Here is a 49,099-nt window from a genome sequence, read left to right on the forward strand (position 1 = left end):
GGGTCTCTTCATCCAGCCGGACAAAACGCTGGCATAGCCTGGTTAACTCTTCTGAGGCCAACAGGTCGGGTTGGGCCACAAGGTTGTCACACCACATAGCTTGAATGGCGGCACCCAACGCAGCGGTTTCCTTTTCTGCCAGACACACCACCGGGCAGTTCATCACGTCGGCAACGATCTGCCGCCAGCAGGCGCTGCGAGCGCCACCGCCGGTGAGGCGAATTTCGCTGGTGGAAATACCTTGCTGCTGGAACAGGTCGAGGCCGTAACGCAGGCCATAGGTAGCGCTTTCTACTACGGCCCGGCACAGGTTGGCTCCGGTAAAGTTGTCACTGTCCAGGTTATGCAGGCTGGCCTTGGCTGCGGGCAGTGGTGGAACGCGCTCGCCGTTGAAGAATGGCAGCATCATCACACCCGCCGCTCCAGGCTCGGTGGCGGCAAGGGCCTGATTGAATCCGGCCACGTCCTGCTGTAACAGGCGCTGTACCGAGGTGCTGGCAGAGGTGACGTTCATGGTGCAAATCAGCGGCAGCCAGCCGTTGCTGCTGGAGCAGAAACCGGCAATCGCTTCAGAATGGCTGACCACCGGCCGATCGGCATAGGCAAACAGCGTCCCGGAGGTGCCGAGACTCATGGTCACGATACCGGGGCGAATGTTACCGGTGCCGATTGCCGCCATCATGTTGTCGCCGCCGCCGCTGGCCACCCGGACATTGGGCTGCAGACCCAGCAGGTCTGCGACTTCCGGGCGCAAGTAGCCAACGCTTTCCTCGGCGTTGATCAGGCGAGGCAGGGCGTTCCACAGCAGGCCGCTATCGTCGATCAGCGCTACGGCATCGCGATCCCAGCAGCGCTGACGAATGTCAAACAGCCCGCTGCCGGAGGCATCGCCAAATTCCGCGACCCGCTCTCCGGTCAGCCAGAAGTTAAGATAGTCATGCGGTAACAGTACCGTTTTCAACCGTGCCCACAGCTGTGGATGTTGTTGCTTGAACCACAGGATCTTGGACGCGGTATAGCCCGCCGCCACCATCAGCCCCAGCTTCTGCAAGGAACCTTTGATGCCACCCAGGCCCGCCAGCAGAACGTCGTTTTCCCGCTGTGTGGAGGTGTCGCACCATAGTTTCACCGCGTGTAGCACGTCGCCTTGTTCATCCAAAGCAACGAAACCGTGCTGCTGCCCGGAAACCGACAGGGCGACAATGGCCGCTGGGTCAATGCTGGCGCTGTCGATCGCCTGACGAAACGCCAGCAACAATGCCTCAATCCACCACACGGTCAACTGTTCCCGGCGGCCGGAAGAGTCGCTGATCATCTCATGCGGCGCGCTGCCTTGGCCCACGATGGTGCCGGATGTGCCATCGACAATCACCACCTTGGTGCCTTGTGTACCACAGTCGATGCCTGCATAGAGCGCCATGGGTTACTCCATTTCCAACATGATTTTGATGTCGGTTGGATGACCCGCCGCCGCGCGTTCAAAGGCGGCCACGCTGTCTTTGAACTTGAAGCTTTGCGAGATCAGCGGCTGGACCCGCAACTTGCCGGAGCTGAGCAGGCGCAGGGTGCGTGGATACATATTGGCGTAACGGAAAATGGTCTTGAAGGTGACCTCTTTGGCCTGGGCGGCCACGATGTCCATGGGGGCTGCATCGATCGGCATGCCGACCAGCACTGCGGTGCCACCGGGAGCAATATGCTCGCTGACGCCGCCGATGGCCGGTTTGGCCCCGCTGCATTCGAACACGATGTCGACGCCGTTGCCGCTGGTCAACTCGGCGACCTTTTGCGCCAGGTTGCCGGTTTTGATATTGACCGCGTGCAGCCCCTCATAATTGGCGGCCACCTGCAGTTTCTCTTCAAACAGATCGCAGATAATCACATCTGAGCAGCCACCGGCCAACGCCGCCAGGGCGGTCACCACGCCGATGGGGCCAGCGCCAATCACCAGCGCGATATCACCCGGCTTGATCGCGGCCTTGGTGGCGGCGTGCATCCCGATAGCCAAGGGTTCAACCATGGCACCCTCGGCAAAGCTGACGTTATCCGGCAGTTTAAAGGTGAAGGCGGCAGGGTGGATGACGCTCTCTCTCAGGCAGCCGTGGATCGGCGGCGTGGCCCAGAAGCGAACGGCTGGATCCAGGTTGTAGATCCCTGCACGGGATTGCTGTGATTGCAGATCGGGAATGCCAGGCTCCATGCAAACCCGATCGCCAACCTGCAGGTGGCGAACGTTTTTGCCAACCGCCATGACGACGCCGGCAGCTTCATGGCCTAGCACCATCGGGGCGTTAACCACGAACGGTCCAATGCGGCCATGCTGATAGTAATGCACATCGCTGCCGCAAATACCGACGGAATGGATCTTGACCTGTACATCGTTTTCGCCAAGGACTTCATCAAACTGACAATCCTGGATGCTGATTTTACCGGGTTTTTCTAGCACTAATGCTTGCATGGTTATCATCCTTTCGTATCATTTTTATGGTATCGATATCATTTCAATGATCAGGATAGTAAGCGCGAGCGGGCTAAAAATGTGTGATGTTGGTTGTGTTTTTTGCTTTTGTGTTAAAATTTGTTGGTTTAATGAGGTGAAATAGTCGTTAAGATCACATTTATTGGCATGTGATGTTAATTATGATGGTATCGATATCATTAACGTTAACGAGGACATCATGCAGCGACCTATCGATGCGTTAGAAAGAACCCAAACCTTGCTTGCAGACTGTGGCATACGGTTGACCGACGTGGAAAAACAGGAGATCGAGCTGACGGATTTCGGCCTGGCCGATTACCCGCGCTCGGGGTTACAGCTACTCACTTACATTAACACCCCGCGCTACTGTGCCAAGGAGCTGGTGTTGTTTCCACACCAGACCTGTCCGGAGCATCTCCATCCGCCGTTTGATGATACGCCGGGCAAACAGGAAACGTTCCGCTGCCGCTGGGGGGAGGTCTATCTGTTTGTGGATGATGATGCCCTGACCTTGAACACCGAGCGGGGGACCCCAGCCTGTCAACCTCCAGCCGGGTTCGAACAGTGGTATACCTGCCAGCGTTATATTTTGTTGCGCGCGGGAGAACAATATACAATCAAGCCTAATACCAGACACTGGTTCCAGGCAGGCAAGCTTGGCGCGGTGGTTTCTGAGTTCTCGTCGCAAAGCCGTGATGATCTGGATGTTTTTACCGATCCCAACGTCCGGCGCGTCGGTTGATGCTGCGGTGATGAGAGTATTTACATAAGAGGTGATAATCCTTGATCACCTTGTCATGATACAAAATGATATGTTCCAACCAGGAGTCACACTTGGCGGCCGATCGACCACTGAAAGCGACGCTAGAGAGCGTCGCAGCGCTTGCAAATGTCAGCAAAATTACCGTATCCCGCGCCTTCTCCCAGCCGGATAAAGTCCACCCCGATACGCTCGATCGCATCCTCAAGACGGCGGAGAGTCTGGGGTATGTGATGAACACGGCCGCACGCAATCTGCGGGCTAAAGCAAGCAAAACGATCGGCATCGTCAACCCTGATATGGCCAACCCGTTTTTTGGCGCACTCACCCGGCTGATGACGCTGGAGGCGCAGAAAGCGGGCTACGATACGCTGGTGTTTGACTCTTATGAGTCGCAGGAGAATGAAAACCGCATTATCGATAAACTGATTGGCTACAACGTGGACGCCATCATTTTATCGGTGATTTCATCGGACCGAAACTACACGCCCGGCTACCTGAAAAACCTGGAAAGACTCGGCATCCCGGTGGTGCTGGTCGATCGGGAACTGGATGGGGCGTTTTGCAGCGGTGTGTATATCGACAATCTGGACTGTGGTTTACAGGCGGGGCGTTATCTGCTGGAGCAGAACAGCCAAAAGGTGGTGGTGGTTTCCGGGCCAGAGGATTCCAACGTGGCCAAAGAGCGGGTTACCGGGCTGATTGCTGCGCTGCAAGGCAAGGTGGCGAGCCTGGAGATTATTCATGCGGATTTCTATATGGATGCCGCCCTGCGCGTGACTAACGAGTATCTCGATCGCCAGCCGCCGCCAGACTATTTTGTCGGCTGCAATAACCAGATCTCGCTAGGCATCATCAAATCCTGTGTCGATCATCGTTTGGCGCTGATGAAAGATGTCTCGCTGTTTGGTATTGATGAAGTTTCCAATGCGGCGATTTACGGGTTTAATTTCCCCTGTATTTCCCACGATCTGCATGAAATCGCCTGGCAGGCGTTAGGTTTGGCTATCCGTCGGGCCGTCGATCACGATATTAAACCGGGTAAAGTCATTGTCAGAGGCAAGCTGATTGACGGCTAGCCGCTGGCCATTGAGCTTGGTGGTAGGCGCAAATAAAAACAGCCAATCTCTCGATTGGCTGCTTGGGCGAAGCTAAGGCTGGCCTTAGGCTTCGATTGGGGCACGCCAGTCGTCAGAACCCGAAGTCCCGGCGGTGGTGTGTTCCCAAGTGATTTTACGGTATGCCAGTGAAACGCGAACCAACTGAGTGAACTCAGCCTTGGTTGGATCCTGGCAGTGTGGCATTTTGCAGTCGATATCGATGATGGTGGCATCTTCCAGTTTGGTGGTAAAGAAGTGCTCTTGTTTACCTTCGATCGAGGTGCGGTACCATTTCAATTCAACCGTTGGCAGCATTTCGCCAGAGGCCAATGCGTTATACAGCAATGGAACAGCTTTGTTATAAGCCACGGTGAAGCGGAATGGCTTATGTGCACGCTGCCCTGACGGCTGGCCAGACTGCGGATCGGTTGGTACGGTAACAATATGTTCAAATTCCTGAACCAGCATTTGGTCTTCGTGGCCTTGAACAAAGATGTTACCGACAGATTCAGCGGTAAATGCGCTGGCGGTAATATTACCCTGGGTTTTCCCTGTGATAGAGATATAAGCTGGAGTTGGCATCTTAAAGATCCTTGTTAGATAAGCTTAGTAATAACTCAATGCTAGTCACACCCCTCGCCGATAATAATCGACCTCGAATGTGACTTGCCCCACTTCTCACTTCGGCCATCACTATAATCGGGTCTTTCCCTAGTGCCAAGCCACTCACAAATTTGCAAGGTTTATTGGTATCCTTAATGGTATAAATGATTATAATATTTGTATTATTGGTGTTTTATGCTGGATTAGATATTGATGTAGGTTATGGTTTGTGGGTTAAACATAATTATTAAAATTATATTATTTCATAACTATATGTTTTTATTGAGTTAATTAAATTTTATAAAATTATTTTTTATGATCATAAGCCGAAAGTTGCTCTCGCCAGGAGATAAATTATTAGGAAGCTTAGTAAAGAAAAATTTATGGACTTTTACCAGTCAGATCGGGGACGATACATTCAGTGAAGCTATGCTAATGCAGGAAATGTCCAGTTTTTGCCGTGGGCAGCAATCCCGTGTTCGGGGTTTTGTCATTATTTGGGATAATTCTCAGAGTCTCGTGAAATATAGGAGGATTCCCAACTTTGCGCGTAAAACCGGATTATTCGCAGACTTCGGCACGGCATAGGAGGAAGGTATTTAGGTTTACGGTGATAGATTTACTATCTGAATAGATGGCGATGACTCTATTAGCATGGATGATATCTGAATGTCATTTTCCGGTGCTCATTCAACAAACATTAGCTGGTATTCCCTTATTGTGACTAAAAGGACGAGTGATGAGTAAGAATAATCAAAGCAGTGTTGCCCCCAAGGAAAGGATCAACATTAAGTATGTTCCTAACACGGGCGATCAAACCACTGAAATCGAACTGCCACTGAACCTGATGGTTGTTGGCGATCTCAAGGGGGTTCGTGAAGATACTCCGATTGAAGAACGTCAGGTCGTTTCCGTCAGCAAGAACAACTTTAACGCGGTGATGAACGAAGCCAATATCAACCTTTCGTTCACTGTACCCAATCACCTGGAAGGCGAAGGGAAAGAAGAGATGCCGGTAACATTGGCGATCAATTCCCTCGACGATTTCTCACCGGATAACGTGGCGAAAAACGTCCCTGAACTGAAAAAAATTCTGGAACTGCGGGAAGCGCTGGTCGCCCTGAAAGGGCCTCTGGGCAACATTCCTGCCTTCCGTTCTCGTCTGCAAGATCTCCTAGGCAATGAAGAAATGCGTGAGCAGTTGCTAAAGGAACTGGACATTCTTAATCAGAAATAATTGAGACGGAAAGAGGGAATTTTACGTATGTCTTTACATGAAGAAAATGCGGTTTTAGCTGCCGAACCTACCAGTACCACTTTCCTGCTAGACGAAATCATGTCTCAGACCCGCATGATGCCGGGCAATGATGGCTATGACGTCGCCAAACAGGGCGTGGCTGCATTTATCAGCAGCATTCTGGACACCGGCACCAACGAAGAACCGATCAACAAGCTGTTGGTCGACAGAATGATCATTGAGCTGGATAAAAAGCTCAGTGCCCAGATGGACGAAATTCTGCATGCCAAAGAATTCCGCGAAATCGAATCCTCCTGGCGTTCACTGAAGCTGTTGGTGGATCGCACCGATTTCCGTGAAAACATCAAAATCAACATCATGCACGCGACGAAAGAAGAGCTGCTGGAAGATTTTGAGTTCTCGCCGGAAATTATCCAGTCTGGTTTCTACAAGCACGTGTATTCATCCGGTTATGGCCAGTTTGGCGGCGAACCTACCGCAGCCATCATCGGTAACTATGCGTTCAGCAACAGCACCCCGGATATGAAGCTGCTGCAATACGTCAGCGCCGTTGGGGCCATGGCACATGCGCCGTTCCTTTCCAGCGTTGCGCCGGACTTCTTTGGTATCAACAGCTTTACCGAGCTGCCAGCCATCAAAGACATGAAGTCGGTGTTCGAAGGGCCAGCACACACCAAATGGCGTGCGCTGCGCGAGTCGGAAGATTCCCGCTATCTGGGCCTGACCACGCCACGTTTCCTGCTGCGTTTGCCGTATTCCACCGTTGAAAACCCGATCAAGAATTTCAACTACTACGAAGACGTCAGCAAGGATCACGAACACTTCCTGTGGGGCAACACCGCATTCCTGCTGGCAGCCTGCCTGACAGACAGCTTCGCCAAGTATCGCTGGTGTCCTAACATTATCGGGCCACAAAGCGGTGGTGCGGTGCACAACCTGCCGGTTCACCTCTATGAGGCGATGGGCCAGGTACAGGCGAAGATCCCGACCGAAGTGCTGATCACCGATCGTCGTGAATTTGAGCTGGCGGAAGAGGGCTTTATTACCCTGACCATGCGCAAAGGAACCGACAACGCGGCCTTCTTCTCGGCCAACTCGGTCCAAAAGCCGAAAGTATTCCCGAATACCCATGAAGGGCGGATGGCGGAAACCAACTACAAGTTGGGTACCCAACTGCCGTACATGTTCATCATCAACCGTCTGGCTCACTACATCAAAGTGCTACAGCGTGAGCAGATTGGTTCGTGGAAAGAGCGTCAGGATCTGGAGCGTGAGCTGAACATCTGGCTCAAGCAATACATTGCCGATCAGGAAAACCCACCGACCGATGTCCGCAGCCGCCGTCCTCTGCGCTCTGCTCAGATCCAGGTGCTGGATGTCGAAGGGGATCCGGGCTGGTACCAGGTGGCGATGCAGGTGCGTCCACACTTCAAATACATGGGAGCCAGTTTCGAGCTCTCGCTGGTTGGTCGTTTGGATAAGGAATAACAGGCAATGGCTGCGCTTCTTAATTGGGAGCGAGGAAGTTCTGCCAGCTTGTTTGAGCGTATCCAGGGGAAGGGCTTTGGCCCTTCCTCACATAGCCGTGTTCAAGAGCTATTAATCTCAATCAAGCAGCATTTGAACGAAGTCCTCAATTCGCGCCCCGGAGCCTGCCAAAGTGCTGCAGGCCTGGGGGTTATTGATCTCAATGATGCCACGGCAACCACGTCTGATTTCCGTAAGAGTATTGAGCAGGCCATCAAGGAGTGTATTGAGCGCTACGAGCCAAGAATTTCCGAGGTTGCCGTTCAATCCCTGGTGGATCAGGGGGACCCACTGTTATTGAGTTTCCATATCAGTGCTCACGTTGATTTCGACAATATCGGCGATGTGGTTGAGTTCAACATCCAATTGGACAGCAACCGCCGTTACTGCCTAAACCAGGAAGCATAATGTCGTTCGAAAAGTACTTCAGGGATGAGCTGGATTATCTCCGGCAGCTAGGGCGTGATGCCGCAATCGAACGGCCGCACCTTGCTGCCTTTTTATCCGAACAGGGTTCCGATCCAGACGTTGAGCGGCTGTTGGAAGGCTTCGCCTTTCTGACCGGCAACCTGCGCGAAAAGATCGACGACCAGTTCCCGGAGTTGACACACGGCCTGCTGAATATGCTGTGGCCGAACTATTTGCGGCCAGTGCCCAGCATGACCATCGTCGAATACACGCCGAACAGCAGTGCACTCACTGAAGCGACGTTGATCGAGCGCGGTAGCCAGATCGAGAGCGTCCCGATTGCGCAAAGGGCGGAACGTGGTGCGTTGCAAAACGACAGCGAAACACACGGGCCCCAGTGCAGCTTCACCCTCTGTCGGGATGTCTGGCTGTTTCCGATGGGCATCCAGGATATCGCCGTCAACAACAGCAACGAACAGGGTATATTGAGCATTCACTTTGGCGCCAAGGCAGAGTTGAACGTGCAAGAAATGCGGCTCGATAAACTGCGTTTCTATCTGGGTGAGGACGGTTACACCAGCACCCAGCTCTATTTCTGGATCAGCCACTATTTCGAACGGGCCGACCTGGTGGTCAACGGCATCACCATTCCGATGCCGGACTTCGATTTCAACCCGGTGGGCTTTGAGCGCGAAGATGCGCTGTTGCCTTATCCGAAAAACGCCTATGTTGGCTACCGTATCCTGCAGGAGTATTTCTGTTTCCCGGAAGGCTTCCTGTTCTTTGACGTGGCTGGCGTGGTGGATTTCCCCGCGCATCTGAAAGCCAGCGAGTTCACCCTCAATCTGCATTTCTCCCAGCCATTGCCTCCTGAGGTCAAGATACGGCCAACCACCCTGCGCCTGAACTGCACCCCGGCGGTGAATCTGTTCAAACGCGACAGCGAGGCGATAGCCCTGGATGGCACACAAACCGAATATCCGCTGTGTGCCAGCTACCATCATCCTGAGCGCTACGAGATTTTCTCGGTCGATCGCGTGGAGAGCTGGTTAAGCAAAGATCCCAAGGGCAGCGGGCGGGGGCAGGCCAGAAGCTATCCGGCGTTCGAAAGTTTCCATCATCAGGTGGAGCCTGCGCAGGAGCGCAACATGCTCTATTACCGCCTACGGGTGAGAAATTCGCTGTTCCGTAAGGGCTTTGAGCATTACATCTCCTTTGTGCGCAGTGATGAGACGCAGGTGGCGCTGTCTCAAGAAAACGTGTCGGTCAGCATGACCTGTACCAACCGCGAATTACCGCTGGCGCTACGCGTGGGTGATATCTGCCAACGGACGCAAGCAGGCCCGTCATTTGCCACCTTCCGTAATATTACCCGGCCTTCGGTACCGCTGTATCCGGTGTTGGATGGCAGCCTGCAATGGTCTTTGTTGTCCAATATGTCGTTGAACTACATGTCATTACTGGACAAGGATTCGTTAAAACAGATCCTGCAGACCTATGATTTTCCCAGCGTACACAACCGGCAATCCGCTCGGTCGTCGCAAAAAAAACTGGACGCGATTTCGCGTATCGAAACCCAGCCGATCGACAGGTTGTTCCGTGGTTTACCGGTCAGAGGCCTGCAAACCACCCTCTGGCTGGAGCAAAGCGCTTTTGGTTCTGAAGGTGAGCTCTACCTGTTTGGTACGGTGTTGGCACGCTTCTTCTCCCTGTATGCCAGCGTCAACTCGTTCCACCTTTTGAAAGTCATCAATCTTGATAATCAGGAATGTTACCAATGGCCGGTACAGACGGGTCAACATGCATTGATGTAAGCGCGGGTGAAGGCGTAGCGCCGGAGCCAGTGCTGGATGTGTCACGTTATAACTTTTACCAATTGGTCGAGCTGCTCAACCAAATGGCGGTAGCGTGGCAAAAATCCCCGGGTTCAGCCAGGCCAGCCGATGAGGCCATCCGCTTTAAATCGACCGCCAGCCTGGCTTTTCCAACCCGTGACGTGATCGCGTTGGAGACTTCCGCTCGCGGCCAGTTTGAGCTGGAAGTCTCTTTCCTTGGATTGCATGGCAGCCAGTCGCCGTTACCCGGTTATTACCTGGATTCGTTGGCCTGGGAAGATGCCCAGAATGAAAACCGCCTGACGGATTTTCTCAACGTGTTCAACCACCGGCTGTTAACGCTGCTGCATCAGATTTGGCGCAAATACCGCTACTACATCTGCTTTGACGAGGGTGGTAACGATGATGTCTCGCAGCGCATGTTTGCGCTAGTGGGATTAAGTAACGAGGCGATCCGCAAAAAACTGCGCATCCACCACGGCAAAATGCTGGCTTATGCCGGCTTGCTGGCCAGCCCTGGGCGTGCCCCGGAAGTGATTTGCAGCCTGGTGGCGCACTGTTTCAACCTGGCGGATGTGACGCTGCAAAGTTGGCAACTGCGCAAGGTCAAAATTGCCCCGGAGCAGCAGAATCGCCTGGGCGGCAGGGTGAAGGTCAGCGGCCAGAAATACCAGGGGAAATCGGTGCTGGGCGTCAATTTCTCACTGGGATCGCAGGTAGCGGATCGCAGTGGCAAATATCAGTTGTGCCTCAACCAACTGACGCGTGAACAGTTCTTGTCATTTTTACCTAACGGGGAGAATTACGAGCCGTTAGAGATGTTTGTGGCTTTCATTATGCGCGACCAGTTTTCGTGGGATTTACGCCTGGGTCTGGCAGAGCAGCAGGTGGGCGGCATGATCCTGGGGACAGAACAAAACAACCTGCTGGGCTGGACCAGCTTCCTCGGGGAACCCGAGCAACAGCCCCACGTAACCATCAGCGTTATGGAATGACAATCAAGATTCAGGAAGAGAGATCATGGATAAACAGCAACCGACGCTATCATTGCGAGTCGTCAATAGCGACAGATTGGAAAGTGGCAAACCGGCCAGCAGCCTGTTTAATGCACAGGGTGGGGTGGTTGGCAGTGACGGCAGCCATCATTGGTCTATTCAAGATCAGGGCGGCAATATCAGCCCTTCACAGTTTGCCATTGAATGGCGTGATGGGTCCTTTTGCCTGCGGGTGCTCAACGGTGCGGTGAGTATTAACCAGTCGATGCTGACGGCAAACTCCGGTTTGGTGCGCATCCAGCAAGGTGATGAAATCAGCGTAGGCAATCTGGCCATCAAGAGCCATATCAGCCGCTCGAGCGCCGATATGATCGATCCGCTGATGGTTTCGCCAGAATCGCTGGTCTCCAGCTACAGCAACCCGCTGGAAGCGATGATGGAAGGGGGCAATACACAGGTTTCCCACCATGAGCAGGACAACCGCCTCGCCGCCACGGTCGCCAACGGTTTCAGTCACGACCCGCTGCGGGTATTGGAAACCGAGAGCCTGACGATGCACGAACCTCTGAGCGCCCTCACCGGTGCCGATCAATCATTACAACAGGATCGCTACCGCGATCCGCTGTTCTCTTCTCCACTTTCTGATATCACCAAGGACAGTGCCATGGATCAGGAGTTTATCGATCTGCCGCAAATCAGCAGTTTTCTTTCCGGCCAGCAGGCACCGTCAGACAGCAAGATGGAACAGCAGCACGTGGCGATCACGCCGCTGATGCGGGGTTTTGGCGCACAACTGCCAATCCGCAACAGCCAGGAGGCCAATGACTTCCTCGAGGAAGCTGGCAAAACGCTCAGGGCCGCCATTGAAGGGCTATTGGCCTTGCAGCGCAGCCAACACGGCCTGCGGGACAAACATTTGCGGCCAATCGAAGATAACCCACTGCGCCTGAATATGGATTACGACACCACCCTCAGCCTGCTGTTTGCCGATCAAAAAAGCCCGGTGCACCTTTCCGCCCCGGCGGCGGTGGCCGAGAGCCTGCATAATCTGCGCCTGCACCATCAGGCCAACCAACAGGCGATTGCCCAGGCGTTGAGCACCATGCTGGAAGCTTTCTCCCCAGAGCGGTTGCTGACGCGCTTTAGCCATTACATGCGCAGCAACGAGCGCCAGGAACAAGACTCCGCCTGGGCCTGGGAAATGTACAAAAACTACTACCAGGAATTGGCCTCCAGCCGCCAGCAGGGTTTCGAAAAGCTGTTTGGCGAAGTGTATGAACAGGCTTATGACCAGGCGCTGCGCCAGGGGATGAAGGACAGCGAACGATGAAAGGTGGCAGAGGATACTTTCTGACGACTGCGCTATGCCTGGTGCTGATGCTGTCAGGATGCACGATATGGAAAAACAAGAAGCCGGAGCGCGTTACCGAGCAGCCTTCTACGCTGCGGTTAACGCTGCTGGCGGACGCGAACATCAACCCCAATGAGAAAGGTGAGGCCGCGCCGACCGAGATTGCGGTGGTGTACCTGAGCGACGATTCCAAACTGTTGGCGGCCGATTACGACCAGCTCGACACGGAAATATTGAAGAAAACGCTCAGTAAGAACTACATCGACCACCAGGAATACACCCTGCTGCCAAGCCAATATAAACCGTTACCCGCCATTGAGCTGGAAGAGAAGACCCACTATCTGGGGGTGATTGCCTACTATGCCGACGTTGATCGCGCTGAATGGAAAAAAATCATCAAGCTCAGCGATGTTGGTCATAACTACGGCGTGCTGATCCACGTTAAAGCGGATGAAATCGACTTAAGGAAAGAGGAAGAATAACCATGCCGACCAAGAATCGGGTGATCTGGCGCGAAGGCCTGTTCATTAAGCCACAACACTTTCAACAGCAACAAAGACATAACGATTATCAGCTGCAGCGCCGCATCACCGCGCTGACCAATTACACCTATGGCTTCCACTCGCTGCAGATCAATCAGGAACTGCTCAAGCTGGGGCGTATCGGCTTGACCAACGCCAGCGGCAGCATGGCCGATGGCACGGTGTTTGATATTCCTTATCAGGATTGCTCGCCCAAGCCGCTGGACGTACTGAACTGCAACGATGCCGCCAGCCGCGATATCTATCTGGCGTTGCCGATGCTCAACGACACCATCAATGAGGTTGCCAGCCCGCACAGCCAACTGCCTGGGGCGATCCGCTACGCCGAACATACCGATGACGTGCGCGATTTGCACACCGACGGCGGCGATGTCAGCCAATTGCTGCTGGCCCAGCTTGCGCCGCGTTTGATGCAGGGATCTGAAGATCTCAGCGCCTATTCCGTGCTGCCGGTCTGCCGCATCAAAGAGAAGCACCCGGACGGCTCGCTGATCCTGGATGAAGAATTTATTCCTACCTGCACCACCCTGCACGCTTCCGTACAGTTGAAAGACTTCATGGATGAAGTGGAAGGCACCTTGGTGGAGCGCGCCCGGTTGCTGGCCAAACGTATCGGTTCGCCGGGCCAGCAGGGGATTGCCGACGTGGCCGAATTTATGATGCTGCAGGTGTTCAACCGCATGCAGCCACTATTCACCCATCTGTCCCATCAGGCAGTGCTGCACCCACAGGATTTTTATAGCCACCTGGTGCAAACCTGCGGCGAGTTGCGCACCTTTACCGACGAATCACGTCTGGCGGGCAGCTTCATCGTCTATAACCATGACAACCTGACCGACTGCTTCCAGCCGCTGTTCCTGGCGATGCGCCAAACGCTCAGCACGGTGCTGACACCGCGTGCCATCTCGGTACAGCTGCATCCGCAGCCTAACGGCATTCGAGTGGGGACGATCAACGACAGCGATCTGTTGCGCAGCGCCGACTTTGTGCTGGCCGTCCGGGCGCAGATCCCGCAGGAACAGCTGCGGCGTCAATTCGTGCAGCAAACCAAGATCACCTCGCTGGAGAAAATCCGTGAGCTGGTTAGCCTGCAACTGCCAGGTGTACCGCTAGTGGCGCTCTCTGCCGCACCGCGTCAACTGCCTTACCATTCCGGCTACACCTACTTCATGTTGGATCGACAAAGCCCGACCTGGAAAGAGGTCCTGCAAAGCAACGCGATTGCCTTCCACGTTTCGGGTGACTTCCCTGAACTGGATATGCAGTTCTGGGCGATTAGGAGCAGCTAATGAAAATGCATGCCGTCACGGATAACCCCGCGCTGCCCGAAACGGAAACCGTCACTTCGTATCGGCAATATCAGCTCCCGCTGCGCGGCGAGAGCCTGAATGCGATGGTAGATGCCGCCACGCCGTTACTCGGCATGGTGCTGCGCTTGAAGGACATGGAAAACCAGCCGCTGCCAGACCAGCTTTATCAGCAGGTGGTAACGGATATCCGCGCCATTGAGCAGTTCCTGCAAACCAAAGGCTACGAGCCAGGGGCGATAGTTTCGTTCCGCTACGTGCTTTGTACCTTTATCGATGAGACGGCGTTAGGGCACGGTTGGAATACGCAAAACGGCTGGTTGCAGCAGTCCTTGCTGGTGCATTTCCATAACGAAACCTGGGGCGGCGAGAAGGTGTACGTCCTGCTGGAGCGCCTGATGGGTGAACCCAAACGTTATCAGGATCTGCTGGAGTTCATCTACCTGTGTTTCTGCCTGGGTTATCGCGGCCGCTACAAGGTGACATTGCAAAACAGCGATGACTTTGAACGGCTGTTCCGTCGGCTGCATCACCAACTGCAACAGCTGCGCGGTGAAGCCCCCGCGACCGTCTTGCACCAGAAACAAAGCCGCACCGGCGGGCGCTATTACCTGAGTAAACGGTTGACCATCAAGCATCTGCTATGGGGTGGCTTAGGCCTGTTGACGGTGATTTACCTGTTTTATGCCATCCAGTTACATGGACAGACTCAGGATATTTTGCAGCAGCTAAACAATTTATTGAGCTAGGAAGCACAGATGATTCAAATTGACTTGCCCACGCTGGTAAACCGCCTTAATCCCATCGCCCGCCATGCACTGGAGGCGGCGGCGGCTCACTGCGTCAGCCTGCAGGAAGCGGAAGTGACGGTCTCGCAGGTATTAATGCAGATGGTCGCCAGCCCCTTAAGCGACGTCAGGGTGATCCTTAATCATGCTGGCGTGGACACTGACGCATTGCGTGAGTCGCTCGATCAACGTATTTCCGGCTATCAGTCGGTCACTCAGGCTTATCCCAGCTTCTCCCCTTTGCTGGTGGAGTGGTTGCAGGACAGTTGGTTATTGGCGTCGGCCGAAATGGATCACAGCCAGCTGCGCGGCGGGGTGATGTTGTTGACCTTACTGCTGAGCCCTATGCGTTATCTCACACCGGCGGCCAGCCGGTTGTTATCCCCGGTGAACCGCGAACTGCTGCGCCAGAACTTTGCTGACTGGACCGCCGATTCCGCAGAAGCCCCTCGGGTAGCGAAAGCGGGTGATAAAACCGCCGCTGCCGCCGCCAATGGTGAAAGCCTGCTGGCGCGCTATGCCAGCAATATGACCGAGCAGGCCCGTAAAGGTACGTTAGATCCGGTGCTGTGCCGCGATGAGGAAATCGATTTGATGATCGATATCCTGTGCCGCCGCCGCAAGAACAACCCGATCGTGGTGGGTGAGGCTGGTGTAGGAAAAAGCGCCCTGATCGAAGGCCTGGCGCTGCGCATCGTGGACGGCCAGGTGCCGGAAAAGTTGTGCAACAGCGAACTGATGACGCTGGATCTCGGCGCGTTACAGGCCGGTGCTGCGGTCAAAGGCGAGTTCGAAAAGCGCTTCAAGGGGATCATGGCGGAAGTTGCCCAGTCGGCCACGCCGATCATCCTGTTTATTGATGAAGCCCATACGCTGATCGGCGCGGGCAATCAGCAGGGTGGCCTGGATATCTCCAACCTGTTGAAACCGGCGTTGGCGCGCGGTGAGCTGAAAACCATCGCCGCCACCACCTGGAGCGAATACAAAAAGTATTTTGAGAAAGATGCTGCGCTGTCGCGCCGCTTCCAACTGGTGAAAGTCTCTGAGCCGAGTGCTGAAGAGGCCACGGTGATCATGCGCGGCCTGCGCACTATCTATGAGAAGGCGCATGGCGTGCTGATCGACGACGAGGCACTACAGGCGTCGGCGGTGCTCAGCGATCGCTATCTCTCTGGCCGCCAACTGCCGGACAAGGCCATCGACGTGCTCGATACCGCCGCTGCGCGGGTGGCGATCAACCTGACTTCAGCACCGCGCCAGGTGTCGGCACTGAAAACGCAGCTGCACCAGCAGGCGATGGAAATCCAGATGTTGGAGCGTGAGCAGCGCCTCAACCTGAGCCAGCCGGATGAGCGTTTATCGGTGTTGCAACAGCAGCGCGCTGAGATCGAACAGCAACTGGCAGACCTGAATGCCAGTTGGCAAACCCAGCAGCAGTTGGTGCAGCAGATCATCGCCCTGCGGGCAGAGCTGCTGACGCAGGAAGAAAACGCGACGGAAGAGCAGGCTATTAATCTGGCTGCGCTGGGCGCTGAGCTGGAACAACTGCAACAGCATCAAACCCTGGTGTCTCCACACGTGGATAAACATCAGATCGCGGCGGTGATCGCCGAGTGGACCGGCGTGCCGTTAAACCGCCTGTCGCAGAGCGAACTGTCGGTGGTTACCGAGCTGCCAACGTATCTGGGCGAACAGATCAAAGGCCAGGAAACCGCGATCCACTGCCTGCATCAGCATTTGCTGACCGCCAGGGCCGATTTGCGCCGTCCGGGTCGCCCAATGGGGGCTTTCCTGCTGGTGGGGCCAAGCGGTGTCGGTAAAACCGAGACCGTATTGCAGATCTCCGAGCTGTTGTACGGCGGGCGCCACTATCTCACCACCATCAACATGTCCGAGTTCCAGGAGAAACACACCGTTTCGCGCCTGATCGGCTCACCGCCGGGCTATGTGGGTTATGGCGAAGGCGGCGTGTTGACTGAAGCCATTCGCCAGAAACCCTATTCGGTGGTGCTGCTCGACGAAGTCGAAAAAGCCCATCCCGACGTGCTCAACCTGTTCTATCAGGCGTTCGACAAGGGTGAACTGGCCGACGGCGAAGGCCGCATCATCGACTGCAAGAACGTGGTGTTCTTCCTGACCTCTAACCTGGGTTATCAGACCATTGTCGATCACGCCGAACAGCCGGAACTGCTGGGCGAATTGCTGTACCCCGAGCTGGCGGCCTTCTTCAAACCGGCCCTGTTGGCGCGTATGGAAGTGGTGCCGTACCTGCCGCTGGGCAAAGACACGCTGCAAACCATCATCCACGGCAAGCTCAAACGCCTGGATAACCTGCTGCGTCAGCGCTTTAACGCCGAAGTGGTGATTGAGCCTGAGGTAATCGACGAGATCCTGCTGCGCGCCACCCGTGCCGAGAACGGGGCGCGCATGCTGGAGTCGATTATCGACGGGGCGTTGTTGCCACCGGTTTCCCTACTGCTGTTACAAAAAATGGCGGCAGGTACGGCAATCAGCCATATCCGCATTGCCACGGAGGGAAATGCGTTTACCGCACAGGTCGAGGAGGCGCTATGAGGCAACGGCTGAAATGCTTACTGGCGCTGCTGGAAAACGATTCGGTCGAGCATTTGGTCCATGGCTTTTTGACGCTGGATCACCATCGTCACGGGTTTGACGGCTTGATGGTGGCGATGTTCAACGCCAGCGAGGGGCAGTTGGAATGTCTGCGCCTGTCTGATGCCAACCGTCGTGCCACGGTGAAGCTGGAAGCCGATATCGAAGACACCAATCACCCGTTGGTGCGGGTGCTGCGTAATGGCGCGCCCGAAGTCTGGTACGCGCTCAATCGCGGAGTGCGCATCGAAGATGACGGCTTTCGCGGCTTTATTGAGGCGTTGCCCAACGGTTGCAGCATGTATGGCGTACCGCTGTTTGATTTCCAGGGGCGGGCCTGCGGGGTGATAGCGGTGTTTGCCGAGGAGATCGATCGATTTGTGGACAGCCGCGGCATGTTCTCTATCTATTGCCAGATTTTTCAGCACCGCCTCAACAAGCTGCAAGAGGTGGAGCATCTGCGATCGCAACTGGTCCAGCTGCGTTCGATGTTCAAGGTGCGTGAAAAACAGCTGGATGAGCTGATGGTCTCGCTGAGTACCTCCGACGTTTCCACCTCGCCAGAACTATCACGCGATTACAGCAAGATAGATGACCTGTCTAGCGCGGTGGAGGCGTTTGAAGCCGCGGTACTGACGCAGCGCCAGCGTCTGTACGGCAATGACAAAAACCGCATCGCCGACAGCCTGGGGATCACGCCGCGCACCCTGGGTTACAAGTTGGCGAAATACAGGTGTTAGCTATGAATACGTGGTTATTGATCGGTTCGTTACTGCTTTCCGGCAGCAATTCAGCCACCGAGTGGCTAAGCGGCCTTTCGCTGTCGCAGCCCGAAGGGGATGCGCATCAGTTGGCGTTGCTGATGAACTGCCGCAGTGAAAGCTCGCCGCTGGTGCGTCTGGACTGCTACGACAACGCGTTGTCAGCGGCCAGCGGCGACAACCCAGGTCAGGTACAGGCCGGGCCAGCCTGGCAGCGAGCTATGGCGCAGGAAAAAGGCCGCCGCGATCACTCGACGGCATTCCTGATAAGCGAAGGGCAGGGCAACAACCCGCAGGTGGTGCTGACCACGCCCGCGATTGGTGTGCCGCCACCGCGGCCGGTGCTGATGCTGAGCTGCATCGACAACATTACCCGTTTGCAGATCGCCTTGGTCGGCCCGCAAAAAGACGGTGCGGTGACGCTAACGGCGGATAGCGACAGGTTTAACGTGCAGTGGTTCCTGCGTGAAAACGGCTATTTGCTGGAATCCAGCCGGGGCCTGGCCGGTATTGATGAGATCAAGCGGTTGATGTCGGCGCAGACGCTGACGATCGACGGTACCAACGGCGGGTTACCCCGTCTGACATTTAATATTTCGCAGTTAACGCCAGCGCTGAAACCGCTGCGTAACGCCTGCCACTGGTGAGGACTATGGATAGCACGTCACAACATCCCTGGCATGCATTATTGCTGACACCGCTGACGCCCGAGCAGACCGCCAAGGCGTTGGCCGATGACGATCCGCAATGGGAGCATATCGACAGCCAGATGGTCAAAGTGGGTTCGCTGACCCACAGCTCGCTGAATATCGATGACCTTCAGCAGCAGGCGATGGCTCTGCTGTCGCAAAAAAGCAAAGACTTCCGTTTGGTGGTGCACCTGCTGCGTACCTTGCAGCACGGCGGTGAACCGGGCGACCTGATGCTGGCGATCTCCTTGCTGACCGCTTACGTGCAGAACTTCTGGACCAGTGCCTGGCCGTTGAACCCGCTGCATAAGCGCCGCTTTGCCCAGCAGATCCTCAAGCGTTTTGACAGCGCCAGCGGCAGCTTTAGCCAACGGGCGACGGACGCCCAACGCCAGGATGTGCAAGGTTTGCTGGCACATCTGGCCCAGGTTTGGCACAGCGAGGAACCGGCCCTGGCGAAAGAGGTGGATAGCCTGCGTGCCAGCTACGCGCGGTTGCCTACTCGCACCGTTGAACCGGTGGTTGAGGAGGAAGAACGCCCTCAGTCTGGTTCGGCATCGACATCAGCCTCTGCTGGCAGAACGATCAGCCCCAGCCTGAGCATTGATAACTCCAGCGATAAAGCCTGGCGGCAAACGCTGCTGAAAATGGCGGATTTGCTGTGTGAACTGCACCCCGAGGCCGCCATTGGTTTTCGCCTGCGTCGCCATGCCCTGTGGGGCAGCTTGACCGCGCCACCGATAGCACAGGCCGATGGGCGCACGCCGCTGGCTGCCGTTTCTGTCGATCGCATGGCCGATTATCTGGGGCGCGTGGCCACTGCGGATCTGGCCCTGTGGCAACAGGTAGAACAGAGCCTGGCGCTGGCACCTTACTGGCTGGATGGCCACGCGCTTTCGGCGCAGATCGCTATTCGGCTGGGATATGCAGGGGTTGCGCAGGCCATACGTGACGAACTGAGCGCCTTTATCGAGCGGATGCCGGCGTTAACCACCCTTTATTTTACCGATATGACGCCATTCCTCTCCCCTGAATCTGCCAGCTGGTTACAGCAGGAAACGGGTGCCAAAGGGGGAGGTAACACTATTGAACAGGATGAAATTTGGCAATGCTATCAACAGCAAGGACTGGAAGCCGCGTTACAGATGATCGATCGGCAATCGCAGCAATCCGAACCCAGGGACCGTTTTTACCTGCAATTGCTCAGCGCCCAGTTACTGGAAAAAGCGGGGATGACGGCGCTGGCACAGCAGCACTACCACAACCTGTTGCAGGTGGGGCAGCAAGTGCAGCTAAGCGAATGGGAACCGGCGTTGATCGCCTTGCTGACAGACAAGCAGCGGCAGCTCAAGCCGTGATGGCCAGGGAAGGGAACAGGAGCGTTAACGCATGAAATTGCCCTCATTTATTCATTTTGCCAGACCGGCCATTCCACGCATCAAAGCCTCGGTGCCGGTGGTGCTGGCGCTGTTGGCCTGTATCGGCTTGATTTGGGTCTGGATTTACGGGCCGGAATGGAAGCTGAAGGATTACCAACCGTTCGAACCTTTGCTGAGCCGCTGGTTGGTGACGGCATTGGTGGTGCTGCTGGCGGTGTGCTGGCTCACCTTCAAAATGGTGCGGCGTTTACAGCAGTTGGAAAAGCTGCAGCTGCAGGCTAAAACGCAGGTCGACGATCCGATCCTGGCCGATATCGAACAGCAGGACCAGTATCTAGGCGTCTGGAAGCAGCAGTTGCAACGGCGGCTGAATACCCCGGCTTATCTCTATCGCCTGCCTTGGTACATGGTGATTGGCACCCGCAACAGCGGCAAAAGCACCCTGATCAAAGAAGGCTACAAGCTGACCGAAATCGCCAGCCCGGAACTGACCAGCGTGGAAGACGCCGGTGAGCTGCGCGTGCGCTGCTGGCTGGGTGAACAGGCGGTGCTGATCGATCCGGCAGGTGAGCTGATCGAGCAGCCAACGCTGTCCATCGTGGGCAAAGCGGCGCTCAATAGCCGCCTGTGGCAAAGCCTGCTGAACTGGCTGGTTGAACACCGTAAACGCCAGCCGCTGAACGGCCTGATCCTCACCGTCGATCTGCATCAACTGCTGACGGCGAACAAGGCTCAACGCGAAAACATGGTTGCCAGCCTCCATCAGCGTTTGCAGGATGTGCGTCAGGCGCTGCATAGCCAGCTGCCGCTGTACGTGGTGTTTACCAAACTGGACCTGCTGTACGGGTTTGAAGCGATGTACCAGACGCTGGATAAGGCCCAGCGCGAAGCGGTGCTGGGGGTGACATTCAGCCTGAACGCCGCCGAGCCGGAGGTATGGCGCAAAGAGTTGCAGCAGTTCTGGCAGCAATGGATCGCCCAGTTGAACGGCGCAATGCCAGACATGATGCTCAACGGCGTCGATGCAGGGCAACGTAGCCAACTGTTCAGCTTTACCCGCCAGATGCAGGGCCTGCAAGAGTATGTGGTGCAACTGCTGGAGGGGATCCTCTACAGCGGCGATCATCAACAGCCGCTGTTACGCGGCATCTACCTGACATCTGCCCAACAGCGCGGACAGATGGATGACGTGTTTACCCAGTCTGCCGCCGTGCAGTATCACCTGTCACCGCAGGCCTTCCCAACCTGGCCGGTCGCCGAAACGACCCCGTACTTCACCAAAGAGCTGTTTAATCAGGTATTGCTGGCGGAACCGAATCTGGCGGGCGAAAACGGCCTGTGGCTGCGGAACTCCAGAAAACGCCTGATGGTGTTCTCCTGCGTGGGGGCCGTGGTGGCGTTGACGCTGTGGGGTTGCTGGCAATACTACTATCAAAGCAACTACCGTGCCGGACAAGAGGTCCTTGCCCAGGCCAAAACCTTCCTCTCCATCCCGACGCCGAAGGGTGACGATCGCTATGGCAATCTGCAACTGCCGTTGCTGAACCCGATCCGTGACGCCACGCTGGCTTACGGCAACTACCATGAGCGCAACAGCCTGCTGGCGGACATGGGCCTGTATCAAGGCAACAACATCGGCCCTTATGTGGAAAGCACCTATCTGCAACTGTTGCAGCAGCGCTTTGTTCCGACGTTGATGAGTGGCCTGTTGGAGCAGTTGAATGCGGCACCTCCAGGTAGCGAAGAGAAACTCGAAATCCTGCGTGTGATGCGCATGCTGGAAGACGGCAGTGGCCGCAATATTGCGCTGGTGGAACAGTATATGGGCGACCGCTGGAGCCAGCAGTTTAACGGCCAGCGCGAATTGCAACAGCAGTTGATGGGCCATCTGGACTATGCGCTCAAGCACACCGATTGGCGTGCCGCGCGGGAAAGTGGCGATCAGGTTGCCGTCAAGAACTTTATCCCTTATCGCCAGCCGATCCAGCTGGCACAGCGCGAGTTGAGCAAGCTGTCGATTTATCAGCGGGTGTACCAGAACCTGCGCATCAAGGCACAGGACGCGCTGCCTCCGGCCCTGAACCTGCGCGATCAGATCGGGGCCAGCTTTGACGACATCTTTATCTCCAACAACGATCGCCTGCTGGTGGTGCCGCAGTTCCTGACGCGCAACGGTTTGCAGAACTACTTCACCAAGCAGAATGACCAACTGGTCGATCTGACGGTGATGGACAGCTGGGTGCTGAATCTCAGCAAAAACGTCGAGTATAGCGAGGCGGATCGCAAAGAGATCCAGCGGCAGGTGACCGAGCAGTATATCGGTGACTATACCGCCACCTGGCGTGCGGCGATGAATAACCTGTCGGTCGGTGAGTTTGAAGATCTGCCGCAGGCGATCAGCGCCATCGAGCAGGTGATCAGCGGCGAGCAGCCTTTCCGCCGTGCCTTGCAGACGCTGAGTGATAACACCCGGTTGCCTGCGGTGCCTGACGCGTTGCAGGGTAAAGAACGCCAGGAACTGATGCAAAAATCCGATTATCAACTGCTGGGCCGCGTCAACCGCGAGTTCGCGCCAGAAACCGGCGTGCTGGTGGAGAACGGTGACAAAGGCAGCGTGCTGCAAAGCGTCTACCAAAAGCTGACCGAACTGCACCGTTACCTGCTGGCGATCCAAAACTCACCGGCACCGGGTAAAGCGGCCATGAAGGCGGTACAGCTGCGCCTGGATCAAAACAGCAGCGACCCGATCTTCGAGGTTCAGCAGTTGGCGAAAAACCTGCCGGAACCGCTGAACCGCTGGGTAGGGGATTTGGCCGAACAAGCCTGGCGCGTAGTGATGATGGAAGCCATCCAATCGTTGGAAGTCGAGTGGAACGAGACGGTGGTGAAACAGTATCAGACCTACCTGGCTGGCCGTTATCCGTTCGATCCTAAATCGCAGCAGGACGTGCCGCTGAGCGAGTTTGAACGCTTCTTCGGCCCGAAAGGCACCCTGGATAGCTTCTACCAGCAGAACCTGAAGCCGTTCGTGGATAACAACCTGAGCAGTGGCAGCGACGGGCAACTGTTAATCCGCCCAGACGTGCTGCAACAGCTGACGCAGGCGCAGAAGATCCGCGAAACCTTCTTCTCGGCACAAAACGGCCTGGGCACCCAGTTCGCCATCGAACCGGTGGTACTGAGCGGCAACAAACGCCGCAGTGTGCTGAACCTGGATGGGCAGTTGCTGGATTACGCCCATGGCCGCAGCAACATGGTGCATCTGGTTTGGCCTAACTCCATGCGGGCCGGGGTAGAAAGCAAGGTAACGCTGGTCCCGGATGAAAACGGCAAGTCCCCGCGCAGCATCACCTTCAGCGGCCCTTGGGCGCAGCTGCGGCTGATCAACGCCGGTGAGTTGACCAACGTCGGCACCAACTCGTTCGATGTCCGCTTCAAGGTGGACGGCGGCGAGATGACCTACCGCATCCATGTGGATGAGTCCGACAACCCGTTCGCTGGCGGTCTGTTCAGCAAGTTCACCCTGCCAGACACGCTGTATTAATCGTTGTTATTCCGTCTCTCTGCCGCGCTTGGCAGAGAGACGCTTTAAGGATGAGTCCGCATGAGCGAAGCCTCAGAAAATATCATCATTCAGACCGGCGGCGATCCGCGCCATTGGCCGGAGTTCAGCGCCATTCGTGAAGAGATCAACAAGATCAACCACCCGGCGCGGCCAGAGGTTAACTGGCGGCTGATTGAGTCGCTGGCGTTGACGCTGTTCCGTACCAACGGGGTCGATCTGCAAACCACGGTGTACTACGCCCTGGCGCGTACCCAAAGGCACGGGCTGGCCGGGTTTACCGAAAGCTGCGAGCTGTTGGCGGGCATGGTGGTCAGCCAATGGGAGCGACTGTGGCCAGAGCAGCCCCAGGCCCGCTCGGAAATACTGGAGTGGTTCAACGCCCGCGTCGGTAGCCAACTGCGCCAGCACGAGTTCGGCATTGACGACCTGCGCCTGGTGTATCGCGCCGAGCGGGCACTGCAACTGCTGTGCGACAAACTGCAACAGGTCGAGCTAAAGCGCGTACCGCGCATTGAAAACCTGCTGTACCTGATGCAGAACACCGCCAAACGGCTGGAAGCCGCCCATGAAGCGGCCAAACAGCCGCCAGCGCAACCGCTGAAGATGCCCTCGATGGTGTATCTCTCGGTGCCCGAAGCGGAGCCGATCCGCACCCTGTTCTCAGGAGCAAAACCGGCCGCGAATGAACCGCCTCCGGCCTACGAAGAACCCGTGCCGCCGCCAAAAGAGCAACCGCTGCCCAATGTGGAGGTGCGTTTTGCCGCAGCACCGCCAGTTGCCCCTGTGGCCACCAAACGCGCGTCGGCGGCCTGGGGATTTGGTTGCGGTGTGCTGTGCAGCCTGGTGGTCGCCGGTGCGGCTTACCTGATGCAGGTTAAGCCGATGCAGGAACGATTGGCGGGGTTGTCCGCCACCCCAGAAGGTTCGGTGCAGTTGTGGCTGGCCCAACCCACTCTGGACGGCTACGGCCAGCAATTGAACACCCTGGAAAATCTTTCTCCGTTGGCCGGGTTGCGTACCGCCGATGCCTCGGTGGCGCTGGCCAACCAACTGTGGCCGACCGATCCGGAGCAGATTGCCCAAAGCCAACGTTGGCAACGGCTGCTACAGGCGCGACTCGGCAGCGAGCGGGCCGACAACAGCTATTTCCAGGTGCAGCAGCGCTTGCAGGCGCTGTCGGACAAGCTGCTTGAACAGGAACAAACGCGCGGCAGCCTGACGCTTTCCTATCTGAAAACGCAGGTTTATCAGATGCAAAGTGAACTGAACCGTGAAACGCCGCTGGAAGAGTTGCTGCGGCAGCTGGCGGTTTCGGTGGAACAACAACAACCGGCTTCACCGGTGCTGCTCAAGCAGATAGACGAGCGCTGGAATGCACTGCTCAGTCGCTATCACCAACTCACGCAGCAGGCAGCATCTGCCCGCTAACCTCCAGGAAGGAAAAGATATGTTTGCTGATGACAAGAAAAACGCCCCCAAGGGGGGCGTGCAGCCGAAGAACATTGTGGCCACGGAGACGCCGTCAGTCAGTGGCGATCAGGTGGTGGATATGGTGGGAGCCGCGGCTGGCGCAGTAGGCGGCAAGGCGGGCAAGGTGGTATCGCAGGCGGCGGATATTGCCAAAAAGGCCGGTTCGATAGCCTCATCCGTAGGCATCAATCCGAAGAACATTGTCAGCGGGGGGAGCGCAGCTGGCATCGCCTCATCCGCAGGTGTGAAGCCGATGAACATTGTCAGCAGTGGTAGTGCCGCGGGCATGGCCTCATCTGCGGGCGTGAAGCCGATGAACTTTGCCAGCGGCGGCAGTGCCACGGCGATGGCGTCCTCGGCTGCCAGTGCCCTGATGGGCGGCGCGGAACCGAGCGGGTTGCAGTTTACGCTCTCCACGGCGAACCTGCCTCCGCAGACCTTTGTGGTGGTGGATTTCAGCCTGACCGAGATGCTCTCCTCACCGTTTGTGCTGAACGTGGGCCTGGCCAGTGCCGATCCGGCCATCGACTTTGCCGCGGTGCTGGATGAGGATGCGACGCTGGAGATCAAGCGTGAAGGGGTGTTGCAACGCAGCATCACCGGCATGGTGGCGAGCTTTGAACAGGGCGATACCGGCCTGCACCAGACTCGTTACAGCATGGTGATCCGCCCGGCACTGTGGCGCACCACGCTGCGGCGCAACTCGCGTATCTTCCAGCAGCAGAGCATTGAAAGCATCATCACCACCTTGCTGAAAGAGAACGGCATCACCGATTTTGCCTTTGGCTTGCGTAACCCGCATCCGGCCCGTGAGTTCTGCGTGCAGTACCAGGAATCGGATTTTGACTTCATCCAGCGGCTGGCCGCCGAAGAGGGGATGTTCTACTACTTCGAATACCCCGAAGGCAAAAACATCGTGGTGTATACCGATGATGTAGGCACCCTACCGCAGGGCGCTGTGCTGCCGTATAACCCGGGCGTGGCCGCTCAGGCGCTGGAACTGTGCGTCACCACTTTCACCCGCAGCGCACAGGTGCGCACCGCCGTGGTGGAGCTGAAGGATTACACCTTTAAAAACCCGCAGTGGTCGGCGGCCTTTAATGAGCAGGCCAGCGAACTGCAAAACCAACGGCCAGACTACGAACACTTCGACTTCCCCGGGCGTTTCAAAGACGAACAGCACGGCAAGGCCTTTACCCATTACCGCCTGGAAGCCCTGCGCAACGATGCCAATCTGGGAAATGGGCAGAGTAACGACTTTACCCTGCAGCCGGGCCTGCTGTTTACGCTGACCAGCCACCCGCGTGGTGATTTGAACCACCAGTGGCAACTGCTGAGCATTCAGCACAGCGGCAGCCAACCTCAGGCGCTAGAGCAGGAGTCCGGTGGGCAAGGCACCACGCTGAGCAACCAGTTCGTCTTCCTGCCGCACACCCAAACCTGGCGACCGACGCCGATGCCGAAACCGGCGATGGACGGCCCGCAGATCGCGATGGTGGTGGGCCCAGCCGGGGAAGAAATCTACTGTGATGAGTTCGGCCGTATCCGCCTGCAATTCCTGTGGGACCGCTACGGTAAAAGCAACGACAACAGCTCGTGCTGGATCCGCGTGACTCAACCGTGGGCCGGGCAGGGTTGGGGGATGTTGGCCATCCCACGTATCGGCCAGGAAGTGGTGGTGGATTTCCTGCATGGGGATCCGGACCAACCGATCGTCACCGGGCGTACCTATCACGCCAACAATATCCCGCCGGGATCGCTGCCTGCCAGCAAGACCCAGATGGCGTTCCGCTCCAAGACCCATAAGGGTGAGGGCTTCAACGAGTTGCGGTTCGAGGATGCCAAGGGGGGTGAGGGGCTGTTTATGCATGCCCAGAAGGATATGAGTACGACGGTGCTGAACGATAGGGCGACTCAGGTTATGCACGATCACACCGAAGCCATCGGTCACGATCAGGTACTGTCGGTGCGTAACGATCGCTTTAAAGAGATCCAAGGCAAGGAGGTCACGGCCATAACCAAGGATCGCCAGATTGCGGTTGAGGGAGGCAGCCTGCTTGAGGTGAAAAAAAGCATCTTCATCTCCTCCACCAGCGAAGGCATCAAGATTTCTACGGCCGCTGCCAGCATTACGTTGGACCATGCGGGCAATATTGATATTCAAGGGACACATGTGCGGATCAACGGTAAGCGAATTGATCTGAACTGAGCGTGTATTAACAGGAAACAGAATGAACAACATCACCTACCGAATGAACGAAGGGAAAATTTCCATTCCAGAGAACTGGCGCGACGACTCTATGCAGGTGTTTGTGGTGCCCGATGATAGTGGCGTCAATCTGGTAATCAACCGCACACCGGTGCCGGTTGGATTGGACTGTGAGGCCTACTATGCCGAGACCCTGGAGCAGTTTCAGAACAGCCTGCCGGGTTTTAAAGAACTGGCACGTAATCAGATCCCTTTGGATGGTGCGCAGGCTCAGACGCTGGAATACCGCTGGAAAAGCCCGGAAGGTGAAATGCATCAGTATGTGGTGATGCAGGTCCGACAGGCGTTGTTGTTGACGTTTACCGTCACCTCGCCCAAGGCTTTGGCCGAGAGCCAAAGAGACTATTTTCAGCAGATTATCCAGAGTTTTAGCGCCGAATAAGCGCCTTGGATAACAGGCAGGAGGCCTAACCCATGCAACAAGATATCATCCAGCGCATTGCCCGGGTCGGTGCAATGAACGCTGCCAGCGGGCCTGCACCTCTCACTTCGCAAGCGGGCCCTGCTGCGGCACGTCTTGGCGACCAGATTAAGCACAAGAGTTTTTTGGGGGCGCTACTCGGGGCCGTCACCGGAGCGCTGATCGGTGCTGCTATCTTCGCTGCTGCGGGTCTTTTGATCGCAGGCACTGGCGGGTTGGCAACTGTCGCTGTACTGGCACTAGGAACGGCAGGCACCATGGCGATGGGAGGGGTGATCAGCCGGGCTAGCGGAGCAGTGGCAGATTTTGTCGATAGTGTGGGCTCCATGGATGGCCCTATCTCCACTGCGTCATCTAATGTGTATATCGAAGGTAAACAAGCCGCCAGAGCCATCGTCGATATGGTGGCCTGCACCAAACACAGTTCACCCCCAAAAATTGCCCAGGGCAGTGAGAGCGTATTTATTAATGACCAACCCGCCGCACGGGTGGGGGATAAAGTTACCTGCGGTGCCACCATCAAGGAAGGGGCCAGCAGCGTTTATGTAGGCTCTGGGCAGGGCAGTTATTTGGAGATAGATGAAGAATTCTCCTGGTGGGAAAAGGCCATTCTGGTCGCAGTAGAATTCCTGGTTCCCCCCAGCCGGGGTATGCTGAAGGGCATTGGTAAACTGTTTACCAAAGCTGGCCGTGCTGCCGTAGTAAGCGGCGCAAAAATGGGGGCGAGGCAGGTGGCGAAGATCGCTTCTGGCAAAACTTTCCGCTGTGCTACTAATGCGTTTAAAGGAGGAAAAGGCCTAAAACGCTTTAGCGAAGCCGGGAAAAAGTTTGTTAAAGGCGACCCGATTGATGTCACCAATGGCAGCCTGGTTGAACAACGCACCGATATTGAGCTGGGGCAAACCTTGCCGTTGTGGTTTACCCGCACCTGGGCTCCCGGCTGTGGGCACACCTACGCGCTTGGGCAGGGCTGGACCGACAGTTTCCACCAATATGTCGAGGTCAATGCGACTGAGGACGTGATTGAGGTCACCACGCTAGAAGGTAGTGCATTGTATTTTGCGCTGCCCAAAGGGCACCAGGTTAGCGTAAACCCCGATCATCCTGATTTCTCCTTACATCGCCATCCACAGGGATGGGAACTGGTCGACAGGCGAAGCCGGACCAGCCAGTGGTTTACTTTGGCTGTGAGGCAGCAAGGGCAAAGACGTTACTTACTCACTCGCCAAAGTGACAATAACGGCAACGCTCTCACGCTTTCCCATGATAAGAACAGCCGTTTACTGCAGGTTACCCACAGCGACGGCATTGAGTTAGAACTGCGCTGGCATGCCAGTGGCTATCTGGCAGAGATTATCCGTGTGGATGGCGGCTTGCAGGATAGCCTGGCCCGTTATCAGCAAAACGAAGACGGTTTCCTGACCGAAACCGACAGCCAGCAGTTCTATCACCTGTATTACAGCTACAATTCTCAGGGGCTAATGAGCCGTTGGCATGATAATGATCAAACCTGGGTGGATTATCAGTACGATGAGCAAGGCCGCTGCATTACCAGTATCGGAGCGGGGGGATATTACCCGGTTAGCTTCCAGTATCAGCCTGGGATCACTCTGGTCAGCGACAGCCAAGGACGAACCACACGCTATGAATATAATGAGCAACTGAAGGTCACGGCGATAGAGGATCCGCAGGGGAACCGTACTGGCTTCACCTACGATAACTTTGGCAACCTGATTGAGCAGACCTCACCGTCTGGCCGGGTCACCCGGCTGGAGTATCTGAAAGAAACCGGGTTGGTTAGTGCGTTTTACGATGCGGCCGGGGCCTGCTGGCGTTATAGCTACGACGATCTGGAACGTCTGACGGCGATGACCGATCCGCTGGAGCGTGTCTGGTGGCAGGAATACGATGAGCAGGGCAACCCGTCCCGCTTTATCGCACCAGATGGCACCACCACCACCCTGAGTCGCAATGCGTTTGGCTTGATCACACAAGTGGCCGATAGCGAGGGCAATCAGCAAACCGCGCGCTATGATGAGCGAAATCGCCTCTGCAGCTTGTTCGATGAAGAAAACCGCGGCCTACATCTACGCTACACCACACGAGATGATCTGCGTAGCCTTTCCCATGCTGGCGGAGCGTTGTGGCGCTACCGCTATGATAATCACCGTCGGTTGGCGGTTAGCGATCGTCCCAACAACAGCCTTGAGCAGTTCACCCACGATCGCCATGGCAACCTGACGCACTATCAGGATGCTAATGGGGTTGAGTGGCGGGTGGATTATGGCCCGTTCGATCTACCGGTGGCGCGTACGGACGGGGAAGGGCAACGCTGGCAATATCGTTACGATCCAGATCATTTACAACTGATTGAAGTGATTAATCCGCAAGGGGAGAGCTATCGCTATCAGCTCAACGCCAGTGGCCAAGTAGTGACTGAGCAGGACTATGCAGGCACTGAGTGGCAGTATGTCTACGATAAAGACGGGCAGTGCGTAGAGAAACGCGATGCCTTGGGGCAAGTCACCCGTTTTCAGTACGATGCAGCGGGCCGGTTATGTTCTCTGCATACCCCAGAGGGGGAAACCCAGTACCAATATGATGTCCTTGGCCGTTTGTTGAGTGTGGTAGCGCCCGGTAGTGAACTGAGTTTTGAGTATGATTTACAGGGCCGGGTGGTGCGTGAAACGCAAAATGGCCGGGTGATCCGTCGGGAATATCCGGATCGGCAGACGCAAACCCGCCACCTGGAGATGCCGGAAGACGAAGCGATGCAGCCAGCGTTGAGTACCACGCTGCGGACTAACCGAGTCGGCGAATGGTTATCCTTGCAACTGCCGCAGCAAGCGGAAACACAGGCATTGCGGGTAACGCGAAACGACAATGGGCAGGATACCGAGCGTAAGGCTGGCGACGGCTTTATGCTGCGTAATCAGTATGACCTGATGGGGCAATTGGTCCACCAACGGGCAGGTCGGCAGACACGGATATTTACTCCGGAAGAGGTGCAGGATATTCCCCAGCCTGTTTTGGCGGGGTTGGATCGCAGCTACTGTTATGACCGTGCTTTGAACCTGGTGGCGGCCAATGACGACCTTGAGCGCTTAAGCTATGTGGTGAACGCTAACCGGCAGGTGGTCTCGGTGAGCGAGGGTAACCAGTTGCAGGAGCACTACAACTACGATGCCAGTGGCTATCCGACGCAGCAAAGGGTGAACAATCCACGGGCCCTGTTCTCGGTTTCGAATGAGGATGTTTACCTGCGGGGGCATAGGCTGAGTCAGGCGGGTGACAGTAGCTTTGAGTATGATGATGCGGGCAGGATGATTGCCCGATGGCAGCATAAAGGGGGCTACCGACCAGAGGAAACACGCTACAGCTGGGACAGCCGTAATCAGTTAATAGCATTGAAAAAGCCGCATGGCGAAGTGTGGCACTATCGTTATGATCCCTTTGGCCGCAGGACAGAGAAAGTCTGCGAACAGAAAGGGTTGCGAACGCTTTATCTGTGGGATGGTGATAGCATCGCGGAGATAAGGGAGTATAAAAACGCGCAATTACAGCGCATTCGCCACTGGGTGTTTGATGGTTGGGAGCTATTGGCCCAGCAGGAATGGACCCGGCCGAACGTACTGCCGTTTGATGGTAGAGACGTGGCTGACGAAAGCGAAGCGCGGGTTTATACTACCCTCTATGCGGTATGTGCCCCCAACGGTCAACCGTTGGCGCTCTTTAACACTGAAGGAAAAGCACAATGGCGCAAGCCTGCGGCATCGCTGTGGGGTATAGCGCTGAGCAAGGCCACGGTGAATGTGCAGTTGGATCCGGGGCTGAGGTTCGCCGGTCAGTTGTTAGATGAAGAGAGCGGACTCTTTTATAACCGGTATCGTTACTACCTGGCCGAGGCGGGCTGTTATCTGACGCCGGACCCGATAGGGCTGGCGGGGGGCGAGAATCCTTACGGATATGTGCATAATCCGCTGTCATGGGTCGATCCATTAGGCTTAGCCGGATGCTCTACCACACTTGGTAAGAACATGATGGAGGCAATGGGACTGCCGCGTTCTACGAAATGGACTGGGCATCAAGCCCACCATATAATCCCGAAAGAATTAGCTAACCATCCAGCATTAAAGAAGATCAAATATTATATTGACGATGCCGGAAACGGTATCTTCCTCAGAAGAGTCGATGATGGCACTAGTGCGATGGCAAGGCATCAGGGAAGTCATGATGGATATACACAAGCAGTTAAAAATGCTTTGGATAAAATAGATCTTAATCAATCTAAAGACGCTATTTTGAATCAAGTGAAAGAAATCCAAGGAATTTCTCGGAAAGGGTTAGAGAATGGCTACCCAATCAGACCACTTGATATGGATAAAGCAGGTGGTGCATTAGGAAATGGAAAGGTTAATGCTGTCTGGACTAATATTTTCACTAAAGGTGGCTGGTAATGGATCAAAGATACATAATCGAACCTATTGAATTTGCATTTACAAATGATCTCTTTAAAGGGTTGTCTGAAGCTATAAGCCAGAAGGTTATTGTTATCAATAATGTTGATGATGCTTATAAGTATGCGTTTGAGCAGAACCTCCCATCGGGTTATAAAGTTTGGAATGATACGATTGAACAATGTCGTAAATCTTTAAGGAGAAATAAGAAGTTCCAAGAGGCTTATGATTTTGTTAATGGTAATCTTGAAAGTTTACAGGTTAAAAATGCATCATCACTTATTGAGTTTAGAAAGAAGAGAATAAAGAAAACGAATACCGCTCATGATGACTTTATTTTCTCTGAAGCTAAAGAAGATGCGTTTTTTGTATTGTCTACAGTAGCGGTCAATAGATACTTAGATAACTTTATAAAAGACTCCTTTCTTGAAGATATATATGCACTTTACAAAGCAGGTGCGTGGCCGTGTGGTATGAAAGGAAGTGTTATCTTGGTTTTTGACCCAGCATCGCTTAGTTAATATTATTAACTCTTGAGATTACATGTGTAAATAAAGGCCGGGAAGAGCCTCTTTGGATCTTCCCGGCTATTTTTATCTGTTGTTACGCTACATATTACCCTGCTGAGTTTTAATCACCACCTGACCGGGCATTACGCTGATCGCCAGCGGTTACCCGGCCAGGCCGCACTGCGCCAGCCAGTCTCTAGCCTAATGCCGCTTGTCTTTATTTCATACCCAATCTGGTTTGATATCGGATAGTCCACGTTTTTCTATCATTCTGTATTTATATTACCATCTGATTTACAATAACTTTGTGCAGATGAAATCATCAAGGTAGGGCGGTAGCATACGGACTACGATGCAAAGTCTTCGGTTTTTACAGATGAAGTTGATGCTACGATCCACCGGTGAGTTGTTACATGACGCCGGACCCGATAGGGCTGGCGGGGGGCGAGAATCCTTATGCTTATGTTAAAAATCCTCTTGCGTGGATCGATCCGCTTGGATTAGTACCTTGTCCCTTTAAATTTAGTAACAATTTTGAAACAAAATTGAAAAAACATGCCCAAGACATATATGAAACGTCAAGAAAATTAGGTGTCCCAGTTGCAAAAGGTGACAAGGAAGGGAACTTTATTCTTTCCATAGTGAATGATGGCAGTAATTTAGCTAATCCAAAATTCCCGTGGAACACAATTGAGTCCACAAGTGCATATGTGAAAGGTAAAGCTGTGGTTTTAGTAAATAACTCAACGAATGAAATGTTGACATTCCTTCATAAAGATCGAATATCCTCATTCTTGCAAGAGGCAATTAAATGAAATTAACGAGTTATCATCATTCTTTATTAAAGAAGATATCGCTTCTCTTCTACGGTAAAACTATCTCAAACATTATAATAATAAGTGATGAAGATGATGATTTAATTGATAATGTTAGGTTCTTCGAGTTGGAAAGTGGCGGTGTGGTTGGTTTCTATATAAATGGTTCCAATCCACTTATTTCTATTAATCATATTGATGAATTTGATGATTTTAATTTGTATGCTTCATATTCCACTTTGAGTGAAAGTAAAGAGCGTGAATTCTTACCATTCAAAGTTGAGTTTATAAAAGTCTTCTTTCATCCTGGGTATAATGAGGTTGTTTCGATTTTTCTGTCATCTTCTGATTTTTCTTTGTCGATATATATTGTTTTTTCTACCGATGAAATATACACACATATGAATTGCAAGAAGGATGATTTGACTAAAATGGTAAAGGAAGATCTAGTTCAATTTGAAGATATTGACTTCCTCAGATGCCAAATGGATTCTAGCAATGATAATTGGTCATATATATAATTAATTATTAATGTGGGGATATTACTTATGTCCCCTATTTATTGTAATTTCGGCTACACACTAAAAAAACAGCTATTTAATTTAATGCTAGATAGATCCAGGAAGGCTCTATCTAGTTATTTAGTTCTGCTGTAACACCAATATAACACCCTGCCGCAGCTCAATCACTCCCTCACCAGATATCATTGCTGATCGCCAGCGGTTGCCGGTCAGGCCGCACTGCGTCAAACAGTCTCCTTCCAGATACAGTTCACCGTTATCCCGTACCCAGTCCACGTGGATATGCGGGGGGAGCATTCACCTCCAATAATAAGGGCTGAATCTCTCCCTCATCAGAAATCAACGTTATCACCAGCTCGTTCTTCAGTCCAACAAGGTAGGAAAGTTTTACCGCCAGGAATCATAACCAATGTGAGATTGTAATATGATTGATATCAATAAAGTGTTGGAAGAAATAGAGAAGGCAAGTTTCTTTTCAAATATGGGGATGTCTGACGTCCAGAATGAAAATGTTATTTTAATTAAAGATGTTGAAAAGGTGTTCATTAATCCATCTGATGTAGAGTTTAATGGCCTTTATGCTAGTACTGAGTGGCTTCCGACCTCGCCAACTCAAGATGACCCATTCTATAAAGGTCAAACTACATCTAAAGAGCTTGCAGAGCTTAGAGTTAAAGTAAATCAAGCAGTATTGAATGTAACTAAAGGGTTACCTAAAGATAAATTTATATTTTCGCCACATGATTTTAGTCAGGCGGCAAGAAATGGAATATGCTTTTCTTTTAGACAATATGTATCTGAAAAGTATCTCAATCTAGGAACTAGATGGGAAGATGTTGTGCAGATATATTATGCTGGGCATTGGCCTGTTGGTTTTGCTAAAGAAAAAATAATAGCTATTTAATGTGGTGCTAGATAGATCCAGGAAGGATCTGCTATTAAGTTAGAAGGTAACGCATTTACTCAGTCAGGTAAGCCACACTATGAAGCGCATAAGTCTCTTGAACAGTTCGTGAATCAATATAGACGTGGTGGGGCAATAAATGGGCAGCGTGCTACAAACCTTCAATTTACCCAAGCGCTAAAACATTCATTAGAGTCTGCTGGCTTGTCAGCTAATCAAGTAAATCAAGCGGTTAGAAGCAGTATTCAGAATAGGCTCCAATATGGTCTGCTCGGTGGGAAAAATGTCCCTAGAATTCCAGGAAGAATAAATCAGGTGAAACTATGAAAATATCTAAATTAGCGACTGATAGGTTATTAAAAATCAATTGGCTTTCAGATTTTGGTAAGAAAACCAGCATGTCTGATGTGGTTTTAGCAACCTCTTTAACTGATGCTGGGAATTATTTAGCTGATCCAGAGTGGGAAAATGTCACTTTGGAGGAGTCTAATGAAATATCAGGCTATCTAGCAGTCAAACATACAACTGTATTCCAAGATTGGAATGATGTGGCTAAAGAGGCAAAGCTGTTCTTTGAAAATGATATAAAGCCTAAACTTACTCATTTAAATGACTTTGATAATATGCTCCTGCATCAATGTATTGAGTGGGATGTTCTTCACTATCTGATAGAGGATTTTTATAGTGAAAAATTAAAGACGCCATTGTTCTTTAATAAACTCATCTCTATCTATGAGTGCGGTCATATACCTTGTGGTTGGGTAGGTAATTGGCCTAAAGGTCATTTGGTTATATATTAATACTCTATAGTAGCCAGTAAGATCTACTCTAGATCTTATCGGCTATTTTTACCTGTTATTACGCTAATATATTATCCTGCTGTATCCGAATCACCACTTGACCGGGCATTACGCTGATCGCCAGTGGCTGCCCGGTCAGGCCGCATTGTGTCAGTCAGTCCCCCGCCAGATATAGCTCGCCGTTATCCCGTATCCAGTCCATGCCAATATTCGGGTGAGTATCCACCTCCAATAATAACCGCTTAATCTCAACCTCATTAGAGGCTAACGTTATTATCAGTCCATCCTGGTACGGTTCTATTTTAAATGCCGCACCTGGCATAAATCCCGCTTTAATAATATTCCTGCTATCGATAATTAGCTCAGGAGTAAATCCACCCGTGGTTGCCTGTATACTATGAGTTCCGTTCATACATTGCCCTCCGCCTGAATAACCAATCTTCCCTGTTCAACATTTACCGTGACCGACTGGCCGGTTAAAAACCCCAGCTCCTCCAGCCAATAACCCTTGATAATCAGCTGAGGAGCGGGCTTCTTGATGCCCCGGTTGGGCGTATAGCCCACGGTGTAGTGGCGTGTTGTTTTGGGGGCTTTATTTGCGGGGATACCTGACTTAGAATCGTGCTTAGCCATAATCAACTCCTGCTTAGTTGCTTGTGGTGAGCGGCGGTAGTGGGCTGTAACCCGTTATCGCCGCGTTACTTATCAGTTAGTTACGCGCCTGTGCAATCATGGCGCTTAACATCTCTGAAATTATCTGCTGTTTTTCCTGCGGCAAATTAGCAATCGCTTCTATCTGCTGCTGCCACTTCGGAGTCGGGACACGCTCGCGGAGGGAAGGCTCCGTCGTTGCTCCAAACAATTCCTCTAGCGAAACCGAAAAAATGTTTGCTACGTCTGGGAGTGAAGACACCTTGATACGACGGCGGCCAGCCTCCCATGCTTGCACTGTCTGTTGAGAAACGCCCAACAGCTCAGCCAATTCGGTCTGAGTAATGGTACGTTCTTTACGCAGGCTGGTAATGCGTTTGCCCAACGCAATGAAAAAATCACGTTCTTCGCTACTGATCGCCATAGTTGTCTTGGTTCCTGAATGTCATAAGACAACCATAACATACCGTGCATTTTACTACGATATGATGTAAATACTACAATATGTAGTTTTATTGAGTCTAGCTGTTTTCATATGTAAATTGAGGTTTTTTGAAGCAAAAATAATGCGATGCATTTAGCAGATTGAGATAAGAGCGCTAATACGCCTTGAAAAGAGATATTGATAGCAGAACACAAGGACGGTCTAGGGCTAGCCAGCTAAACGCGCCAGCCCGGCACATAATTAATCTCCCCCCTCAATGAGAAGACAGCTCATACTTCTTTATCTTGCGATACAGCGTCGCGATACCAATCCCCAGCTTTTCCGCCACCACCTTCTTGTTCGCATGTTGGCTCAGCGCCTCCTCAATCATCAGCTTCTCCATACTCTCCAACCCCGCCATATCGTGGTTTTCGCAACTCTCTGTGGCCTTATACGTAGATACGCTGGCGCGAGCCTCCAGATGTTGCCCACGGGTCAGATTGGGCGGCAGCAGATAGGTATCGATGATTTCACCGCTCGGCACCACGTTAACCAGATACTCCATCAAATTACTCAGTTCGCGCACGTTGCCTGGCCAGCGGTGTCGGCGTAACAGCTCGAGTACCTCTGCCGAGATGCCAGGGTAAATAATGCCGATCCGCTTGGTGTGCAAACTGAGGAAATAGTGCACCAGCAGTTCGATATCGCCTTCGCGCTCACGCAGTGGTGGCAGGGTGATGGGGATAACGTTCAAGCGGTAATAGAGGTCTTCACGGAACTTGCCTTCGGCAATGTACTGTTCCAGATTCTGGTTGGTGGCGGAGATAATGCGGATATCGACCGGGATCGGCTTGCTGGAGCCGATCGGCAACACTTCACGGGATTCCACCGTGCGCAGCAGCTTGGCCTGCAACATTAGCGGCATATCACCGATCTCATCCAGGAATAGCGTCCCCTGATTGGCCGCCTGGATCAGCCCCACCTTGCCATTGGCCGAAGCGCCGGTAAATGCGCCCTTCAGGTAACCAAACAGTTCACTCTCCAGCAGTTGATCCGGAATGGCGGCGCAGTTAATGGCGATAAAGGGTTTATCGCTGCGGTTGCTCAGCCGGTGGATCGCCCGCGCCACCACTTCTTTGCCGGTGCCGCTTTCCCCAACCACCAATACGCTGGAGGGGCTTGGGGCAATACGGGTAATTAAACTCTTCAGCAGGCGCATCGGCTTGCTTTCCCCCGCCAATTGCTCAATGCGCGGGTCTTGCAGGACTAGAGTTTCGTTAAATGAGGAATGTGACTGATGGAAGGCCATTAAAAATAATTGGTGATCCTGAACCTGGTGTAGCTGGCCAATCATAATCTCCTGGTTATCGTCGAAGGAGAGAATATGTTGCAGATGTCCGCTGGTGTAATTTTGCTGGAAGGTGAGGGCGCGAATAGTAAAGGTTTTACCGATAATATTTTCCTGCGGCATATTGAGCTGTTTCAATGCCATCATATTGGCAAATTTCACCTGGCTCTTTTCATTGAGTATTAACACCCCCTGGTCCATATTTTCAATCAGGCTGAAAAGCACTTTATTTAAGCCACCGCTGCTGCCTTGTGTCTCCAATAAGTTAGAAACGAAAACGTTGGAGATATTGCGCACGTAACCCGAGAACTCTTGCAGATTATCCCGCAACCTTTGCTGCTGCTCCAGAGTGAAGGCCACCAGGCTGATCACGCCGATGCAGGTATCCTGGAACAGGATAGGAATGCCGAGGAAGGCCTTTTCCTGGCACTCATCTTTGCTGGTGCAGCCTTCGCACACCGGGTCATAACGGGAGTGGGTGACTATCTTTTCATTTTTAGTATCAATCACATATTTCAACAACCAGGAGTTGCTGCCGAGCTTGATGCCAAATTGTTTGCCATACGGGCCAGTGCCTGCCACGCGTACCAGGTTGGCATCGACAATCTCTACCTCCAGCAGCAACACGCTGGAGAGCATCTTGGTAAAGCGCAAAATTGTCGGTTGGATCTGCATAAGAGCCGACTGGGCAGTGGCCGGTGCTATCATCACGCGTCTCCCGTTATCGTCATTGAAAAAGAAACGATAATACACTACGGCCAGATATAATTTGATAGTCATCAAGCTAATCCCACAGAGAATAGAGATTCTGCTGTTAGCATCACATTTTATTATCAAAATGATACTGCACGCTAATTCCTATCATTTTGGGTCGCGAGAAAGCTTGATAATTATAAATGGCCGATTTACGCCGCAGGGAATTATCCCTCCTCGGCAATAGCCTGACTGAAAATTTCACTTTATCCGCTGCTAAAACCCCATTTTATGTGATCGCCATCATAATAATCCGCAGTTTTATGTTGCGTAGCTTAACTTTCCCCTTGTTGGCACGCTTATTGATTGTCCTGTAGTCAGACGCTGAAAAAAGCGTATTTGTTATTCCGAAGTTAGGCACTTGTTTTAACGGATCACCACCACACTCTCTATTTAGGGGCTAAGATGAGAACAGTTAACCAGTTAATTAAGGAAATAAGCGCGTTAAAGTCCAATTTACATCAAAAGGACTTTTTGCTGACGTGGGAACAGAGCCGTGACGAGCTGGAACTGGTGCTCAAGCTGGCGGAATCGCTGAAAACCATGCGCTCAGAAAACATTGCCACCAAGATTTTCAACAGTGGCTTAGGCATCTCCATTTTCCGTGATAACTCCACGCGTACCCGTTTTTCTTATGCCTCGGCGCTCAACCTGCTGGGGTTGGCGCAGCAGGATCTGGATGAAGGTAAATCGCAGATCGCCCATGGGGAGACGGTGCGTGAAACGGCCAATATGATCTCCTTCTGTGCGGATGCCATCGGTATCCGTGACGACATGTATCTGGGGGCAGGCAACGCCTACATGCGTGAGGTGGGGGCCGCGCTGGATGAAGGGTTTGAAAAGGGTGTGCTGCCACAGCGCCCGGCACTGGTCAACTTGCAGTGCGATATCGATCACCCAACCCAGGCCATGGCGGATCTGGCCTGGTTGCAGGAGCACTTCGGCAGCCTGGAAAACCTGAAAGGCAAGAAGATCGCCATGACCTGGGCCTATTCACCCAGCTATGGCAAACCGCTGTCGGTGCCGCAGGGCATCATTGGCCTGATGACCCGCTTTGGCATGAAGGTGACGCTGGCCCATCCAGAAGGTTACGACCTGATCCCAGACGTGATCGAAGTGGCGAAGAACAACGCCGCCGCGTCCGGTGGCAGCTTCCAGCAGGTGACCTCGATGGCCGAAGCCTTCCAGGGTGCGGACATCGTTTATCCGAAATCCTGGGCGCCGTACAAGGTCATGGAGCAGCGTACCGATCTGCTGCGTGCCGACGATCACGCGGGCCTCAAGGCGCTGGAGCAACAGTGCCTGGCGCAAAACGCCTACTACAAAAACTGGCACTGCACCGAAGAGATGATGAAGCTGACCAAAGGCGGCGAAGCGCTCTATATGCACTGCCTGCCAGCGGACATCACCGACGTATCCTGCAGAGAAGGGGAAGTCTGTGCCAGCGTATTCGAGAAGTACCGTATTGCCACCTATAAGGAAGCCAGTTGGAAGCCTTATATCATCGCGGCGATGATCATGGCGCGCAAATTCTCCAACCCGGGCCTGGTGTTGGATCAATTACTGAAAGAAGCAGAAAAACGCATTAAATAAATTTACCTGGTCAGGGATACCGGGCGGTGTCCCTGCACGGTGAAGATTAATGCGACCAGAAGAGGTAGCGGTTATGTCGGTTTTTTCATTGAAAGTGGCGATAGAGGATAACCGTTATTTTAACGGCGAAACCTCCCCTCTGTTCTCTAAGGCGCAAGCGCAGAAAGCGCGCGAGTTTCATAAAAAGATTGCGGGTTATCAGCCAACGCCGTTATGCGCGTTGGACGATCTCGCTCAGCTGTTCGGCGTGCGGAAAATCCTGGTCAAAGACGAATCCAAACGCTTTGGCTTAAACGCCTTCAAGATGCTCGGCGGTGCTTACGCCATTGCCCAGTTGCTGTGTGAAAAGTACCAGATTGATATCAATGCGTTTTCTTTTGAAAAGTTTAAAGCCATGGCGACCGAGAAGATGACCTTCGCCACCACCACCGACGGCAACCATGGCAGGGGTGTCGCCTGGGCGGCGCAACAGCTGGGCCAGCATGCGGTGGTGTATATGCCCAAAGGTTCGGCACAGGAGAGGGTGGGCCACATTCTTAATCTGGGTGCCGAGTGCATCGTCACCGATATGAACTACGACGATACCGTGCGCCTGACCATGAAAACGGCTCAGGAACGTGGCTGGCAGGTGGTGCAGGACACCGCCTGGGAAGGCTATACCAAGATCCCAACCTGGATCATGCAGGGTTACGCCACGCTGGCAGACGAAGCGGCCGAACAGATGCGGCAGATGCAGATCGAGCGCCCAACCCATGTGCTGTTACAGGCCGGTGTTGGGGCGATGGCCGCGGGCGTGTTGGGCTATCTGGTGGATGTGTTTGGTGCGGATAAGCTGCATTCGGTGATTGTCGAACCCGAGCTGGCCGACTGCGTTTATCGCTCCGGGGTAAAGGGGGAAATCGTCAACGTGGGCGGCGATATGGCCACCATCATGGCCGGTCTGGCCTGTGGTGAGCCTAACCCCTTGGGCTGGCCGCTGCTGCGTAACTGTGCCACACAATTTATTTCCTGCCAGGACAGCGTGGCGGCGTTAGGGATGCGGGTGTTGGGTAATCCGCTGGGTAACGACCCGCGCATTATCTCCGGCGAGTCCGGTGCCGTGGGGTTGGGCGTGCTGGCTGCGGTACATCACAGCCCGCAACGTGCGCAGCTGATGCAAAAACTCGGTCTGGATAGCCAGTCGGTGGTGCTGTTGATCAGCTCCGAAGGCGATACCGACGTGAAGCACTATCGCGAAGTGGTGTGGGAAGGGAAGCATCCGGTTTAACCACCACCGTCAGATTACTCAACCTCTCGCAGTAGCGAGGGGGAATAAAAAATTGGAGAAAAAAATACAATGGCAAAGCAAATTCCTTTCGAATTGGTGTTAGAGAAAGCCTACCAATACAAAGATGAGATGACGCGCTTCCTGCGGGACATGATAGCGATCCCGAGCGAAAGCTGTGACGAAAAGCTGGTGGTGCTGTGTATCAAGAAAGAGATGGAGAAGGTCGGATTCGACAAGGTTGAGATTGACCCGATGGGCAACATCCTGGGCTATATCGGCCACGGCCCACACCTGATCGCGATGGACGCGCATATCGATACCGTCGGCATCGGCAACATCAAGAACTGGACCTTTGACCCTTACCAGGGCATGGAAAACGACGAGATCATCGGTGGCCGTGGCGCATCGGATCAGGAAGGCGGCATGGCTTCCATGGTTTACGCGGGCAAAATCATCAAGGATCTGGGGCTGGAAGATCAGTATACGTTGCTGGTGACCGGCACCGTGCAGGAAGAAGACTGCGACGGCCTGTGCTGGCAGTACATTATTGAGCAATCCAACATCCGCCCAGAGTTCGTGATCAGCACCGAACCAACCGACTGCCAGATCTACCGCGGCCAGCGTGGCCGTATGGAAATCCGCGTGGATGTGCAAGGCATCAGTTGCCACGGCTCGGCACCGGAGCGTGGCGACAACGCCATTTTCAAAATGGGCCCAATCCTCAACGAACTGCAACAATTGTCCGGCAACTTGGGCAACGATGATTTCCTGGGCAAAGGTACGCTGACCGTTTCTGAGATTTTCTTCACCTCACCTAGTCGCTGCGCGGTAGCCGACAGCTGTGCGGTATCCATCGACCGCCGCCTGACCTGGGGCGAAACCTGGGAAGGGGCGTTGGACGAGATCCGTGCGTTGCCAGCGGTACAGGTGGCCAAGGCAGTCGTGTCGATGTATGACTATAGCCGTCCGTCTTACACCGGTCTGGTGTACCCAACCGAATGCTACTTCCCAACCTGGAAGGTCGAAGAAGATCACATCACGGTGAAAACCCTGAGCAAAGCCTATCAGGGCCTGTTCAAGAAGCAGCCGGTGGTGGACAAGTGGACCTTCTCAACCAACGGGGTCTCCATCATGGGGCGTCACGGTATTCCGGTGATCGGTTTTGGCCCGGGCAAAGAGCCTGAAGCCCACGCGCCGAACGAGAAGACCTGGAAAGACCATCTGGTGACCTGCGCGGCGATGTATGCCGCCGTGCCTTTGGCTTACCTGGAAGAGTTGGAGAAATAAGCGGCCCTCACCCCAACCCTCTCCCACAGGGAGAGGGAGCTGTCCGGAGCGTGCGGCTGGCCCGTGCTGCTTCGGAAAGTGGGGTGTAAGAGGAAAAGTATTACACATAGAAATCAGCGAACTTGATCGGTCTCCACCGGGAGAGGGCGCTGGCACGGTGATGTTGTCAGGTCCAGGAGTTAATCTGTAACTATTTGATTTAAAGCAGAGTGCTGTGACAAGTAGTAGCTCGATCGGTTCCCTCTCCCTGTGGGAGAGGGTTAGGGTGAGGGGCCCAAATAGCACCTCATCCAGCAAGCATCACACAGCGAAATACCCGGCACGATCTGCCGGATTTTTTTATGGAGTGCCAGCAATGAAGCAATTGATTAAGAACGGCATTCTGGTTGATAGCGACGGACAGTATTCTCAGGATTTGCTGATCGAAAACGGAGTGATCTGCCAGCGCGACACGGCGATCGAAGCCGATAGCCAGTGTGAAGTTATCGATGCATCCGGCTGTTATGTCATGCCCGGCGGCATCGATGTCCATACCCATTTCAATATTGATGTCGGCATCGCCCGCAGCTGTGACGATTTTTTTAGCGGCACCCGCGCGGCGGCCTGCGGCGGCACTACCACCATTATCGATCATATGGGATTTGGCCCGGCGGGCTGCAATCTCCATCACCAGCTCAACGTCTACCACCAGTATGCGGCCGGCAATGCGGCGATCGACTACGGCTTTCACGGCGTGATCCAGCATATTGACGACGGCATTCTCGAAGAGATGGCCAACATGGTGAATGACGAAGGGATCAGCAGCTTTAAGCTGTATCTGACCTACCTCTACAAGATCAATGATACCGACGTACTGCGGGCCTTGGGGCAACTGCGGCAGGTTGGGGCATTGACTACGGTCCATCCAGAAAACGATGCCGCGATAGCTCTGCGCCGTGCTGCGCTGGTGGCCGCGGGTAAAACAACGCCGATCCACCACGCATTGAGCCGTCCGTTGGAATGTGAGGCAGAAGCGATTGGCCGGATGATCAATCTGGCCCATCTGGCAGACAACGCGCCGCTGTACATCGTCCATTTATCCAATGGTTTGGGGCTGGATTATTTACGTCTGGCGCGTCAACAGCGTCAACCGGTGTGGGTAGAAACCTGCCCGCAATATTTGCTGCTCAACGAACAATGTTACCTGCGTGAAGATGGGGCGAAATACATCCTCAGCCCACCGCTGCGGGACCAGCGGGAATTGGATCGCTTGTGGATCGGCATTGCCGACGGTTCTATCGATACCGTCGCCACCGATCACTGCACATTCCCTTATCACCAACGGCAAGCTATGGCGGCAGGGGATTTTACCCGTTGCCCGAACGGCCTGCCTGGGGTCGAGAATCGCATGATGCTGTTGTTCTCTCACGGGGTGATGAGCGGGCGGATTTCCCCTTCACGCTTTGTGGCGCTCACCAGCAGCAATCCGGCGCGGTTGTTCGGCCTGTGGCCGCGTAAAGGCAATCTAAACCCCGGCGCAGATGCCGACGTGGTGATCTTTGATCCGCGCCAATCCACGGTTATCAGTCACGCTCGGCTTCATGACAATGCGGACTATTCCCCTTATGAAGGTTTTCAGTGCCAGGGCGCGCCGGTGCTGACGATGTGCCGAGGCGAAATCGTGGCTCGTAATGGCGAATTTACCGGGCGGCAGGGATACGGGCAGTTCTTGCGTCGTCGACCTTTCAATGCCCAGATCGCGGCAAAAATGGGGTAACACCTCACTAAACAACAAGGATCAAAATGAACAAGAAAATAGTGCTGGCATTGGGCGGTAACGCATTGGGTGAAGGCCTGGCGGAACAGATGCAGGCGGTCAAAACCACCGCGCGGGCGATTGTCGATTTAATCGAGCACGGTCATCAGGTGGTGGTCACCCACGGCAATGGCCCTCAGGTGGGCATGATCAATCTGGCGTTTGAGGCGGCGGCAAAAAGTGAAGCCCATACGCCGATGCTGCCGATGTCGGTGTGCGTCGCATTGAGCCAGGGATATATAGGTTACGATCTGCAAAATGCCCTGCGTGAAGAGTTGCTCGATCGCAATATCGTCAAACCGGTAGCCACGCTGATCACCCAGGTGATCGTCAACGGCAGCGATCCGGCGTTCCTCAATCCAACCAAGCCGATTGGCTCGTTCTTTACCAAGGCCGAAGCCAGCCAACTGACCAAGAACGGTTACAACATGGTAGAAGATGCGGGCCGTGGCTATCGCCGGGTAGTGGCCTCGCCCAAGCCGATCGACATCGTTGAGAAAGAAACGGTACGCGCCATGATAGAGGCCGGGCAGGTGGTGATCACCGTGGGGGGCGGCGGTATTCCAGTGATCCGCGAGGGTAACCATCTGCGGGGTGCCAGCGCGGTGATCGATAAAGACTGGGCCAGTGCCAAACTGGCAGAGATGATCGATGCCGATATGCTGATCATCCTCACCGCGGTGGAAAAGGTGGCGATCAACTTTGGCAAACCGAATGAGCAATGGCTGGAGCAGTTGAGCATTGCCGATGCCCAGCGCTTTATCGAAGAAGGGCACTTTGCCAAAGGCTCAATGCTGCCGAAGGTTGAGGCGGCGGTGGCGTTTGCCGAATCCAAGCCAGGGCGTCAGGCGTTAATTACGGTACTGAGCAAGGCTCAGCAGGGCATTGAAGGCAAAACTGGTACGGTGATTAGCCATTAATCACAGACACCAGACTCACTCGGGGCGCTGTATGCTGCGTTCATTTGCGCCCCTTGTGAGTCAGCAGCCGTTATCTGCGGCCAAGTTTCATAATGGCTTCAAGCACCGCCCCGGCGATTGCCCGCGCCTTATCTGACACCGTGGTGTAATCCGCCAGCGTGCCGCGTGGATCGATATCACCGATTTTAGTGCCGGTCTTAACCTCCAGCCCATCATGCAGCAAACCGCGTACCATACCGGAAAGCGGCGCAATCACCGGTGCTTCGCCGCAGTGAGCCACCACATCCCCCTCCTGCACCAAATCCCCCAAAGCGACGCGACATTGCATGACGCCATCGGCTGGTGCACGGATCACCCGGCGGGTGGTGTGGCCAGCGATATTGCCGGGAATACCGGTATTGGGATGGGTGTAGCCATGATAAATCACCCGGCCCAGCGCGTGGCCGCGATTGGTTTCGATCACCGCATCGCAATCCTGCCCGGCGTTGAAGCCAGGGCCGAGGGCCACGGTGAACGGTGCCATATTACGGTGGGTGCCCAGGTTTTGCTTGGCCAGAATAGCGTCCACCAGAAAACGGGGTTTGAGGTGTTCCAGGCTGCGGGTATCTGGGTCAACCAGCAGCGGGATCTCGCCACGGTTGATGATGTCGAAGGCTTCGTTGACGTCGTTGGCCAGGCAGGCTGTGACGCCCTCCACGCAGGTTTTGCCGTCAAACATCGCCTGAGCAAATGCCACCGTCCGGCGGATAGCGGTCGGTTGGGCAATGTCCAGCATGATGACCTGAAAACCGGCATGGTACAGCCGCAGCGCCACACCGGTGGCGATATCGCCCGCACCACGGATCACCACCAGTTTGTCGCGCGTTAAGCGGATGTCATTCTTCATCAGCCCGCCAGCGGACTGGTTGCGCACTTGCAACAGCTCTGCCAGCACGCTGATGGCGATTTCCTCTGGGGTCTCTGCGCCGATGTTGTAGCCGACTGGGGCATGGAGTCTGCCAAGCTTCTCATCATCCACGCCGCGCTGGCGCAGCTGTTGGGTAAAGGTCTGCACCTTGCGGCGGCTGGCTAACAATCCCAGATAGCACAGCGGCTGCTCGACCAGCACGTTGAGTGCCTCGCAATCCTGATTGTTGGTGGCGATGATCACAAAGTTGGCCGGTTCAATATTCATCTTGTCGATGGCTGCCGGGAAGGTCTCGCCATGAACCAGAGTGGTGCCCACCGGAAATAGCGCCGGGTCGAGGCTGGCCGGGTAGATATCGGCAACGTGAATATCAAAGCCGAGCGGCTTGGCGGCGTTGGCGATGGCGCGGTTGACGTGCCCGGCCCCAATCAATATCAGACGCGGGCGCAGGCCATGCACGTCGATATACACCGACATCGCACCCCCACAGTCCGAGCCTACCGCATCCTGCCCGGTGCGTGCCATACGGCCATGAAACACCCTGGCCTTGCGCTCCGAAATGGCGGCAATTGCCTGTTCGATCACCAGGCGTTCGATCATGCCGCCACCGATAGTGCCAATACAGTCACCATCGGCCATCACCAGCATCTGCCCTGAATGGCGCGGTGTAGAGCCACGGCTTTCGATAATCTGGGCGAGCGCAAAGGGCCGGTTTTCTTCTTCTAAACGTGCAGCTTCGGCGAAGATATTCATTATGACCTCGTCAATAACCTCAGAAATATTATTGTGTTAAGCGCCGTATCACGTGATGGATCGCCGGGGTCTCCTGCACTGCGCCAAACCAGATGGCGCTGAGCGCCAGTTCTGGCCGCAGCAGCGGTTGCCAGCGGGCAGCCGGTTGATTATCACAATGAGAAAACTGATTGATCAGCCAGACCCGTCGCGCCTGAGAGGGCGTACCTTTGAACATCCCTTCAGGGTGTGCGATCAGGGCGTCGAATACCTGGTGATCCAGTGTTTCACCGGTACCGACCCCCGTCAGCGCTGAGAAAATCGCCCAACGGTGAATTTGCTGTGGGTCTGCGGGACGATCGATCACCTGGCCTCCGGTTAGCGCGATAACACAATCACTGCGGGAGGGGATGCAAGGTTCATGCCTTGCCGGGGCTTTCAGGGGTAACCCTCGGGAGCCGTCCGCTTCGACCAGGATCACGTCGAAGGCTTTACGCTGTTTGATCTCATCGATTTGCTCGGCGGTTAACCCGATAACCTTGTTATCCTGCGGTTGATAATGACTGAAGCAGGCGGTAATGGCTGGGGTGCTGCTGGCGGTGGGCGTTTGGCCTATCAACAGGTGGTGGTAGTTGGCAGCGGTGGGCAGGTACATCTTGGTGGTGGTAGTGAACAGCACACGCTTGCCCTGGTAATAAAAGGCCTGCGCCAGCCAGTGCAGGGTGCTGGTTTTCCCCCCGGCCCCAATCAGGGCGATCAGCAGCGGCTGGCCCCGATCGAGGCGGTTAAATTCCTCACTGAATAATTCTCTGAAGCTGGGTGTCATAAATAGCCTGTCTTGTGAGTCAGAAAGCGGCCCCTCACCCTAACCCTCTCCCACAGGGAGAGGGGACTGCCCGTGCCACGTTGGTATTGCGGTGTCTTCCTTGGCGTGCCGAAGCTCTGAACCTGCATATAACACCGCATCAGATCCCTATTCCAAAGGGCGAGGGGACTGTCCGTGCCACGTTGGTATTGCGGTGTCTTCCTTGGCGTGCCGAAGCTCTCAACATGCATATAACACCGCATCAAATCCCATTCCAAAGGGCGAGGGGACTGTCCGTGCCACGTTGGTATTGCAGTGTCTTCCTTGACGTGCCGAAGCTCTGAACCTGCATATAACACCGTATCAGCTCCCTATTCCAAATGGCGAGGGGACTGTCCGTGCCACGCTGTTATTGCAGTGTTTTTGGCGATCAATGCCGCTATTTACTCCAAACTAACCACAACACTGCATCAGCTCCCTCTCCTTGGGGA

41 protein-coding genes (1 of these 41 only partly in view) are annotated in these 49,099 nt (G+C 54.2%); 30 read left to right on the forward strand and 11 right to left on the reverse strand.

Going from position 1 to position 49,099, the window contains the following annotated elements:
• Positions 1 to 1,420 carry the 5' portion of a xylulokinase gene (gene xylB, locus ACKWMY_RS14285; protein WP_409486474.1) on the reverse strand. Its footprint begins 98 nt before the window's first position, so the window shows 1,420 of its 1,518 coding nt (coding positions 1–1,420); it begins with the start codon at positions 1,418 to 1,420; its stop codon lies beyond the left edge, outside the window.
• 3 nt (positions 1,421 to 1,423) lie between these two features.
• Positions 1,424 to 2,458: an NAD(P)-dependent alcohol dehydrogenase gene (locus ACKWMY_RS14290; RefSeq protein WP_161712239.1), complete on the reverse strand. Its 1,035-nt coding sequence runs from the start codon at positions 2,456 to 2,458 to the stop codon at positions 1,424 to 1,426.
• A 220-nt stretch (positions 2,459 to 2,678) separates the two neighbouring features.
• Between ACKWMY_RS14290 and ACKWMY_RS14295 the strand changes: the two genes are divergently transcribed.
• The gene (locus tag ACKWMY_RS14295; protein ID WP_409486475.1) at positions 2,679 to 3,221 is read left to right on the forward strand and encodes a D-lyxose/D-mannose family sugar isomerase; all 543 of its coding nucleotides are present in this window, start codon (positions 2,679 to 2,681) and stop codon (positions 3,219 to 3,221) included.
• A 92-nt stretch (positions 3,222 to 3,313) separates the two neighbouring features.
• A complete protein-coding gene (locus ACKWMY_RS14300; protein ID WP_409486476.1) occupies positions 3,314 to 4,318 on the forward strand; it encodes a LacI family DNA-binding transcriptional regulator in 1,005 nt (334 codons plus the stop codon).
• Positions 4,319 to 4,402: 84 nt separating this feature from the next.
• Here the strand turns inward: ACKWMY_RS14300 and ACKWMY_RS14305 are convergent, their stop codons facing one another.
• Positions 4,403 to 4,921: an Hcp family type VI secretion system effector gene (locus tag ACKWMY_RS14305; RefSeq protein ID WP_021178406.1), complete on the reverse strand. Its 519-nt coding sequence runs from the start codon at positions 4,919 to 4,921 to the stop codon at positions 4,403 to 4,405.
• Positions 4,922 to 5,681: 760 nt separating this feature from the next.
• Between ACKWMY_RS14305 and tssB the strand changes: the two genes are divergently transcribed.
• The 21 genes from tssB (at position 5,682) to ACKWMY_RS14410 (ending at position 34,422) form a co-directional block, all read left to right on the forward strand.
• Positions 5,682 to 6,179, forward strand: a complete 498-nt coding sequence (gene tssB, locus ACKWMY_RS14310) for a type VI secretion system contractile sheath small subunit (protein WP_024529701.1) — start codon at positions 5,682 to 5,684, stop codon at positions 6,177 to 6,179.
• 27 nt (positions 6,180 to 6,206) lie between these two features.
• Positions 6,207 to 7,688, forward strand: coding sequence for a type VI secretion system contractile sheath large subunit (gene tssC, locus ACKWMY_RS14315; protein WP_021804827.1), 1,482 nt, complete (start codon positions 6,207 to 6,209; stop codon positions 7,686 to 7,688).
• 6 nt (positions 7,689 to 7,694) lie between these two features.
• Positions 7,695 to 8,135 (forward strand): type VI secretion system baseplate subunit TssE, encoded by a 441-nt coding sequence (tssE, locus tag ACKWMY_RS14320; RefSeq protein WP_024529702.1) that lies wholly within the window; start codon positions 7,695 to 7,697, stop codon positions 8,133 to 8,135.
• Positions 8,135 to 9,949: a type VI secretion system baseplate subunit TssF gene (gene tssF / locus ACKWMY_RS14325; RefSeq protein ID WP_024529703.1), complete on the forward strand. Its 1,815-nt coding sequence runs from the start codon at positions 8,135 to 8,137 to the stop codon at positions 9,947 to 9,949. The genes tssE and tssF overlap by 1 nt, the downstream gene beginning before the upstream one ends.
• Positions 9,913 to 10,965 (forward strand): type VI secretion system baseplate subunit TssG, encoded by a 1,053-nt coding sequence (tssG, locus tag ACKWMY_RS14330; RefSeq protein ID WP_308872778.1) that lies wholly within the window; start codon positions 9,913 to 9,915, stop codon positions 10,963 to 10,965. The genes tssF and tssG overlap by 37 nt, the downstream gene beginning before the upstream one ends.
• 25 nt (positions 10,966 to 10,990) lie before the next feature.
• The gene (tagH, locus tag ACKWMY_RS14335) at positions 10,991 to 12,295 is read left to right on the forward strand and encodes a type VI secretion system-associated FHA domain protein TagH (RefSeq protein WP_024529705.1); all 1,305 of its coding nucleotides are present in this window, start codon (positions 10,991 to 10,993) and stop codon (positions 12,293 to 12,295) included.
• A complete protein-coding gene (tssJ, locus tag ACKWMY_RS14340) occupies positions 12,292 to 12,798 on the forward strand; it encodes a type VI secretion system lipoprotein TssJ (protein WP_024529706.1) in 507 nt (168 codons plus the stop codon). Before tagH ends, tssJ begins: the two co-directional genes overlap by 4 nt.
• Positions 12,799 to 12,800: 2 nt before the next feature.
• Positions 12,801 to 14,147, forward strand: coding sequence for a type VI secretion system baseplate subunit TssK (gene tssK / locus ACKWMY_RS14345; RefSeq protein WP_024529707.1), 1,347 nt, complete (start codon positions 12,801 to 12,803; stop codon positions 14,145 to 14,147).
• The gene (gene icmH / locus ACKWMY_RS14350; RefSeq protein ID WP_021178397.1) at positions 14,147 to 14,914 is read left to right on the forward strand and encodes a type IVB secretion system protein IcmH/DotU; all 768 of its coding nucleotides are present in this window, start codon (positions 14,147 to 14,149) and stop codon (positions 14,912 to 14,914) included. The genes tssK and icmH overlap by 1 nt, the downstream gene beginning before the upstream one ends.
• A 9-nt stretch (positions 14,915 to 14,923) precedes the next feature.
• Positions 14,924 to 17,527: a type VI secretion system ATPase TssH gene (gene tssH, locus ACKWMY_RS14355; protein ID WP_065685188.1), complete on the forward strand. Its 2,604-nt coding sequence runs from the start codon at positions 14,924 to 14,926 to the stop codon at positions 17,525 to 17,527.
• Positions 17,524 to 18,306: a helix-turn-helix domain-containing protein gene (locus ACKWMY_RS14360; RefSeq protein WP_065685187.1), complete on the forward strand. Its 783-nt coding sequence runs from the start codon at positions 17,524 to 17,526 to the stop codon at positions 18,304 to 18,306. The genes tssH and ACKWMY_RS14360 overlap by 4 nt, the downstream gene beginning before the upstream one ends.
• Positions 18,307 to 18,308: 2 nt before the next feature.
• On the forward strand, positions 18,309 to 18,974 hold the full coding sequence (gene vasI / locus ACKWMY_RS14365; protein ID WP_024529709.1) for a type VI secretion system-associated protein VasI: 666 nt from the start codon (positions 18,309 to 18,311) through the stop codon (positions 18,972 to 18,974).
• Between the two features lie 5 nt (positions 18,975 to 18,979).
• Positions 18,980 to 20,374, forward strand: coding sequence for a type VI secretion system protein TssA (gene tssA, locus ACKWMY_RS14370; RefSeq protein WP_193569104.1), 1,395 nt, complete (start codon positions 18,980 to 18,982; stop codon positions 20,372 to 20,374).
• A gap of 31 nt (positions 20,375 to 20,405) precedes the next feature.
• Positions 20,406 to 23,939, forward strand: coding sequence for a type VI secretion system membrane subunit TssM (tssM, locus tag ACKWMY_RS14375; protein WP_074031870.1), 3,534 nt, complete (start codon positions 20,406 to 20,408; stop codon positions 23,937 to 23,939).
• Between the two features lie 60 nt (positions 23,940 to 23,999).
• Complete coding sequence (locus ACKWMY_RS14380) at positions 24,000 to 25,388, forward strand: VasL domain-containing protein (protein ID WP_409486477.1); 1,389 nt, start codon at positions 24,000 to 24,002, stop codon at positions 25,386 to 25,388.
• A gap of 388 nt (positions 25,389 to 25,776) precedes the next feature.
• Positions 25,777 to 27,639: a type VI secretion system tip protein VgrG gene (locus ACKWMY_RS14385; RefSeq protein WP_409486495.1), complete on the forward strand. Its 1,863-nt coding sequence runs from the start codon at positions 25,777 to 25,779 to the stop codon at positions 27,637 to 27,639.
• A 22-nt stretch (positions 27,640 to 27,661) separates the two neighbouring features.
• Positions 27,662 to 28,081, forward strand: coding sequence for a DUF1795 domain-containing protein (locus ACKWMY_RS14390; protein ID WP_029711300.1), 420 nt, complete (start codon positions 27,662 to 27,664; stop codon positions 28,079 to 28,081).
• Positions 28,082 to 28,113: 32 nt separating this feature from the next.
• Complete coding sequence (locus ACKWMY_RS14395) at positions 28,114 to 32,577, forward strand: AHH domain-containing protein (RefSeq protein ID WP_409486478.1); 4,464 nt, start codon at positions 28,114 to 28,116, stop codon at positions 32,575 to 32,577.
• A complete protein-coding gene (locus ACKWMY_RS14400; RefSeq protein WP_409486479.1) occupies positions 32,577 to 33,098 on the forward strand; it encodes a hypothetical protein in 522 nt (173 codons plus the stop codon). The genes ACKWMY_RS14395 and ACKWMY_RS14400 overlap by 1 nt, the downstream gene beginning before the upstream one ends.
• Before the next feature lie 389 nt (positions 33,099 to 33,487).
• Positions 33,488 to 33,901 (forward strand): RHS repeat-associated core domain-containing protein, encoded by a 414-nt coding sequence (locus ACKWMY_RS14405; protein ID WP_409486480.1) that lies wholly within the window; start codon positions 33,488 to 33,490, stop codon positions 33,899 to 33,901.
• Complete coding sequence (locus tag ACKWMY_RS14410) at positions 33,898 to 34,422, forward strand: hypothetical protein (RefSeq protein ID WP_409486481.1); 525 nt, start codon at positions 33,898 to 33,900, stop codon at positions 34,420 to 34,422. The genes ACKWMY_RS14405 and ACKWMY_RS14410 overlap by 4 nt, the downstream gene beginning before the upstream one ends.
• 120 nt (positions 34,423 to 34,542) lie before the next feature.
• Here the strand turns inward: ACKWMY_RS14410 and ACKWMY_RS14415 are convergent, their stop codons facing one another.
• Positions 34,543 to 34,719, reverse strand: coding sequence for a hypothetical protein (locus tag ACKWMY_RS14415; RefSeq protein ID WP_409486482.1), 177 nt, complete (start codon positions 34,717 to 34,719; stop codon positions 34,543 to 34,545).
• 127 nt (positions 34,720 to 34,846) lie between these two features.
• On the opposite strand from ACKWMY_RS14415, the gene ACKWMY_RS14420 reads away from it, so the two are divergent.
• Together ACKWMY_RS14420 and ACKWMY_RS14425 are read left to right on the forward strand one after the other, a co-directional pair.
• Positions 34,847 to 35,326 (forward strand): hypothetical protein, encoded by a 480-nt coding sequence (locus ACKWMY_RS14420; protein WP_409486483.1) that lies wholly within the window; start codon positions 34,847 to 34,849, stop codon positions 35,324 to 35,326.
• 323 nt (positions 35,327 to 35,649) lie between these two features.
• Complete coding sequence (locus ACKWMY_RS14425; RefSeq protein ID WP_409486484.1) at positions 35,650 to 36,126, forward strand: hypothetical protein; 477 nt, start codon at positions 35,650 to 35,652, stop codon at positions 36,124 to 36,126.
• 58 nt (positions 36,127 to 36,184) lie between these two features.
• On the opposite strand, the gene ACKWMY_RS14430 is transcribed toward ACKWMY_RS14425, so the two are convergent.
• From ACKWMY_RS14430 to ACKWMY_RS14450, 5 genes are all read right to left on the reverse strand, one after another.
• Positions 36,185 to 36,280 carry a hypothetical protein gene (locus ACKWMY_RS14430; RefSeq protein ID WP_409486496.1) on the reverse strand — a complete coding sequence of 32 codons (96 nt, stop codon included), beginning with the start codon at positions 36,278 to 36,280 and terminating at the stop codon, positions 36,185 to 36,187.
• Entirely contained in the window at positions 36,281 to 36,538 is a 258-nt protein-coding gene (locus ACKWMY_RS14435) for a hypothetical protein (RefSeq protein WP_409486485.1), read from the reverse strand.
• Positions 36,535 to 36,759, reverse strand: coding sequence for a SymE family type I addiction module toxin (locus tag ACKWMY_RS14440; protein WP_409486486.1), 225 nt, complete (start codon positions 36,757 to 36,759; stop codon positions 36,535 to 36,537). Before ACKWMY_RS14440 ends, ACKWMY_RS14435 begins: the two co-directional genes overlap by 4 nt.
• 76 nt (positions 36,760 to 36,835) lie before the next feature.
• Positions 36,836 to 37,201: a helix-turn-helix domain-containing protein gene (locus tag ACKWMY_RS14445; RefSeq protein ID WP_409486487.1), complete on the reverse strand. Its 366-nt coding sequence runs from the start codon at positions 37,199 to 37,201 to the stop codon at positions 36,836 to 36,838.
• Positions 37,202 to 37,475: 274 nt separating this feature from the next.
• Positions 37,476 to 39,224, reverse strand: a complete 1,749-nt coding sequence (locus ACKWMY_RS14450; RefSeq protein ID WP_409486497.1) for a sigma-54 interaction domain-containing protein — start codon at positions 39,222 to 39,224, stop codon at positions 37,476 to 37,478.
• A 483-nt stretch (positions 39,225 to 39,707) separates the two neighbouring features.
• Between ACKWMY_RS14450 and ygeW the strand changes: the two genes are divergently transcribed.
• From ygeW to arcC, 5 genes are all read left to right on the forward strand, one after another.
• Entirely contained in the window at positions 39,708 to 40,895 is a 1,188-nt protein-coding gene (gene ygeW / locus ACKWMY_RS14455; RefSeq protein ID WP_409486488.1) for a knotted carbamoyltransferase YgeW, read from the forward strand.
• Positions 40,896 to 40,968: 73 nt separating this feature from the next.
• Entirely contained in the window at positions 40,969 to 42,162 is a 1,194-nt protein-coding gene (gene dpaL / locus ACKWMY_RS14460) for a diaminopropionate ammonia-lyase (RefSeq protein ID WP_409486489.1), read from the forward strand.
• Between the two features lie 69 nt (positions 42,163 to 42,231).
• A complete protein-coding gene (locus ACKWMY_RS14465; RefSeq protein ID WP_409486490.1) occupies positions 42,232 to 43,449 on the forward strand; it encodes a YgeY family selenium metabolism-linked hydrolase in 1,218 nt (405 codons plus the stop codon).
• 355 nt (positions 43,450 to 43,804) lie between these two features.
• Entirely contained in the window at positions 43,805 to 45,205 is a 1,401-nt protein-coding gene (gene hydA / locus ACKWMY_RS14470) for a dihydropyrimidinase (RefSeq protein ID WP_409486491.1), read from the forward strand.
• Positions 45,206 to 45,231: 26 nt separating this feature from the next.
• Positions 45,232 to 46,164 (forward strand): carbamate kinase, encoded by a 933-nt coding sequence (gene arcC / locus ACKWMY_RS14475; protein WP_409486492.1) that lies wholly within the window; start codon positions 45,232 to 45,234, stop codon positions 46,162 to 46,164.
• A gap of 70 nt (positions 46,165 to 46,234) precedes the next feature.
• Here the strand turns inward: arcC and yqeB are convergent, their stop codons facing one another.
• Together yqeB and yqeC are read right to left on the reverse strand one after the other, a co-directional pair.
• Complete coding sequence (gene yqeB / locus ACKWMY_RS14480; RefSeq protein ID WP_409486493.1) at positions 46,235 to 47,824, reverse strand: selenium-dependent molybdenum cofactor biosynthesis protein YqeB; 1,590 nt, start codon at positions 47,822 to 47,824, stop codon at positions 46,235 to 46,237.
• A gap of 28 nt (positions 47,825 to 47,852) precedes the next feature.
• Positions 47,853 to 48,629, reverse strand: coding sequence for a selenium cofactor biosynthesis protein YqeC (yqeC, locus tag ACKWMY_RS14485; protein ID WP_409486494.1), 777 nt, complete (start codon positions 48,627 to 48,629; stop codon positions 47,853 to 47,855).
• Positions 48,630 to 49,099 lie beyond the last annotated feature (470 nt).

This window comes from Serratia sp. J2, from assembly GCF_046269175.1.
Taxonomy (GTDB): domain Bacteria; phylum Pseudomonadota; class Gammaproteobacteria; order Enterobacterales; family Enterobacteriaceae; genus Chania; species Chania fonticola_C.

Excerpts from the sequence above, each read along its gene's own strand:
- tssF (WP_024529703.1), top strand. The coding sequence starts at position 8,135 with ATGTCGTTCGAAAAGTACTTCAGGGATGAGCTGGATTATCTCCGGCAG.
- ACKWMY_RS14400 (WP_409486479.1), top strand. The coding sequence starts at position 32,577 with ATGGATCAAAGATACATAATCGAACCTATTGAATTTGCATTTACAAAT.
- dpaL (WP_409486489.1), top strand. The coding sequence starts at position 40,969 with ATGTCGGTTTTTTCATTGAAAGTGGCGATAGAGGATAACCGTTATTTT.
- tssC (WP_021804827.1), top strand. The coding sequence starts at position 6,207 with ATGTCTTTACATGAAGAAAATGCGGTTTTAGCTGCCGAACCTACCAGT.
- tssE (WP_024529702.1), top strand. The coding sequence starts at position 7,695 with ATGGCTGCGCTTCTTAATTGGGAGCGAGGAAGTTCTGCCAGCTTGTTT.
- icmH (WP_021178397.1), top strand. The coding sequence starts at position 14,147 with ATGAAAATGCATGCCGTCACGGATAACCCCGCGCTGCCCGAAACGGAA.
- ygeW (WP_409486488.1), top strand. The coding sequence starts at position 39,708 with ATGAGAACAGTTAACCAGTTAATTAAGGAAATAAGCGCGTTAAAGTCC.
- arcC (WP_409486492.1), top strand. The coding sequence starts at position 45,232 with ATGAACAAGAAAATAGTGCTGGCATTGGGCGGTAACGCATTGGGTGAA.
- yqeC (WP_409486494.1), bottom strand. The coding sequence starts at position 48,629 with ATGACACCCAGCTTCAGAGAATTATTCAGTGAGGAATTTAACCGCCTC.
- tssB (WP_024529701.1), top strand. The coding sequence starts at position 5,682 with ATGAGTAAGAATAATCAAAGCAGTGTTGCCCCCAAGGAAAGGATCAAC.
- ACKWMY_RS14415 (WP_409486482.1), bottom strand. The coding sequence starts at position 34,719 with ATGCTCCCCCCGCATATCCACGTGGACTGGGTACGGGATAACGGTGAA.
- yqeB (WP_409486493.1), bottom strand. The coding sequence starts at position 47,824 with ATGAATATCTTCGCCGAAGCTGCACGTTTAGAAGAAGAAAACCGGCCC.
- tssH (WP_065685188.1), top strand. The coding sequence starts at position 14,924 with ATGATTCAAATTGACTTGCCCACGCTGGTAAACCGCCTTAATCCCATC.
- ACKWMY_RS14395 (WP_409486478.1), top strand. The coding sequence starts at position 28,114 with ATGCAACAAGATATCATCCAGCGCATTGCCCGGGTCGGTGCAATGAAC.
- ACKWMY_RS14440 (WP_409486486.1), bottom strand. The coding sequence starts at position 36,759 with ATGGCTAAGCACGATTCTAAGTCAGGTATCCCCGCAAATAAAGCCCCC.
- tssJ (WP_024529706.1), top strand. The coding sequence starts at position 12,292 with ATGAAAGGTGGCAGAGGATACTTTCTGACGACTGCGCTATGCCTGGTG.
- ACKWMY_RS14435 (WP_409486485.1), bottom strand. The coding sequence starts at position 36,538 with ATGAACGGAACTCATAGTATACAGGCAACCACGGGTGGATTTACTCCT.
- tssM (WP_074031870.1), top strand. The coding sequence starts at position 20,406 with ATGAAATTGCCCTCATTTATTCATTTTGCCAGACCGGCCATTCCACGC.
- tagH (WP_024529705.1), top strand. The coding sequence starts at position 10,991 with ATGGATAAACAGCAACCGACGCTATCATTGCGAGTCGTCAATAGCGAC.
- vasI (WP_024529709.1), top strand. The coding sequence starts at position 18,309 with ATGAATACGTGGTTATTGATCGGTTCGTTACTGCTTTCCGGCAGCAAT.
- ACKWMY_RS14380 (WP_409486477.1), top strand. The coding sequence starts at position 24,000 with ATGAGCGAAGCCTCAGAAAATATCATCATTCAGACCGGCGGCGATCCG.
- ACKWMY_RS14450 (WP_409486497.1), bottom strand. The coding sequence starts at position 39,224 with ATGCAGATCCAACCGACAATTTTGCGCTTTACCAAGATGCTCTCCAGC.
- ACKWMY_RS14420 (WP_409486483.1), top strand. The coding sequence starts at position 34,847 with ATGATTGATATCAATAAAGTGTTGGAAGAAATAGAGAAGGCAAGTTTC.
- ACKWMY_RS14305 (WP_021178406.1), bottom strand. The coding sequence starts at position 4,921 with ATGCCAACTCCAGCTTATATCTCTATCACAGGGAAAACCCAGGGTAAT.
- tssA (WP_193569104.1), top strand. The coding sequence starts at position 18,980 with ATGGATAGCACGTCACAACATCCCTGGCATGCATTATTGCTGACACCG.
- ACKWMY_RS14390 (WP_029711300.1), top strand. The coding sequence starts at position 27,662 with ATGAACAACATCACCTACCGAATGAACGAAGGGAAAATTTCCATTCCA.
- tssK (WP_024529707.1), top strand. The coding sequence starts at position 12,801 with ATGCCGACCAAGAATCGGGTGATCTGGCGCGAAGGCCTGTTCATTAAG.
- tssG (WP_308872778.1), top strand. The coding sequence starts at position 9,913 with ATGGCCGGTACAGACGGGTCAACATGCATTGATGTAAGCGCGGGTGAA.
- ACKWMY_RS14445 (WP_409486487.1), bottom strand. The coding sequence starts at position 37,201 with ATGGCGATCAGTAGCGAAGAACGTGATTTTTTCATTGCGTTGGGCAAA.
- ACKWMY_RS14425 (WP_409486484.1), top strand. The coding sequence starts at position 35,650 with ATGAAAATATCTAAATTAGCGACTGATAGGTTATTAAAAATCAATTGG.
- hydA (WP_409486491.1), top strand. The coding sequence starts at position 43,805 with ATGAAGCAATTGATTAAGAACGGCATTCTGGTTGATAGCGACGGACAG.
- ACKWMY_RS14290 (WP_161712239.1), bottom strand. The coding sequence starts at position 2,458 with ATGCAAGCATTAGTGCTAGAAAAACCCGGTAAAATCAGCATCCAGGAT.
- ACKWMY_RS14385 (WP_409486495.1), top strand. The coding sequence starts at position 25,777 with ATGGCGTCCTCGGCTGCCAGTGCCCTGATGGGCGGCGCGGAACCGAGC.
- ACKWMY_RS14465 (WP_409486490.1), top strand. The coding sequence starts at position 42,232 with ATGGCAAAGCAAATTCCTTTCGAATTGGTGTTAGAGAAAGCCTACCAA.
- ACKWMY_RS14360 (WP_065685187.1), top strand. The coding sequence starts at position 17,524 with ATGAGGCAACGGCTGAAATGCTTACTGGCGCTGCTGGAAAACGATTCG.
- ACKWMY_RS14295 (WP_409486475.1), top strand. The coding sequence starts at position 2,679 with ATGCAGCGACCTATCGATGCGTTAGAAAGAACCCAAACCTTGCTTGCA.
- ACKWMY_RS14410 (WP_409486481.1), top strand. The coding sequence starts at position 33,898 with ATGAAATTAACGAGTTATCATCATTCTTTATTAAAGAAGATATCGCTT.